At 50.8% G+C, this 57,671-nt stretch carries 39 protein-coding genes and 2 tRNA genes (1 of these 41 only partly in view); 28 read left to right on the forward strand and 13 right to left on the reverse strand.

The genetic code is table 11. The features are described from left to right. The 3 genes from F4Y64_10030 to alaS all read right to left on the reverse strand — a co-directional run. A protein-coding gene (locus F4Y64_10030; GenBank protein MXX97937.1) for a hypothetical protein crosses the window boundary here: on the reverse strand, positions 1-911 show its start. It extends 1,909 nt beyond the left edge of the window; only the first 911 of its 2,820 coding nucleotides appear in the window; the start codon lies at positions 909-911; its stop codon lies off the left edge, out of view. 163 nt (positions 912-1,074) lie between these two features. Continuing rightward, positions 1,075-1,160 (reverse strand) — tRNA-Ser (locus F4Y64_10035). 41 nt (positions 1,161-1,201) lie between these two features. Further along, complete coding sequence (gene alaS / locus F4Y64_10040; GenBank protein ID MXX97938.1) at positions 1,202-4,075, reverse strand: alanine--tRNA ligase; 2,874 nt, start codon at positions 4,073-4,075, stop codon at positions 1,202-1,204. Between the two features lie 148 nt (positions 4,076-4,223). On the opposite strand from alaS, the gene F4Y64_10045 reads away from it, so the two are divergent. Then, complete coding sequence (locus tag F4Y64_10045) at positions 4,224-5,324, forward strand: DUF4097 domain-containing protein (protein MXX97939.1); 1,101 nt, start codon at positions 4,224-4,226, stop codon at positions 5,322-5,324. An 81-nt stretch (positions 5,325-5,405) separates the two neighbouring features. Then, positions 5,406-7,421 carry a DUF4097 domain-containing protein gene (locus F4Y64_10050; GenBank protein MXX97940.1) on the forward strand — a complete coding sequence of 672 codons (2,016 nt, stop codon included), beginning with the start codon at positions 5,406-5,408 and terminating at the stop codon, positions 7,419-7,421. Here the strand turns inward: F4Y64_10050 and F4Y64_10055 are convergent. The 3 genes from F4Y64_10055 to F4Y64_10065 are packed head-to-tail and all read right to left on the reverse strand — an operon-like array spanning position 7,376 to position 11,893. Further along, on the reverse strand, positions 7,376-8,554 hold the full coding sequence (locus F4Y64_10055) for a thiolase family protein (GenBank protein ID MXX97941.1): 1,179 nt from the start codon (positions 8,552-8,554) through the stop codon (positions 7,376-7,378). The genes F4Y64_10050 and F4Y64_10055 overlap by 46 nt on opposite strands. Positions 8,555-8,565: 11 nt before the next feature. Further along, entirely contained in the window at positions 8,566-10,578 is a 2,013-nt protein-coding gene (locus tag F4Y64_10060; protein MXX97942.1) for a thioredoxin domain-containing protein, read from the reverse strand. Then, positions 10,571-11,893: a DUF4147 domain-containing protein gene (locus tag F4Y64_10065; GenBank protein ID MXX97943.1), complete on the reverse strand. Its 1,323-nt coding sequence runs from the start codon at positions 11,891-11,893 to the stop codon at positions 10,571-10,573. The genes F4Y64_10060 and F4Y64_10065 overlap by 8 nt, the downstream gene beginning before the upstream one ends. Between F4Y64_10065 and F4Y64_10070 the strand changes: the two genes are divergently transcribed. From F4Y64_10070 to F4Y64_10085, 4 genes are read left to right on the forward strand one after another with little or no spacing between them, the layout of a single operon-like run. Then, the gene (locus tag F4Y64_10070; GenBank protein ID MXX97944.1) at positions 11,888-12,658 is read left to right on the forward strand and encodes an NIPSNAP family containing protein; all 771 of its coding nucleotides are present in this window, start codon (positions 11,888-11,890) and stop codon (positions 12,656-12,658) included. The two genes, F4Y64_10065 and F4Y64_10070, sit on opposite strands and share 6 nt — an antisense overlap. Positions 12,659-12,662: 4 nt before the next feature. Beyond that, positions 12,663-14,237, forward strand: a complete 1,575-nt coding sequence (locus F4Y64_10075) for an amidohydrolase (GenBank protein ID MXX97945.1) — start codon at positions 12,663-12,665, stop codon at positions 14,235-14,237. Positions 14,238-14,287: 50 nt separating this feature from the next. Continuing rightward, positions 14,288-14,803, forward strand: coding sequence for a DinB family protein (locus tag F4Y64_10080; protein ID MXX97946.1), 516 nt, complete (start codon positions 14,288-14,290; stop codon positions 14,801-14,803). Beyond that, positions 14,760-15,776, forward strand: coding sequence for a tripartite tricarboxylate transporter substrate binding protein (locus F4Y64_10085; protein ID MXX97947.1), 1,017 nt, complete (start codon positions 14,760-14,762; stop codon positions 15,774-15,776). Before F4Y64_10080 ends, F4Y64_10085 begins: the two co-directional genes overlap by 44 nt. Before the next feature lie 16 nt (positions 15,777-15,792). Here the strand turns inward: F4Y64_10085 and F4Y64_10090 are convergent, their stop codons facing one another. The 3 genes from F4Y64_10090 to F4Y64_10100 form a co-directional block, all read right to left on the reverse strand. Beyond that, complete coding sequence (locus tag F4Y64_10090; GenBank protein MXX97948.1) at positions 15,793-16,554, reverse strand: CPBP family intramembrane metalloprotease; 762 nt, start codon at positions 16,552-16,554, stop codon at positions 15,793-15,795. A 4-nt stretch (positions 16,555-16,558) separates the two neighbouring features. Then, positions 16,559-18,799 (reverse strand): S9 family peptidase, encoded by a 2,241-nt coding sequence (locus tag F4Y64_10095; protein ID MXX97949.1) that lies wholly within the window; start codon positions 18,797-18,799, stop codon positions 16,559-16,561. A gap of 240 nt (positions 18,800-19,039) precedes the next feature. Continuing rightward, entirely contained in the window at positions 19,040-21,874 is a 2,835-nt protein-coding gene (locus F4Y64_10100) for an insulinase family protein (GenBank protein ID MXX97950.1), read from the reverse strand. Between the two features lie 305 nt (positions 21,875-22,179). Between F4Y64_10100 and F4Y64_10105 the strand changes: the two genes are divergently transcribed. Beyond that, entirely contained in the window at positions 22,180-22,677 is a 498-nt protein-coding gene (locus F4Y64_10105) for a hypothetical protein (protein ID MXX97951.1), read from the forward strand. Between the two features lie 8 nt (positions 22,678-22,685). Here the strand turns inward: F4Y64_10105 and F4Y64_10110 are convergent, their stop codons facing one another. Together F4Y64_10110 and F4Y64_10115 are read right to left on the reverse strand one after the other, a co-directional pair. Next, entirely contained in the window at positions 22,686-23,846 is a 1,161-nt protein-coding gene (locus tag F4Y64_10110) for a hypothetical protein (GenBank protein MXX97952.1), read from the reverse strand. Between the two features lie 8 nt (positions 23,847-23,854). Beyond that, entirely contained in the window at positions 23,855-24,427 is a 573-nt protein-coding gene (locus F4Y64_10115) for a biotin transporter BioY (GenBank protein MXX97953.1), read from the reverse strand. 51 nt (positions 24,428-24,478) lie between these two features. Here F4Y64_10115 and F4Y64_10120 point away from each other — a divergent pair, with 51 nt between their 5' ends. The 15 genes from F4Y64_10120 to F4Y64_10190 all read left to right on the forward strand — a co-directional run bounded on the left by F4Y64_10120 (position 24,479) and on the right by F4Y64_10190 (position 48,790). Further along, on the forward strand, positions 24,479-25,105 hold the full coding sequence (locus F4Y64_10120) for a CDP-alcohol phosphatidyltransferase family protein (GenBank protein ID MXX97954.1): 627 nt from the start codon (positions 24,479-24,481) through the stop codon (positions 25,103-25,105). Positions 25,106-25,109: 4 nt separating this feature from the next. After that, positions 25,110-26,063 (forward strand): signal recognition particle-docking protein FtsY, encoded by a 954-nt coding sequence (ftsY, locus tag F4Y64_10125; protein MXX97955.1) that lies wholly within the window; start codon positions 25,110-25,112, stop codon positions 26,061-26,063. 53 nt (positions 26,064-26,116) lie between these two features. Then, positions 26,117-27,046: a methionyl-tRNA formyltransferase gene (locus F4Y64_10130; GenBank protein MXX97956.1), complete on the forward strand. Its 930-nt coding sequence runs from the start codon at positions 26,117-26,119 to the stop codon at positions 27,044-27,046. A 290-nt stretch (positions 27,047-27,336) separates the two neighbouring features. Beyond that, positions 27,337-28,329, forward strand: a complete 993-nt coding sequence (locus tag F4Y64_10135; GenBank protein MXX97957.1) for a Rieske 2Fe-2S domain-containing protein — start codon at positions 27,337-27,339, stop codon at positions 28,327-28,329. A 214-nt stretch (positions 28,330-28,543) separates the two neighbouring features. Continuing rightward, the gene (locus F4Y64_10140) at positions 28,544-30,571 is read left to right on the forward strand and encodes a cytochrome P450 (protein ID MXX97958.1); all 2,028 of its coding nucleotides are present in this window, start codon (positions 28,544-28,546) and stop codon (positions 30,569-30,571) included. 261 nt (positions 30,572-30,832) lie between these two features. Further along, positions 30,833-31,864 (forward strand): methyltransferase domain-containing protein, encoded by a 1,032-nt coding sequence (locus F4Y64_10145; protein MXX97959.1) that lies wholly within the window; start codon positions 30,833-30,835, stop codon positions 31,862-31,864. A 550-nt stretch (positions 31,865-32,414) separates the two neighbouring features. Then, positions 32,415-33,608, forward strand: a complete 1,194-nt coding sequence (locus F4Y64_10150; protein MXX97960.1) for an efflux RND transporter periplasmic adaptor subunit — start codon at positions 32,415-32,417, stop codon at positions 33,606-33,608. A gap of 172 nt (positions 33,609-33,780) precedes the next feature. Next, positions 33,781-36,978, forward strand: a complete 3,198-nt coding sequence (locus tag F4Y64_10155) for an efflux RND transporter permease subunit (GenBank protein MXX97961.1) — start codon at positions 33,781-33,783, stop codon at positions 36,976-36,978. Positions 36,979-37,489: 511 nt separating this feature from the next. Next, positions 37,490-38,485, forward strand: a complete 996-nt coding sequence (locus tag F4Y64_10160) for an AAA domain-containing protein (protein MXX97962.1) — start codon at positions 37,490-37,492, stop codon at positions 38,483-38,485. Positions 38,486-38,654: 169 nt separating this feature from the next. Further along, entirely contained in the window at positions 38,655-39,620 is a 966-nt protein-coding gene (locus tag F4Y64_10165; protein ID MXX97963.1) for a peptidoglycan DD-metalloendopeptidase family protein, read from the forward strand. A 109-nt stretch (positions 39,621-39,729) separates the two neighbouring features. After that, positions 39,730-39,951 (forward strand): DUF2795 domain-containing protein, encoded by a 222-nt coding sequence (locus tag F4Y64_10170; GenBank protein ID MXX97964.1) that lies wholly within the window; start codon positions 39,730-39,732, stop codon positions 39,949-39,951. Further along, entirely contained in the window at positions 39,893-42,343 is a 2,451-nt protein-coding gene (locus tag F4Y64_10175; protein MXX97965.1) for a BamA/TamA family outer membrane protein, read from the forward strand. The genes F4Y64_10170 and F4Y64_10175 overlap by 59 nt, the downstream gene beginning before the upstream one ends. Then, positions 42,333-43,784 (forward strand): 23S rRNA (uracil(1939)-C(5))-methyltransferase RlmD, encoded by a 1,452-nt coding sequence (gene rlmD / locus F4Y64_10180; protein ID MXX97966.1) that lies wholly within the window; start codon positions 42,333-42,335, stop codon positions 43,782-43,784. The genes F4Y64_10175 and rlmD overlap by 11 nt, the downstream gene beginning before the upstream one ends. After that, positions 43,784-44,749, forward strand: a complete 966-nt coding sequence (locus tag F4Y64_10185; protein MXX97967.1) for an NAD-dependent epimerase/dehydratase family protein — start codon at positions 43,784-43,786, stop codon at positions 44,747-44,749. The genes rlmD and F4Y64_10185 overlap by 1 nt, the downstream gene beginning before the upstream one ends. 396 nt (positions 44,750-45,145) lie before the next feature. Beyond that, entirely contained in the window at positions 45,146-48,790 is a 3,645-nt protein-coding gene (locus F4Y64_10190) for a multifunctional oxoglutarate decarboxylase/oxoglutarate dehydrogenase thiamine pyrophosphate-binding subunit/dihydrolipoyllysine-residue succinyltransferase subunit (protein ID MXX97968.1), read from the forward strand. Positions 48,791-48,880: 90 nt separating this feature from the next. Here the strand turns inward: F4Y64_10190 and rpsU are convergent, their stop codons facing one another. Both rpsU and F4Y64_10200 read right to left on the reverse strand, forming a co-directional pair. Then, the gene (rpsU, locus tag F4Y64_10195; protein ID MXX97969.1) at positions 48,881-49,075 is read right to left on the reverse strand and encodes a 30S ribosomal protein S21; all 195 of its coding nucleotides are present in this window, start codon (positions 49,073-49,075) and stop codon (positions 48,881-48,883) included. 162 nt (positions 49,076-49,237) lie between these two features. Further along, entirely contained in the window at positions 49,238-50,848 is a 1,611-nt protein-coding gene (locus F4Y64_10200) for a hypothetical protein (protein ID MXX97970.1), read from the reverse strand. A 150-nt stretch (positions 50,849-50,998) separates the two neighbouring features. Between F4Y64_10200 and F4Y64_10205 the strand changes: the two genes are divergently transcribed. The 6 genes from F4Y64_10205 (at position 50,999) to F4Y64_10230 (ending at position 57,619) form a co-directional block, all read left to right on the forward strand. Further along, entirely contained in the window at positions 50,999-51,490 is a 492-nt protein-coding gene (locus F4Y64_10205) for a hypothetical protein (GenBank protein ID MXX97971.1), read from the forward strand. A 1,099-nt stretch (positions 51,491-52,589) separates the two neighbouring features. Next, complete coding sequence (locus F4Y64_10210; protein MXX97972.1) at positions 52,590-53,561, forward strand: aldo/keto reductase; 972 nt, start codon at positions 52,590-52,592, stop codon at positions 53,559-53,561. An 82-nt stretch (positions 53,562-53,643) separates the two neighbouring features. Next, complete coding sequence (locus F4Y64_10215; GenBank protein ID MXX97973.1) at positions 53,644-56,067, forward strand: TonB-dependent receptor; 2,424 nt, start codon at positions 53,644-53,646, stop codon at positions 56,065-56,067. Between the two features lie 214 nt (positions 56,068-56,281). After that, the gene (locus F4Y64_10220) at positions 56,282-56,884 is read left to right on the forward strand and encodes a hypothetical protein (protein MXX97974.1); all 603 of its coding nucleotides are present in this window, start codon (positions 56,282-56,284) and stop codon (positions 56,882-56,884) included. An 86-nt stretch (positions 56,885-56,970) separates the two neighbouring features. Further along, positions 56,971-57,044: transfer RNA gene (locus F4Y64_10225), tRNA-Val, on the forward strand. A 53-nt stretch (positions 57,045-57,097) separates the two neighbouring features. Then, positions 57,098-57,619, forward strand: coding sequence for a translation initiation factor IF-3 (locus F4Y64_10230; protein ID MXX97975.1), 522 nt, complete (start codon positions 57,098-57,100; stop codon positions 57,617-57,619). Positions 57,620-57,671: the final 52 nt, after the last annotated feature.

Raw genomic sequence — 57,671 nt, forward strand, 5'->3', positions numbered from 1 at the left:
GGACTTTCTACAATGGGCTCTTGCAACCTTGGACGTCGATGGACTAGCGTAGTCGACGTCTCCTGCCGAAACTCAGTAACCAATTCACTTAAAGGCTGGCCAGTTGTGCGACGTAAATCCAACCCCGTTGATCGGACTGGGTTACGAAACCGCTGGGTCCGCATCTTTTCAAAGAAGAGGCCCTGGTCCTTTGAATACTGCCAAGCGAAAAAGTTGGCACCTCCGATATAGTGACGATTGGCGTGAAAACCATACCGGGACGACTCGAAGAGCTGTGACAGGCTCCATGGGCGCTCAGATGCCGCTGCGGCTCGGTACTGCATCTGAAATCGAGCATCATTCAACCGCCCCGCGCCGTGAGGTCCTGGGCTCTCAAAATAAACTGCAGCTCCTTCATTCAGGCCTGGCGGCAAAGACAAATTCAATGCGCGCGCAGCGTCGGGTGCAAACCAATGAAGGACCTTTCCCACCCCCCACGGCCCGCTTGCCTGCGCTTGTGTGGCATGTACCAGTTCATGCGTCGCAACTGCTTCAATCCATGAATGGGACCTTGTCCCTATCCGGTTTCCCTTAATGTGAGGAACTTCGATCTCTTGTCGAAATGGATGGGTATGGACGTACCCGTTGGCTCGATCACTGGAGTTGTTCAGGATCACCGGCATCCACATCTTCCCAGCCAACCCGGAAAGAGACTGTGCCTCGGGGAGTGTTCGCTCTAAGATGAGCGCAGTCTGCCAAGCCTCTACCTCACTTCCTTCTTCAAAAATGATCTCAAAATGCTGTGCCTTATGGACGCGATATTTACTCCCCAGCGGCCGCACAACAGGTTCGTAGTATTGCCCCAGAACAGACGAGGGGACCAGGAATGCAATCGTAAAAGCAATCAGAGATTTTGACAGCCTGTGAACCATGCGAACAAAGATTGAACCGATTGAGCACGAACGCTCAATTATCTCTCATTGGATCACCATCGATCGTGAGGTTAAGATTCGGGAACAGACGGACTCTTTCAGAAGATAGGCCTTCTGAGGTAGCCTTGTGCTTGATCGGGTATACCCACATCTCAGAAGAAAGCGGAGGGGGAGGGATTCGAACCCCCGGTAGGCAATGCCTACAATGGTTTTCGAGACCACCCCGTTCGACCACTCCGGCACCCCTCCGAAACGCCCGTCAACGAACACGGAAAGTGGTTTGTTCGTGATTATGCCGATGCAGGCAATACGCTGCGAATCAACTCTGGTGCATTCTCGAGCACAGCACCTAGCTTTTCAGGCTCTCGTCCACCCGCTGTGGCAAGCTCCGGCCGGCCCCCGCCCCCACCGCCAATTTGACGCGCAAAGTGACCAGCTATCTTCCCTGCATTCACGCCCTTGGATAATAAGTCATCCGTCACAACAGCCACCAAATAAGCTTTTTGCCCACCGGGATCCCTTGCACCCAAGATCCCTACACTGGATGCATTCAGGCGCTGCCGTAGCTCCTGCCCCTGTGCCCGCAACATATCCATATCTGCATCGTCAATCTGCCCGGTAGCCAAATGAATATCATCTACGGTGACCATACTGTTTAGTACTCCATCCAACTGCGCGGAAAGTCGCTCATGACGAAGTTTTTCCACCTCCTTCTGAAGGAGACGATTCGCCTCAAGGAGCTCTGCCACAGACTCCTCCACGGGGCGCTTTAATCCCCTGAACTGCCTTCTGGTTTGCTCCAGTGAGGTCCGCTCCCGAGTCACCATATCGACTGCATCCACTCCCGCTATGGCTTCAACGCGGCGGACCCCCGTGGCAATCGAGCCTTCGGATTGCAATATGAAAAGTCCTATTTCACCCGTGGCTTGCACATGAGTCCCCCCACATAATTCTACAGAGAACGCTGGATCGAACGTGACCACGCGAACCACATCCCCATACTTCTCTCCAAAGAGTGCTGTTGCCCCTCGTGCCAATGCTTCTTTGTAGGGAACCTCTGGATCAATTTCCGCAGCAATATTTCGCTGTATCTGCTCATTGACCCGATCCTGGACACGTCGTAGATCCTCCACACTTACCCGCTCATAGTGATTGAAATCAAACCGTAGATGTCCTTCTGCGACTAGCGACCCCCTCTGCTCTGCTCCAGGCCCTAGAACCTCTCGTAATGCGGCATGCATCAGGTGTGTTGCCGTATGATGCTTTGCAATTCGATGACGACGCTCTGCATCTACGATAGCCGTTACTGGGCACTTCAGCGTCGATGGAAAGCGATCCACCCTGTGAGTAATCTGACTTCCCACAATCTGCGTGTCTGTCACCTGGATCACTTCACCATCGAAATTAAGTGTTCCAGTATCTCCAATCTGTCCTCCTTTTTCCGCATAGAAAGGACTCCGGTCCAGTACGATGACTCCCGCATCTTCGTCCGATGCAATAACTCGCGCCCCTTCCAGAGTGGTCTGCTCGTAGCCAACAAACTCCGACTTGTGGCTTCCATCTACCTTCCCGATTGACTGAACTACGGCTTCTGTAGATTTCGCACTGCGTGCGCGGTGCCTCTGCTCTGCCATCAACTCTTCAAAGCGTGACATATCGACCCGGCGCCCCCGCTCACGGGCCATGAGCTGCGTCAGATCAATGGGGAACCCATAGGTGTCATGCAATAGAAATGCAACCTCTCCCGGGATACGGCTCAGTTTAACGACCGAGACAAACCGGCGAAGCATTTCGCCTGGCACAGCCCTGTCCATCGTACTTGCGTAGGCTTTCCGTAAGAGATCCTGGGCCGAGGCATCTTCCCGTAATTGGTCTACGAACGCGTCTTCCTCCTCAGAAGTGACCCCATCTATATAATCGCATACCCGATCAAACAGTGCCAATCCACGTCCTAGTGTGTGCAAGAATGCACGCTCTTCCCCGCGAATATTTTCTGTGACAAGCTTCTCTCTAGTGCGCAATTCTGGGAAAATCTCCGCAAGAGATTCAATCACAACGGGCACCAAGCGACAAAGGAATGGCTCCTTGATCTTCAGAGTGGTGTATCCATAGCGTACTGCACGGCGCAGGATCCTGCGAATCACATATCCCCGCCCCACATTCCCGGGGACGACCCCATCCGCAACAGCGACTACGGTCCCGCGAATATGATCTACAACCACCCGCATTGCCACTCGGATCGCATCTATGTCCAGCGCAGAATCAATATCATCATAACCTCGGATACCAGAGACCGGGGTTAATTCAGCCAATTGATCCAAAAGCTCCCTAAACGCGTCCGTATCATAGGTACTAATCTTGCCCTGCATCACCGCCGCAAGACGCTCTAAACCCATGCCTGTATCTACATGACGGGCAGTTAATGGGAGCAGATTCACCGAAGATTGGGCAGTGTCAGTCGAAGTACTCTTGCTGGGCGATGGCTTGTTCACCTGAGCGTCATACTGGATAAACACCAGATTCCACAGCTCAATCACTGTCGGGAGGTCTTGGTTTACACATTCATGCCCGGGAATTTGCTGGCGCAATTCATCAGGACGCAGATCAATATGGATTTCGGAGCAGGGGCCGCAGGGGCCTGTCTCCCCCATCATCCAGAAGTTATCTTTCGTACTACCGTACAAAACCTGATTCTCGGGGAGATAGCGCCTCCACAAAGTGGCAGCCTCTTCATCCGCAGCAAGGTTCAAAGCAACATCGCCCTTATGTACAGTCGCATACAGTCGATCTTCGGGAAGTTTCCAGCGGTTTACCAATAGCTCCCAGGCCATGTCAATCGCTTCCTCCTTGAAGTAATCCCCGAAGCTCCAATTGCCGAGCATTTCGAAGAAAGTATGATGGTACGTATCATGTCCCACCTCTTCGAGATCATTATGCTTTCCAGATACCCGCAGACACTTTTGGGTATCTGCCGCGCGAACATACGACCGCGTTTCCTGCCCCAGGAAGATCTCTTTGAACTGCGCCATTCCTGAGTTGATAAAGAGCAGCGTAGGATCATCCGCAGGGACCAGAGAGGCACTTGGAACAATCATATGCCCCTTCTCACGAAAAAACTCCAAAAATTCCGCTCGAATCTGTGCAGTGCTTTTGTATGTCGCCATCAGGGAGAATAATTCACAACCCTATAGAACGCTTAACTGGGGAATCTTGTGCCTTTTGGCAAAAGCAGAGTACCTCCGACGAGCTGTCTGCAACCTGACTAAGTGTTGTTGCGTACGGCAGGTTCAGCATTTTAAAAAACCCAGCCCAATGTACGTACATCCCAAATTCATTCCGGCCGCCTTGACTTTGATCATGATAGCGACCTCGGTTCAGGCGCAAATCACGCTTACTCCAATTGACGAGAAATATGCTGCTGATGAAGTTCGTGACCTCATGGTTAGCGTTGCAGATGCCGATGTTACCGTCAATACATCCGATGTATCCACTGTTGAGGTACAGGTTACCGTGGAAGGTGACGACCGTGACAAAGCGATGGACTATTACGAGAAGCAAAATTTCAGTGTTACACTTGACCGTGGAACACTGCATGTGAATTCAAAAAGCGAAAGAACCCGTGGAACATTGTACGGCTGGCGTAACTCGGTAAATATTCATGTGGCGATCAACATGCCATCCAATATCTCCTCAAATATCCGCACATCTGATGGAGATCTAGTCATTGGTGAGTTAACCGCTGGAACGACAATTGTGACCAGTGATGGGGATATTGAGGCCGCACGGTTGGAAGGCGCCTCTGTCTCGGTTAAGACCAGTGATGGAGATATCAGCATTTTAGCTGCCTCCAGCGAAAAAATTGCAATACAGACGTCAGACGGAGATATTGAAGCTGGTTGGTTGGAAGGAGCTTCTATTTCGGTTAGAACCAGTGATGGCGATCTCAAATTGGGCGATGTTGCTGGTGACCTGCAGATTCAAACCTCTGATGGCGACATCATGATTGACTCCATCAACGGAAAATTGGACGCAAAAACATCCGACGGAGATCTCGCGATCGGTGAAGTCATCTCATCCAACGCAGAAGTGCGAACCTCTGATGGCGAGATAACCATTGGAACGGCTACTGGAAGCTTGACGCTCAGAACCAGTGATGGCGATGTGGCATTAGGGCTGATTGATCCCGAAAATATCAACGTGACGATCTCCTCTGGCGATGCACTCTTAACAATGCCGCAAAATCTGCCTGCCACACTGAATATCAGAGCAAAAGATATAGAGATGGACTCTTTTTCAAACTTCTCGGGAGACCTTGATGACTCACGAGTTGACGGGGACCTCAACGGTGGCGGAGCACTCATTCGAGTGCATATATCTGATGGTGATGTCGTCATGCGTGCGATGGAACAATAGGCTCTCCTGCCAATTGATCGGATTGCTTGTCCGTAATCTACCGTCCTGAACCACGCAGACAAATTTCCAGCCCGAAAAATCATGCGATCCTACTCGAAATACATCCTGATCACTTCACTGTTTTTGTCGGTTGTCACCTTTGCCAGTGCCCAGGTTGCATTCACTCCGATTGAGCAGCAATTTGATGCCAGTGCCGTTTCTGAATTGATTATTGATGCACCGAATGCCAACATCACAATCAATACATCAAACCGGTCGGATATAGCCCTCCAAGTCGTGGTGACGGGGAAAAACCAGGAGAGAGTAGATGATTACTACGAAAGCCAGTATTTTGACCTGACTCTTGAAGAAGGAGCGTTACAACTACTCTCGGAGCCTGACTGGATTAAATTAGATCGTCGTAGTTGGCGTAACCCACCAACTATTGACGTGGCTATTGCTATGCCTCCAACCGTGTACTCCCAGCTTCGTACACACACTGGGGAGGTACTGGTAAATGAGCTCAGGGCTGGGGCAGAAATCAGGACATCCAACGGAAAGATCGCTGTCGATTCGATTTCCGGGGGGCCGATAAAACTACGAAGTTCCGATGGACACATCACCGCCAAAGAGCTCCGGGGATCATCTGTGACTGCCAGAACGATTAATGGCAACATTGTTGTAAACCTTCTTCACAGCGAAGATACAGAGATTCGAACCTCAGACGGAAGCATCACCGCCGACAAGATACACGGCACTTCTGTGTCAGCAAGATCGATTAATGGCAGCATCGAGATTGGGGAACTGACATCTAAAAGAGACCTCCTCCTTCAGAGCTCAGATGGAAACATAACGACCAAACAAATTGATGCTTGGGCTCTGACAGCCAAAGCAATAAATGGCAATGTCAATTTGGGACGGGTATCCAGTGATCATGCCGAAATACGAACCTCCGATGGATTGATCAGTGTGGAGAAGTTTCAAGGCTCCTCCGTGTCAGCCAGATCAATTAACGGTAACATCAAGATTCGGCATATCACCGCCAGCACTGTGCTCACGCTTCAATCCTCCGATGGAGGCATCACAACCGATCAAATTGATGCTTCTTCCCTGATGATCAAAACCATTAATGGCCCCCTGAATCTCGGACTCGTGTCCGGTGATCATGCCGAAATACGAACCTCGGATGGAACGATCAATGCCAACAAAATTCAAGGTGAATCCGTGCTGGCAAGATCAATTAACGGCAATATCAAAGTTGGAGAGATCACCTCCAGCAAAACTCTCACTCTCCAGTCCTCAGATGGAAGCATCACAGCCAGGCAGATTGATGCTTCATCCCTCCTCGCCCGGACCATTAATGGCTCCATGAATCTTGGGTTGATTGCGGGCAATAATCTTGAACTCAAGACGTCGGATGGCGCCGTCTCAGCCGAACACCTTGAAGGAGGATCCGTCTCGGCGAAAACGATTCAGGGAAATCTGGTGATAGGGCTCGTTTCTGCCAAGCATCAAGTCAATTTGAACTCTTCCTCTGGCAATATTACTGTAAAACACCTTGAAGGTGGATCCGTGTTTGCCAAGAGTATCAGGGGAAGCATCCTTGTGGAAAATGTAACCTCTCGCGGAGAAATTTCATTGCAGACATCTAATGGAAATATCATCGCTGAACACATCACTGGTGCGTTTGTGACCGCAAAAACGACAAGCAAAGGAGACATTAAAGCTGGACTTATTTCTGCACACGCAGATATGCATTTGCGAAATGGCGACGTACAGATTCGTCAGATCACCGGAAGCCTGATGCTTAACTCCTCAAATGGAGATGTCGAAGTGGGAGTGGCGGATACCCAACATATCAGGATCAACGCCTCAAATGGTGATGTCATACTTTCCGCGCCCGAAAATTTTTCAGCAACGCTTGATTTGGCTGGGAAAAACTTGGACTTGAGTGGATGGGGGCTATCCAACCCCGGCACAGAACCTAAACTGAGAATGGCAACCCAGGAAGGCACCCCACTAATTCATGTACGCGCAACCAATGGAGATATTGTTCTTGTTCCCCTCGAGAACTATAACATCTCAAGTGCCAGAGCAGTCCCTCCCCCCGTTCCGTGACAGAGTGCCGCAAGACCCAATGATTTCTCCCGTGCTTTCAGTGCATGAATGAGGGTCACAACAATTCTGGTCCCTGAACACCCAATTGGGTGCCCGAGCGCGATCGCGCCCCCATTCACATTCAGCCTCTCGGGATCAATCTCCAGTCCCCCGACAAACAGCGGCGTACTCAAAGCGAATGCTTCATTGTTCTCGTAGAGATCAATATCCGCCACCCGTATTCCCGCGACGCTCAATGCACGCCGAGAAGCCTCAATCGGAGCCTCTACAAAACGCTCCCAGCCCCCCGCAGCCCACGCATGCCCTAGGATACGAGCAATGGGTTGTAGACCGTGGCTACGCACAAATTCCCCGCTAGCAAGCAAGATCGCAGCTGATCCGTCGCTAATCTGACTACTATTTCCAGCCGTTAACACTCCATCTTGTGCAAAAACCGGCCTCAGTTTGGAGAGTGTCTCTGCAGTGGTCTCTGGCCGAATCCCTTCGTCCTGTTCAAGAAGCCCCTTTTTTGTGGAGATAGGGGTGATCTCTGCGTTGAATCTGCCCTGTAGGGTCGCCGAATGCGCACGGGCATGAGATTCAGCAGCTACTTCATCAAGCTCCCAGCGACTGATCTGGACCTTTTGTGCCAAACGCTCTGCCTGCACGCCCATAGACTCTCCATTGAGAGGATCTGAAAGTCCATCCTTATGAAGCAAATCAATGACGCCCTCTTTCGGTTCGGATAAGTACTTATATCCCCATCGGGCCTTGCTTGAGAGTGCGAATCCCGTCTGGGACATGGATTCAACGCCACCTGCCAAGATTAAATTCGAAGTACCAGACTGGATGAAGGCAGCTCCCATCATCAAACTCATCATCCCGGAAGAGCACACCATATCAACGCCAACTGCGTTTACTGAATCAGGAATTGACGCATGCTTCGCCGCTTGACGTGCAACCAGTTGCCCATGACCACCTCCTAAAACATGTCCCATCAGAATCAAATCCACCAACCGATCCGATACCGCTGCCCGATCCAGTACTGATCGAAAAACCGGAGCCGCTAGAATGGCAGGACTTTGTGCTGAAAGCGCTCCTCCAAAACGTCCAATCGGGGAGCGTGTGGCACTCAAAACGAAGACATCTCTCATTATTGGAATATTCATCTTTGTGATGCAGCTCTTGCAATGCGAGCGATAACTGCCTCGGTGTCCTGAGTCGGAAGCTCACAGGTGGCTCCGTGGCACACATGGATTGCAAACTCGCTTACGCCTCCAAAATTTGGACGCGCAAGGATGACCACGTTAGGTGCGTATACTTTTCTAAGATCCGCCAATGCTGCCTGGGTTTCTTGTTGGTCGCCCGGACCTGAGACAATGATTTCGGTGCTCGGCCCCATTCCATAATCAAGCGCTGTCAGTGTTGCACTAAACCCATCTGGATACTTCGAAATCCCACCTGAATACACCTCAATGGACTGATGCCCAGTTGCTTCTAGATCAGGATCACCTATGACACGAGCCAGGCGGAATAGATTCATTATCATCACGGAATTGCCGGAGGGGATTGCGCTATCGAACGGCTGTCTGGGCCGCAGTAGAAGTGGTTCGCCATTGCGCTTGACCATAAAAAAATCCCCCTTCTCAGATCTAAAATCATCCAAGACCGTCTGGGTAAGTGCCCGTGCGAGCGTGCAATAATCTTCCTGATCTGTCGCTTCATATAGTGCCAGCAATCCCATGATCATATACGCGTAGTCATCCAGGAGCCCCTCGATCGCCGCCTCACCCTCCCGCCATCGGTGGAGCAGCCTGCCCGGCTCCGGCATCATATTTTTTTCAATGAAGCGCACGCATTTTTCTGCCCGACGAATGAACTTGGGATCCTCCAACACCACCCCAGACTGGGCAAGTGCTGTAATCATGAGCCCATTCCAATCTGTCAACACCTTATCATCCAAAAGAGGACGTACCCGCTTCGACCGATGCCGGAATAATCGATTACACGCATCTTCCAGGGTTGCGTGGTCCTCGAGAGGGCCCTCTGAAGTGCGGTAGAAGATATTGTTTCCCGTCCGTTGATGAGTCGCTTCATCCAGGTAATTCCCCCCTTCGTTCAGATTGAATACATGCGCGATCTGCTTTACTTCATCGGATTTCAGTAACCTATGGATTTCTTCCATCTCCCAGACATAGTACTTCCCCTCAACTCCTTCGGAATCTGCATCCTCTCCAGTAAAGTATGCACCGTCAGGATGGTGTAACTCACGATGCACATACTGCAGTGTATCAGAAACTGTCTGCATGTATTCAAACCCGCCAGTCGCTTGGTATACTTCCAGATAGATGAGAATCAACAACGCCTGATCATAGAGCATCTTCTCAAAATGGGGGACTCGCCAGATCTCATCTGTACTGTAGCGATGAAAGCCTCCCCCCAATTGATCGTAGAGTCCTCCACGCCGCATTTTCTGGAGGGTATGCTGAATGATTTCGAGCGCTTTAGGATTTTGAGTGCGGTGCCAATAGCGAAGCAAGAAGCGCATCCGCTCTGGAGATGGAAACTTGGGTGCACGTCCGAACCCGCCATTTACCGGATCGTACTGCTGTTCAAAGTGCTGGAATGCCCTATGGAGGGTGTCCACCGATAGCTCTTCTCCAGAGAGATCCAGGTCGGCGGACTGTTCCAGCGCCCGTACAAACTCATCTGCCGTTCTCTCTATCTGATCGCGATTTTTTTGCCATACCTCCGCAACCTTTGGAATGATCTGCAACATCCCCTCATGACCATAGCGCGCGGTCCTGGGAAAGTATGTCCCCACCAGAAATGGACGCATTGCTGGGGTCATCATGACGGTCAATGGCCAACCGCCACGTCCAGTAGAAATCTGACAGGCGTTCATATAGATGGCATCAATATCGGGGCGTTCCTCCCGATCAACCTTGATATTGATAAATGACTCGTTAAGCAGCCGGGCCACCTCCACATCCTCGAACGACTCTCTCTCCATCACATGACACCAGTGACAGGTTGCATACCCGATCGAAAGAAATATTGGCCGATTGGTCTCTCGGGCAGCCACGAAAGCTTCCGCTCCCCAGGGCCACCAATCCACAGGGTTATCCTTGTGCTGTAGTAGGTACGGGCTTTTCTCAAAGGCGAGGCGATTACTCATGGGCTCGAAGTCCAATCCCGATATCCATTACATTCGTATGAGTTGGGCCTGTAATCAGAAGTTGATCTAACGCTCTCAGACAATGATAGGCATCATTTTCTTCTAATGCGGCATAGGGATCAATACCCATGGATCGTGCTTTGGCAACCGTGCCGGGAATGGCCCATCCACCCGCAGCATCCGTTGGCCCATCAATCCCATCGGTGCCACCGGAGAGTAAAACTACATCTATGGATTTATTACTGAATTCAGACGCGGCAGCAAGTGCCAATTCCTGATTGCGTCCACCCTTACCGGCCCCCCGCACTGTGACGGTGGTTTCGCCTCCCCAGAGGACGCACTCCCCAGGACCTAAATTCAAAGTCTCCCGGGCCATGGCCGCCCCGATATCCCGTGCTTCACCATGGACGCCGGAGTTTGTACCCACAATATGATAGCCCATTTGCTCTGCTGCAAACTCTGCTGCTTTCAGAGCATGATCATTTGAAGCCAACAGTTGGAAATCAGACCTCTCCAACGGTTCCGAGCCTGGCTTGGGGGTATCTGACTGAACCCCTTTAAGTCCTAACTTCAGGTGCTTCCGTACTCCAGGGGGAATCTCTAGATCATAAGCAACGATTACATCTGCCACATCGTCCCAAGTCGTCGGATCCGCAACGGTCGGACCACTTCCAATGACAGACTCATTGTCCCCAACGACATCAGATACAGCTAATGTGATGGTACGCGCCGGCCATGCTGCCTTCGCAAGTTGCCCCCCCTTGATCGCCGATAGATGCTTGCGGACCGCATTGATCTGATGAATATTTGCGCCACTGCGTAATAGCGTCTGGTTAACGCTACGTAGATCCTCCAGTGTGAGACCCGAAGATGGGAGACTCCACAATGCCGAAGCTCCGCCACTAAGAAGAACTATGAGCGTATCTCCCACGCCGCAGACCCGTGCGGTTCGGAGTGCATCTGCTGCAGCCCGTCGACTCCCCTCATCCGGGACTGGATGCCCCCCTTCCGTCACTCTGATGGTTTTGGGAGGAGACTGGCCTTTGGGAAACGAGTTGATATAGCCATGAGGCACAACCACCTGGCCTTCAAATAGGCATTCGGGGAATTGCTGCTCCAAGACTGCCGCCATCGCCATCGCAGCTTTGCCTGCTCCCACAACACGGCTCTGCCCCGAAATCAATAAATCTCCTGCTGACTCCATGAACTGGGGTGCACTCACACTCCTCACTGCCGCATCAAAGATTCTCTTTGCTGTTTCGATTAATTCGGAATTGCTATTTTTAATCCCACTCAATCCTGTGCTGTCATGCATCGTCGTTCATTTATGTCTTCTATCCCCTTCGCCTCTGTCACTCCCTTCATGACTCCCCGCACAGATATCCGGCAACGTCAATACTTCGAGATGATCACGTATCATACGAATATAGGCCCCCGAAAGTCGCGTGTCGCTGATTTTTATCGAGACGTAGTATTGCCCGCTTACGGCCGACTAGGGATTGGCCCCATTGGAGTCTTCTCCCCTTTATATGGTCCCAATGACCCCTCACTTTATATTCTGGTACCTCATCAAAATGTAGAGACTGTCCTGCGTGGAAGTACGTTGCTCCTTGATGACGAGGAATTTCGACGTTCAGGGGCCTCTTTCCTGAATTCCTCATTGGATGATCCATCTTACGTGCGTCAGGAACGTCAACTCATGCACGCTTTTGTAGATATGCCGCAAGTCGCGGTACCTGTGAAAGGACCAAACCGGATCTTCGAGTTACGCATTTATGAGAGTCACAACGTGATTGCAGGGCAGAAGAAAATCGCCATGTTCAATGAGGGTGGCGAGATTGCTATCTTCCATAAGACAGGATTGACTCCGGTATTTTTTGGTGAAACAATTTTTGGACCGCAAATGCCCAATCTCACGTACATGTTGGGTTTTGAAAGCATGTCCGAGCGAGATGCAGCGTGGGACAGGTTTATCGTCGATCCAGAATGGATTGCACTGCGGGATGACCCGACTTATGCAGATACGGTTTCCAATATTACCGACTTTATTCTCCGTCCCCTCCCATTTTCGCAGATCTAAGCACATGCGTTATTCACCAATTCTCTATGTATTTCTGTTCGTATTCATCCATACCCCCCTGCTCGTCTCCGCGCAGGTAGCACCCGCGCCTGATCGCACCGAAGGGGAAGGTCCCTTTGAACGATTGATTATTCGAGGTGCCACCGTGATTGATGGGACTGGTTCACCGCCACGCAGCCCCATGGATATTGTGATTGAAGGAAATCAGATCGTAAGCGTCCGCAGTGTAGGGGCTCCGCGTGTCGCCATTAATGAGGAGAGGCGCCCGGATGGAGCTACCCGCGAAATTGATGCTCACGGCAAATACGTGATGCCCGGAATCGTGGACCTTCACGCTCACACAGGCGGAATCCCTAAGACTCCTGAAGCAGAATATATCTACAAACTCTGGCTTGCTCATGGAATCACGACCGTGCGAGGGGTATCCTTCGGCGGATTCGACTGGTCATTGAAGGAGAGGGAGCGGAGTGCCCTCAATGAGATTACGGCTCCCCATATGGTCAGCTATCACCGGCCGGGCAGCGGCTGGGATCAGGGACCAGTCGCGACACCGGAAGCCGCACGCGCATGGGTACGGTTTGCCGCAGAATCCGGTGTGGATGGACTGAAGCTTGGCTCCTACCCACCGAACATTATGGCTGCTTTGCTTGATGAAGCGGCCAAGCATAACCTTGGGTCTACCGCTCATCTCGGGCAAATGGGAGTTGCTCAAATGAATGCGCTGGATGCAGCCCGGCTCGGGCTTGGTAGCATGACGCATTTCTATGGGCTCTTTGAAGCATTGTACGACCATAATGATGTCCAACCCTGGCCGGTTGATATGGACTATAATGACGAACAGATGCGTTTTGCGCAGGTCGCACGGCAGTGGTCGCTTGTGACCCCGCAGGGTGATCTCTGGAATTCCGTGATGGACGAGTTCCTCGAACTCGACTACTATATCAACCCCACGATGGCCATTTATTCTGCCGGACGCGACGTGATGCGGGCCCGGAATACAGACTGGAATGACAAATACGTACTTGGAAGCCTTCAGAAATTTTTCGATCCAAGTCGCACCGATCATGGGTCTTATTTTTTCGACTGGACGACGCACGATGAGGTTGCTTGGAAGAATTTCTATCAAGTCTGGATGCAGTTTCTGAACGAATACAAGAATCGCGGCGGGAAAGTGACCGTTGGCAGTGACAGTGGCTTTATCTATCAACTCTTCGGGTTTGGAACGATCCTCGAGCTGGAAATGCTGCAGGAGGCGGGCTTTCATCCGCTGGAAGTCGTCCGTGCAGCGACCATGCACGGAGCGATGGAAATCTATAAACCTCTCCAGAAACCCATTGAGTATGGAGTGATCGGCGCCGGTATGCGGGCAGACCTTCTGATCGTGAGTGAAAACCCATTGGCGAATTTCAAGGTCCTTTATGGAACAGGTGCCATGAAGCTCAACGATGAGACAGGCGAGGTCGAATTCGTGGGAGGAGTAGACTATACCATCAAGGACGGAATCATCTACGATGCGAAAGCACTCCTGGAGGATGTGGCCGCTATGGTAGAGGAGCAGCGCCTCAAAAAAGCACAATAAACACCAAGAACCGTTATATTAGTTCGCTCACACCATCTCACATCAATCTCATGTTACGAAACGTCACATTTTTCTTGCTTGCAGCCGCTCTGGTTCTGCCAGCAACTGCTCAAGAGCACGACAACAGCGCTTATCTGGGTGCTGTTTCCATGGATTTCTCCCAAGCCTCCGAGAAACTCAATAGCTTGGCTGACGCCATTCCTGAAGATCATTTTGACTGGAGTCCTGCCGAGGGCATTCGCTCTGTTGTTGAAGTACTCAATCATGTGTCCGATGCCAATTTTGGGATCGCAGCAATGCTCGGACACGAGTCGGACTACGAGGCATCCGCAACCGATACTAAGGAGGGAGCTATGGCACGGTTGGCCGCTTCGCAAGCACACGTCAAGGAACTCCTGGACTCTATGGCCGAAGCCGACCTGAGCAGTACTGTTGAGATCTTCGGTATGACTATGAATCACTACGGAGTGCTGGGGATTATTTCAGGGCATACCCATGAACATCTCGGGCAGATGATTGCTTATGCACGCTCCAACGGGATTGCACCGCCTTGGAGTGGTGGATGACCGCCGCATAGGAAGTATCTGCCTCCTACTATTTATTTCGCTATGTGCCTGCCAGACCTCTGGGGTTGAGCAGGCATATCCAAGTCGCCCCCTGAGCTTCATCGTACCCTGGGAAATGGGAACAGGTGGTGATGTTGCCTCGCGTGTTTTAGCCAGTGCTCTTGAGAAGGAGCTCGATCAACCTGTCAATGTCGTGAATCAGGCCGGAGTCAATGGAGTCATTGGCCACGCGGCTTTGGTACGATCTGAGGCCGATGGCTATACGCTGGGAGCCCTCACTGAGGACATCGCGATGATGCACTGGACGGGACTCACGCGTATTAACTTTGACAGCTACTCCTCGATTGCACTGATCGCCGTGAATCCCCCTGTGGTCACGGTCCGACATGACGCTCCTTGGGAGACCATCCACGACCTCATTACTGGACTAAGAGCGAGCTCGGAAACATTGACGGCAAGCGGCTCCCGCATTGGCGGTCTATGGGATCTAAACCGAATCGGATTACTCGAGGTCGCTGGTCTCGATGCATCTGTAATATCATGGAAGCCCAGTCAGGGATCGGCTCCCGCTCTGCAGTATTTATTGGCGGACAGCGTTGACATCGTCATATCATCTCTGTCTGCTGTTGACTCGCTTCGCAGAGCAGGCCTGGTACGAATCCTGGCAACCATGTCAGGCGAGCGACTCCCCTCTGCACCAGATATCCCCACTCTTAAGGAATCGGGATTTGACTACGAATCCTTGGGAAGTTGGTTTGCACTTGCAGCTCCGAAGAACCTGCCAGATGCAAGACTGGAGTTTTTGCGCGTTGCAGTCTGGAATATTTCAAGGCGACCCGAATTCAGGCGATCTATCCAGCGCACCGGATTTCAATTGCGACATATCACAGGAAGTACCCTGAGGGCATTTCTGTACGAAGAGGATCTCCAAAATGGTTTGCTCTTGGATAAAGCCGGACTCTCCCTAGAATAGTTGGAAACCAACCAAGCTATATCCCGGACAGAGCCGTACGTAATGCTTCGAACCCTAAACCACTCGCCCCCGTACGAATTCGAAGGCTGCACCAGAAATCCAGTGCCAACATCTGAATAGAGTGAATCGGCACTGCGATCCAGAAAGAGCGACAACGCCAAACCAGCGCCCCCAGAACAATGCCTCCCAATAATGAGAGGACCAATTCGCTGGTGGGCTTATGTACATGCAATAGGGCGAAAGGGAGTGCCTGAACGAAAATCGCATGCACTCCAAACGTATGTGCTGTCCCGAACAGCACAAACCCCCTCCAGAGGTACTCCCAGCCAATCCAATACAACAGAAAGAGTGAGTGGTAGATTGCAAAAATGGACCAGGAGTCCACAGCTCCACGATAATGTGGGTATTCCACCTGAAAAACTCTTCCATCCGAGAGTATCCAGGTTCCAATGAGTACTATCGGCACATAGGCAGCAAACAGGATTAGTGCCAATTTCCAGTCACCGAGCCCTAACCCAATCTCTGCCGGCTTTTTTCGAAACCCAACCACCAGAACCAGTACCGGAATTAAAAACCCGGTCACACCCTGGATCGAAAACCACCACCCCCATGCCTGTAATCTGCTCCCATCGGGAGCAATGTGATCTAAGAAAAAGTCTCGGCTTCCGAACTTAAAGGTTACGATTAGGAGCAGCGCACAGAGCGTGAGTACGACCGTCGTCTGCAGATCCAATGACCGCAGACCCTTGATAAACCGTTGTCTCTCGGAACCCAACACCCTGCTATGACCCACTTCCTACATGGCGCTCCATAAACTCCCAAATTCGCAAGAGTCGATCAATACGTTGTTTCGGATTGCCGGTACGTGAGAGGTTATGTCCTGCATTCGGGTACCGCACATATTCCACTGGACGCTCCAGTGCCTTTAAGCTTTTGTACAGCACCTCACTCTGAATAACGCCGGTTCGAAGATCATTATCTGCATGCATGATCAAAAGTGGTGTATGGATCTGATCAACAAACGTAATCGGCGAGTTCGCTCTTAGAAGTACACCCGCTTCCCAGGGAAACCCTCCGAAATGATTCGGCACTAGGCGCCAGGCATTGCCCTCGCCAAAAAATGTACTCAAGTCATAGACTCCGCGCTGAGCAACCGCAGCCTTGAATCGCTGATCCTGAGATACAATCCAGGCCGTGAGGTATCCGGCATAGGAACCACCCGCCACTACCTGACGATCCGCATTCACCCACCGAGTCCTCCTCGTCACCTCGGACGCTGCAGCCAGTACATCTCCAGCGGGGCCTACCCCCCAATCCTGATAATTTGCCCGACGGAATGCATGCCCGTATCCACCAGACCCACGAGGATTGGAATAGACCAAGCCGTAGCCTTGTGCAGTCAAAAACTGGAACTCATGCCACATCGTGGCTTCACCTGGCCCCCACATTGACGCGGGGCCTCCGTGAATGGCAACCAGGAGGGGATATGTCTGTCCCGGAGCCTGGAATGTGGGGGGCATTACCCAATACTGCAAACTAAGAGTATCCCTCTGCAAACGGTACTCTGCCGGAAAGCTCAATGCTTTATTCTGAAGCCATCCTGAATTGTGCGCTGTGATCGCCGTTGATGATTCAAAATCCATTGAAGAGGCATGCAGCTCTGATGGATTGAGAACCTGGGTTGTTACCATATAAGCCATGGCCGTTGTAATGTCATAGCTACCAATGCCCCGACTATTTTCTGTCATCTGTGTAACGGGAAGTCCCCGGTGGAGCAATTCCCCACGATAAAAGAATGACCTCGCACTCTGGGCTAAACTGTCAACCAGAAGTGAGTCAGTGGGGGGCTCTACTGTTGGAAGTGCTGGCCGACCTTCATTGACGGATGCCCGGTACAGCGGTACACCCCCCTCGGATGGAGCTGTGAAATACACAAACCACTCATCATGAGACCACTTGACACTCCTAATACTCCGATCAAAGTCAAGGGTCAGCATTTCGGGGGGACTCAACCCATCAATGGCAAAATATCCAAGTTCGGATTGCGCGTACCCGGGATCGGTGAGACTGCTCGCCTGGAACGTGATAAACCGCCCACTGGGGGAGACGATTGGAGAAGTCAAACGATAGCCTCCAATGTCAAGCAATAAACGCTTGCGCGAAGATTCTATGTCAACGAGAAACAGGTCCCGATCCTGCTCCCGGTCAGGATGGCCTGCAGTCTCAGGATAACCACTTACTACGATCTGGCGGTTGTCCAAAAGCCATGTTGCACCACTGAAGCTGTAATGCCCCGTCGTAACCATCTTGATCTCTGGATCATCACCAGCTAGGTTTGCAACGAAATAGTGCCTTGAACGATACTCCGGGGATAAGTCTAATTCACCCTGAAAATTCAGCCGATTCAATAGACGTGGATTGGCATCTCTACGATTTTTGTCCAGCCACGCTCTCACGTTTGCCAGTTCTCCATCTGGGTTTGCCTCCGCGGTATGATCCTCCCAGGACGATCTCCCCGGACGCTCCTGTGACCACTCTGGCGTAATTCCGGTGAGCTCAAGGACTTCGTCTCTGCTGAGCGTTGTAGAAAAAAGTATATTCTCCCCGTCGGGCGACCATTGCGGTTCACTGACTCCGTGCTCAAAACTGAACAACTGCCTTGCTTCTCCACCGTAAATGGAGATCTCAAAAACCTGAGAGTTCCCCTCCACACTGCGCAGAAATGTGATCCGCTCACTATCTGGATGCCACACAGGAGAGTTCCCTCCTCCATAGGTCATCTGTTTGGGGGGCTCCGACCGATCCGCGGCGGCCATCCAGATTTCAGATTGATACCGGTAATCGTCGTCTCCATCTGGAATGATAGAACGAACTGTATAGGCAACGTAGCGCCCATTGGGGGCTGCAGTGACACTGCCAAGCTGCTGAATCTTTAGCAAGTCAGTAGCTAAAATGGGCTCCCGCTCAATCTGGGCAGTAACACTGGTGGCGAAGAAGCAAAATCCAATCAATAGGATGCGCATAGGCTTAAAGTAGATATTTACGATCTGCAAAATATACGTCAGGCAAAAAGATGGGGAATTATATGCAAGGTGCGTTGGCACTCATGCATATAATTCCCCAAGGATAGATTTAGAGACTCGATTACAACGACCCCACAGGCGGCGGCTACAATGTCTGCAATGAAGATCCTACCCACGAAGGAGCAAACACCTACATTATGTAATCCACCTTATATCGTACGGTCATCTTCTGTATCTATATCAGGGCTGTTCGGGAAAGAGCGTTACCTGTACGTAGCGATCAGTCAGCCATTTTGTAGCAGCTTGCTGCAGATCGTCTGCGGTCAGGCTATCCACGAGTTCGTCATAACGTAGAATGTCTAGTGGCTCCGAAACACTGTCCGAGTAGTAGGAGCTGCGCAGCGCACTAAGCCAGAACCGATTCTCCTCAAGATCCGTGATCCGAGCCTGACGTTGCTGCTCCTGCACCCGTGCGACATAATCTTCCTCCACGCCACTTTGCTTGATTTCTTTGATGGTCTCGAATACGGCATTCGTCAATTCTTCTGCACGCTCTGGGTCACAGCCAAAGTTGATCGAAAATCGATACCTTTCCTGGGGACGCCGCAGCTGTATAGCACTGACGCCCGCCCCGTAGATTCCACCACGCTCCTCGCGCAATTCTTCGAACAGGAGAATATCAAGGAGCCTCTCCAAGGATTCCATATGATGGCGAGCCTGTCGGGAATCTTCATAGTCTCCATTAAATGTGATATTTACACGACTCTGTGGCTCTTCTCCCTTATATACCGTCTTGACAACCGTACCTTCGGGATACTGTACGTTTACGTCCTGCCACGTTTCTTCTCGATCCGTCGCAGGCAGTGTGCCTAGATACGTCTGAGCGAGAGCAGTCAGTGTGTCAACTTCAAAAGCACCTACGAAGACAAACACAAAATCATCCATGTCGGCATATCGCTCCTGATAGACCTGCAGTGCACGTTCCATATCTATAGAGTCAAGTTCCTCCATTTTGGTCGGTCTGTAGCGCGGGTGATTCATATATAGTGTCGTGCTAAGCGTGTCGCTGAATGCCGCACCAGGAGAATTCTCGCGATTCGCCAGAAAAGTGCGGTTCAGATTGACCTGAGACAAAAATGCAGAAGAGTCCAAGCGTGCCTGCGTAGCACGCAGGTGAATTAACTGGAAGAGTAATTCCAGGTCTTCCGGCGACGCTTGGCCACTGAAACCCTCAAACAAGGAACTGATGGACGCGGAAACAGATGCCCTTTTTCCCGAAAGCTTTTTCTGTAACTCCGTCTGGTTGAACGCGCCAACTCCACTACCATTCACAGTTGATGCTGCAAACGACGCAGTCAGGTACTCACCGTCACCGTACAGAGATGTACCGCCCTCGCTGAAGGATGTGAACCGAACTTCGTCAGCACGAAAATCGGTCGGCTTCATTACAACGCGAATACCGTTCGACAACGTGATCTCAGAAACTCCAAGTTCGGGGATAGAATTTTCGCTTACGACCGCAGCTGGCTCCAGTACCTTGTCAAACAAAGGTACATCCGATGTAGCATCAATGTAGGGTTCCACTACGGTACCATCATATTCCTCGAATGTGCTGGCCAGGACCTCTTCAGTGACCCATTCAAGCGATGGTTTTTCGGGAAGATTTACGGTCACTACCCGATCCTCGCTACTCAGCGCTTTTGGCAGATACGCACTTACTTCTTCCAGTGTGATAGTTGGCAGAAGCTGCTGCGCAAGCCGGTACTGATTCACAACACCCGGAATTGGAGAGTCTTCCAAATAATGATTCACATAAGAAGATACCAGCCGTGCCGAAGGTGTGTTTTCGCGCTCATTGTACGCTTCCTCACGCGAGCGAAGGAACGATTCTTTAAACCGCGACAATTCGCCAGGTGTGAACGGATGCTGTCTAACTCGTTCCGATTCGAGAATAAGTGTGCGAAGTGCGGCAACCAGGCTATCTTCGTTCGCATAGGCGGTTAAACTGAATTGGGGGAACCCCCGAACAAGATCCCCAGCACCTGCTCCTGCAGCGAGAAAAGGTGCACGGGTACCATCCTGAGCAATCTCGCCAAATCGCCGGGAAAGCATACCCCTTGCCACGGACCCCACCAAAGACCGGCGATAGTCAACAAGAATTTTCATCGGGGCTTCTGGCTGTCTGTACCTCATCGAAAGTACCGGGAAAAAATCATACTCTGGATCACTCACAACCTTGTATCGCGTCTCCATATATGGCACGTCAAAGGTCGGACGTGGCACCGGATTCTCGGCTGTTGGAATCGTGGCAAAATGTTCTTCCACCAGGGACTTCATAGTTGGCACATCCATAGCACCTACGACAACAACCGCCATCAGATCGGGGCGATACCAAGTTTCGTAATAGCGGCGTACGGTTTCGTAGGCACTCTGCTTGATGACAAGTGTATCTCCGATTGGCAGCCGCTTCGCATAACGGGATTCACCAAGAATAACCGGGAGTTCCTCATCCAACATGCGTCCCTGTGCCCCTCGTCGGCTGCGCCACTCCTCCACAACAACACCGCGCTCATTGTCAATTTCTTCGTCGCTCAGCGTAGCGTAGGCTGCCCAGTCTTCCAACACCTGAAATGCCTTGCGCACCACCTCCATGCTATCAGTAGGTACCTGGAGTTGATAGACCGTTTCATCGAAACTTGTATAAGCATTAATATCCGGACCGATTTGCATGCCAATGCGCTGCAAAAAGGCCATAAGCGTCTGTTTCGGAAAGCGCCGCGTACCGTTAAAAAGCATATGCTCCACGAAATGGGCCAGCCCAAGTTGATCTTCGTCCTCCAGTATGCTACCAGCATTTACGGCCAAGCGAAGCTCAAGACGAGACTCCGGCTCGTGGTTCTCTCGCAGATAGTATGTTATACCATTCTCCAATTGGCCAATGGTAACAGCGCTATCAACAGGAATGGGCTGATTCAAGTCAAGCTGGGCCTGCGCGTTCACAGCGGGTAAATAACCCGTCATGCAAAGTAGAAAAGCGACCAGCACGGTTTTGAATGAAGTGGGATGTACGTTCATCGATCTCGTATTTGTGGTAACGATTGTAGGAAAAGCACGAATCACGGTGAACACGTACCCAGAATGTAAGATCCGACTGCAGATACGTTCAAGGGATTTCTCTACTCGAGTCCTTTGGGATTGCCTCCTGTGCGCCAATTCGGTGTGTTAAGATTTTCAGCGCGCACGGTCCTGAAAAAGATCCAGCTCTCTGACGCAGTCAAATTGCACTTGCACACGATGTGTTCTCTGACAAGCAAAATTTCATTGAACCCAAATGCAGTTTGCGGGGTTTGCTGGTGTCTTAACAAAAAACTTCAAATTCAATGACTGCAGATCCCCTTTATCTGGCATTTGGTGACATGGACAACGAATTAGGAGTGACGCGAAAAATGCTTTCGCGCGTCCCCGACGACTGCTTTGACTGGCGTCCACATAAAAAATCATGGACCATGGGCGAATTAGCCAGTCACATCGTCGACCTGCTCTGGTGGCAGGTGACCACGCTGGAGAAAGACGGCATTGATATGTCCCAACCCTGGCCAAAAACGAAAGCGTCGACACAGGCAGAGTTGATCGCCATGTTCAATTCCAATGAGAAAAATTTGCTTGAGGTTCTCGACCGTACGACTGTGGATACGCTGTCTGAGCCCTGGACGCTCAGTTATGGAGACCAGGTGTATTTCACGGAGTCCAAGGCTACGGTACTCCGCCGATTTGGGATCAGCCATCTGGTCCATCACAGAGCTCAACTTTCCGTATATCTGCGGATGAATAATGTACCCTTACCCCCGAGCTATGGCCCAACTGCAGACGAGAACTAATCCGTCGTCTATCCTGTAGCCGGATAGGGATTCGCCAGATATCGCCGGGCGTCTGTGTGGCTGGATCCCCAGCGTTTCATTCTGAGTACATCCTTGTACCGGGTGATGGCCCGGTCGCGGTCTCCCATCAGATCGTACGCAATCCCCTGATAGAGACGCCCAGCAACCTTGAAGTAGCTGTCGGCATCCAGTCGTGCAGTCAATGCCTCCAGAGATAAGAGATGAGGTAAGGCGGCAGATGCTTCTCCCCTAGCAATATGTGACCGCGCCAGAAAATACAGTGCCTGCTCCGCCATCGCCGGTGTATAGCCGGTTTCCTGTGCCTTATAGCGCTCCAGGACGTCTGCGAAAACAGTGTCAGAAGCCTGCCACTGATGCCAACTTGCATAAATTCGACCTTCCAGTGTATGGAAAAAGGAATTTCTGGGGTACTTGTCACGCAGCCACGAAACCTGTTGGACACATGCTTGGAAATCTTTCTCGTAGAGGTAGTTGATCTGCGCCAAAAAATACATCGCCTCCGTCTGCATATAGTATCCCTCTCTGGCCGTACGCTCGAGTTCATACAGCCCGCCTGAACGGTCTCCTGGTGGAAGAAACGCCGTGACCGGTCGCACAAATGGGTACCGTTCGGGAATCAATGCAGCATAATATTGATAGAGGCCCCTTCCCAATGCAAAATCGTGATTGGTTGTATCTGCGTTGGCAACCGCCAATACGTAATCCATGGCCCGTTTGCCATCTGCCGCAGCCCGAATCCAGTCACGGCGATTGGAGCGCAAACGCCCCCTGAACCCTAACGCGATCCCCTTAAAAAACATTGCATCGAATTCATTCCCGTCCGCATCCAGTCGTTCATTACTGCGCGCGATCACCTCTCCCATAGCAGCATAAAACTTTTCATCGTGAGATGTATCTGTTAAGTCCAGAAGAATGGTCCACCAAAGGGTTAATGCCTCCAAAAATGGACCGATAGGATGATCCAAATGACGTTCGGTGATGGTTTGAAAGTGATCTTCTGCTTCTTCAAACCGAAGATCGTACAATGCCTCTAGTCCAGCTTTAGCTGACGCTCGAACCTCTGGCTCGTACAGAATACTAGACTGCGCTACAGCAGATGAACAGGATAGAATCCCTCCCAGGAGTACGGCGAACCACACGCGATTCATTGCGTGCCCTATCTACCCCAGCGTCGTAAACCACCATACGTGAGTCCAACAATCAGCACTTTCACTGCATCAAAAGCAACAAATCGAAGCCATCCAACCTCAATAGAGTACCACCAGGACATGTGTGAAGCCGCAAAGTGTAACCAGCTCACCCCGCACGCAAAGAGCACAACAGAACCCGCAGCGACCGCAATCACACCACTAAACACACTAGTTTTATTCTTTCCGATCAGGCCAATGACGTATGCCGATAATGGCATCCCTAGGAGATAACCTGCACTGACAGCAGTGGTCAAGTAGGTCAAACCGTGCCCGCTCCCGGCATAGACGGGCAAGAACATTCCGATCAACAGGTAGAGGATCATGGACAAAAAGCCGTTCCGTGCCCCAAGTACTAAACCACTCCCATATACGAAAAGGGTCTGTAATGTGACCGGGATCTCCCAAAGATAGATGCGCACCTGAGCGCCAAGTGCCGTGGCGACTGCAAAGAAGGTGACTGCTAGAAGTTGAACAAGTACGGAAGCCTTCTCGGGAGTCAATGTCTCTATCCAAGGAGTCCGAGCCGATGGTGCGGTCATGGTACGCGGTAGGTGACTGAAACTGGACTTCGTTACCCTTTGAAGTCCTATATGTTTCGGATTGGATCACCGGTATGGTACCTTTTTAAGTGTGATTTCGTACCACGCGATCTTAACTGCGCAATCTTGTCATCCTTCTCCATGCAGGGGCCCTACTGGACATTGGCCAACCTACTCAGTATCTCTCGTGTCCCACTTTCTGGCGCGGCGGCAGTGGTTATTTTTACGGATGGGCCCGTAATCTGGAGCCTGGCCTTGATTCTTGCAGCCGGGCTTACGGACTTGCTTGATGGCCAGGTTGCTCGCCGCACAAACACCGTATCCGAGTGGGGCAAGATCCTGGATCCGGCTGCAGATAAGATCTCTGCCGCTCTGCTGGGGATTGCACTCGTGTGGAAAAGCTTGCTGCCTTTCTGGGTTCTGGGAGCAATCATTCTGCGCGATTTTCTGATTGTAATGGGCGGGTTCTTTCTAACGCGTTATCTCGGACATGTGCAAATGAGCAACCTTCCCGGCAAGATTGCAGCAACTGCAATTGGAATCACATTTATTCTTGCACTTTTGAAGGCAGATCAAATCGTTATGGATATAGCGATATGGGCAACCATCGGGCTTCTTGGGCTCTCGCTCTTAATTTATGCGGCTCGACTTTTCGGCCTACGAAATCGCTCCAATTAATCACATGAGGTTCAGTAAAAGCTCACCGACTCAGGACCAAGATCGCCTGGAATCTGGACTGAAAAAAACCCGGGATGGCCTCTTCGGAAAGATCGGCCGTCTCATCAAAGGGAAACGTAAGATTGACGAATCCGTGCTGGATGGCATTGAGGAAGCTCTGATCACCAGTGATGTGGGGGTCAATACCACCCTAGAAATTGTCAGTCGGATTGAGAAAAGAGCGGCGCGAGACCGATACACCTCATCCGACGAGCTACGGACGCTGATTAACCAGGAAATTGCCGAACTCCTTGAAAAAAATCTGCCCGCACGCCCTGCAGATTTTGATGCTCCGCTCAAGAACCATCCCCATGTGATCATGGTGGTCGGTGTCAACGGTGTGGGAAAAACTACAACCATAGGAAAGCTTGCATGGCGTTACACGCAGGCAGGCCGAAGTGTGCTCATTGGCGCCGGGGATACCTTCCGGGCAGCAGCGATTGAGCAGCTTGAGATCTGGACCAATCGCGCACAGGCTGACATCATCAAACAATCACACGGAGCGGATCCCGCAGCCGTCGCATTCGACACGGTCCAATCAGCAGTTCATCGCTCCGCGGACGTCGCTATTATTGACACTGCAGGTCGCCTGCATACCAAAACGGGGCTCATGGATGAGCTTGCAAAAATAAAACGTGTCATGGGCCGCCAACTCGCTGGGGCGCCTCATGAAGTGCTCCTGGTACTGGATGCCACGATCGGACAGAATGCACTGCGGCAGGCCCAGGAATTTACACGGAGCGTAGATGTGACCGGCCTGGTTGTCACAAAGCTGGATGGCTCCGCCAAAGGGGGCATTATTATCGGCATCTCGAATGAGTTCAAAGTGCCTGTCAAGTATATCGGAGTAGGAGAGGGACTGGAAGATCTGCAGATCTTTAATCGGGATCATTTCGTGAAAGCCTTGTCCATCGTATGATCCCCTCCGGCCTCAAGCCTTCCTGACTGATAAGCAAAGCCGAATAGACTGATATGCGAGTAGTCTTTATGGGGACTCCCGATTTTGCTGTACCCTCACTGAGGGCGCTGGTAGAGAATGGCTACCGACCTGTTGCTGTAGTTACCGGGCCGGATCGCCCGCGCGGACGAGGCCGCAAACTTCAACCAACCGCCGTCAAGCAAGCCGCACAGCGTTTTGGTATCAAGACCCTCATTCAACCGGAGTCCGTAAAAGATCCTGCGTTTGCAGCTCAGATCAATGACCTCAATTGTGATCTCCAGATCATCGTTGCATTCCGGATTCTGCCTCCTGAAGTATTCACATGTGCAAAGCTCGGAGCATTTAACCTTCACGCTTCTCTGTTGCCTAAATTTCGAGGAGCTGCTCCAATCAACAGAGCGCTGATGGCCGGAGTGACTGAAACCGGGGTAACGACTTTTTTTCTGAAGCCTGCGGTCGATACAGGGAATATTATCCTTCAATGGCCAACCGTCGTTCCGACAGATGAGACCGCGGGAAGCCTGCATGATCGACTCGCAAAACTTGGGGCACGTGCCGTTTTGGAAACAACCCGGCGAATTGCCACCGGAAATGTACAGGGGTGTCCACAGGATAATTCACTTGCAACTGCCGCTCCGAAAATTTTTCGGGATGATTGCCGTATTCGTTGGACCGATTCGGCGGACCAGGTCCATAACCACTGCCGCGGCCTCTCCCCCTACCCTGGCGCCTGGACTCCGTGGAAATCAGGAACCCTGAAGATTCTGGGAAGCCGTGTTACAGAGGGAACAGGGAGCCCGGGGACCGTACTCAGATCGGATGGCCACATCGTGGTTGCCTGCAAGACTGGAGCAATTTCCATCACACACCTACAAGCTCCGGGGCAACGGGTTCTTGCAGCGAAGGACTTCCTGAATGGACATCCGATCGTGCCGGGATCGCACCTATCAGGCCAGAGATAAAGTCTGGCTTCTAGGAATTATAGAATTGGTAGGGTGTAGTGCGATCATGGTTCTATATTAAATCCCAATGGGCTACCGGATCATACGGAACAGAATCTTCAAGAGATTCCGGTTGCTGTTGCTGTTCTCCCCCGAAAGAGTAGGTCAATTTGGGATATTATATGATCAGACCAAAAGCCTGAGTTGGCATAAAAACACTATTTTTGTACAGAACTTCGGAGTCAGAATTTCTTTGCTCTAACGAAATAAACTTCGTTAGATAGATAATTATATAGCGTAGCGTTCAGATCATGACTAACAGTATATCCCCATTTCCAGAGGGTTGGTATTTCGTGGCCAGTCACAAGCACCTACTGAAGGAGAAGCTGATTCGAAAAACCTGGATGGGCGAAGAAATTGTCGTTTGGTGTGATGATAAAGGTCGTGTGTGTGTGGCAGATGCATTTTGCCCACACCTGGGAGCAGATCTGGGGCCAGAATCTGGCGGCATGGTGCGTGACGGTTGTCTCGTATGCCCGTTTCATGGGTTTGAGTTTGAAGTCAGCGGTAGATGTTCCGCGACGCCGTATGCCCCGCCCCCCAAGACTGCACGGCTAAAGGTGTACGAGACGAGAGACATCAATGGAATCGTCTTTGCCTGGTGGGGGCTCGATGGACGCCCTCCACAGTGGTATCTTCCAGAGAGCCCCGAAAGTGAGGGCCGGTGGAGTGAACTGGCATTTAAGACGATTCGGTTTCCAGGTCATCCTCAAGAAACCACGGAGAATTCGGTTGATTTAGCTCATCTGCGGTACGTGCACGGCTACGATAATGTCTATCGGTTTGAACCGCTTGCAGTGGATGGTGCTTACCTCAGGAGCAGTTTTGATTTCATACGTGCTCAGAATGTAGCTGGGGTAAAGATTCATTTTGATGTGACTGCAAAAGCGCAAATCTATGGGTTTGGATACTCAAACGTGAAGATCCACGAGAAGTCCATTGATATGCACATCAATTTTTATGTGCTAGCAACTCCTGTAGACGGGAAGCACATTGATTTGGTACTGGCCAGCCAGGTACAGCAGATGCGTAAACCAAAACGGGCAATTGTTGGTCTGCGATTTCTACCTCAGAATATTCGAACCGGTCTCATGAACAGATTCATCCTACTTATGCAAGAGAAGGATGTGAGGGATGATGTCTATATCTGGCGGAATAAGCGATATATTCCGCAGCCGCGGCTATGTAAGTCGGACGGTGAAATTGGAAAATTCCGACGCTACTGCAAGCAATTTTATTCATAATCCTAAACTGCCCTACTTGACGAGGATTCCCGCGTAGGTGTGTATCCCACATGATACATGAGTCCACACCACGGTATTAGGTGTGAATACGTATATTGTTGTTATAGAACCAAAGCATTTCCCTTGACCCAGCAGGAACCAATTTGAGGATGATGCTTACCTACAAAACCAGTATTTGAATAGTGTTTTCCTTAGTCTCCCCACAGAATAGATCATGAGCGAAAACAACACCTCGTCTGAGATCAGTCTTGCCGAAGAATTGATCCTTCTGACATTGGATGAAAAGACTGGTTACCTGGAGATCGTGCCCGGTTGGGAGTTCTCGTGTGTTATGGCTGGAGCGATCATTGCCGATCTTGCACTTAAGGGCCGGATTGATACAGATCTGGAGTCGCTCTACCTGATTGATGCCGCTCCGACAGGAGATAAACTGCTTGATGTTACACTCCAAGATATTGCCACGTCCAACAAAGTTCGCGATGCGCAATTTTGGATTGAGAAAAACGCAAATCGGGTTGATGACGTAGTCTCTACTTCGTTCGACCGCCTAGTAGACCGGGGAGTTCTTGTTCGCGAGTCTGGCGAATTTTTTGGCTTGGCTCGCTCGGTTTCACGATCGGGTCTCTATCCATATTTAGGTTCGTCAAGACGTGAAGCGAAGGCAAGAATTCTGGATGTGATCTTACATGACACTCTTCCAGATCCTCGGGATGCGATTCTTATCGCATTACTTCATGCGTGTGGCGGGTTCAAGATCCTGCTTGAAGAGGAAGACTACGAAGAGTCTCTAGAGAGAATCGAATTGGTATCCAAGCTAGATCTTCTGGGACGAACGGTCGCTACAGCAGTGCAGAATAGTGCTGTCCAACCTAGGCGAAAAGCCCCGAAAACCAAACCTATTCCAAAAATTGGATTCCTTGAAATCTTTAAGCACCGAGACTTTCTCAGGGGATATATTCCGCGGGGGCTGCATCGGCTTCATTCTCAACATGGTTCGGTAATTAAACTACCGTATAAGATGCAGGGGTTTCCCACGTACCTTATGACGGGAGCAGAAGCAAACCATTGGATCAACAAAAACGGTCGATTTTATTTTCGCTCGAAGGAATATATCAAAGACTTTGAAAACGCATTTGGTTCTACAAGAACTCTACCGGGCTTGGACGGTGCTGACCATTATAGGATGCGCAAGGGCTTGAAGGGGGTCTATTCTCGTTCTGCGATTGGATGTAGGCTGCCAGAAATGTACTATCACAGCAGGAGATCCATGAGCAAATGGAAGGAAGGAGATGAGTTGCCCGTCATGGATACACTGAGATCGTACATGAGTGATCAGGTCTCACATTTGGTCTACAATGTGGACTGTTCACATTTCTCAGACGAACTGCTGGATTTTCAGCATCGTGCTTTGATCGTGCACACCATGAATGCATTCCCCAAATTCATGATCAAAACGCGAAAAATGAAGCGCTATAGAAAGCGTGTGGCTGAATTTCAGGAGATGATCATTTCATCTCACACTCCTGGGCAGCGTAAAGGCCAACCAATGGATATTGCCGATGGGTATCTGGAACTTCACAAGAATGATCCTCAGTTTGTGTCAGAAACAGATTTGACCTTCTCGTTTGTTGCAGGCATGGTTGCAAGCATTTATCTGGGTTCGGGGATTTCACTCGCACTCTACTGCATGATTCGAAACCCGGAAATCCACGATGCCATTTACCAGGAAGCGGAGAAGCTTTTTGGGAACGGACGAACGCCCGAAGATCAAGATTTCTGTCCCAGAAACACGGACATAACTCTACGTCTCATGATGGAGGCTACTCGCATGTATCCCGTGATTCCATGGCAGGTGAGAGCCGTTGTGAATCGGTGCGTTTTTGACGGATATGAAATACCCTCGAGGTCACGAGTTCTGATCGGTCATACCGCAACTCATTACAACAGTGATTATTTCAAGGATCCCTACAAGTTCGATATAGACCGCTATTTACCCGAGCGATCAGAGCATACACAGCCTGGTGCCTACATGCCATATGGTTTGGGTACACACACCTGTCTTGGACGCCGTTATACGGACCTTCAGATTGCCGTAAACCTCATGCTCATTGCCTACCACTTTAAACTGGAGATTCTACCCAAAGAGGGGGAAATCAAAATCAATCCGCTTCCGAACTGTCATCCCCGAAAATACCTCAAGTTTCGTGTCGCCGAAATCAGAAACCCGATTCCCACCGCATGAGAGTGTGCTGGGAGAGTATTGGTAATCTGGGTAGCCAGGATTCGCTCCATCCGCGGAATGGTCTCCACTTACCCTACTATACCAGGGAGTATTTGAATTTTCCCTAAACTCATGGCTCACCTCATAATTTGGGTAAAAACCCCAAGTTTAAGGCATTTCCTCCGGGGACGAATGAGAACGGAAGAGATTAATCTCAGCGGGAATCTAGGCGAAGCAGAGTTCTCTATTCTCCCCTCAAAAACCTGAGAGAGAGGAGAAACCATGCCGTGGAAGCTATCGAAAAGGCTCAGGGATGCGTACCGGGAGGGCAATGTCGCCCGTCGCGTGCAAGACTTTGAAGGTTGGATGGAGCGAGCGACGCCCGAAGCCGTTAATTCAGGCGATTACGACCACACCAAGCTGGTCAAGGACTACTACGATCTTTACAGCGAGCTAATGACATGGAGTTGGGGTGAATCCCTGCACTTCGCACCCCTCGCTCCACATGAGACCTTGGAGGATTCCAAAACCCGCCATCAACGATTGATGATCGACAAGCTGGACCTGAAGCAGGGTATGACGGTGGTTGATGTCGGTTGTGGAATCGGTGGCCCGATGCGTCGTGTCGTTCGCGAGGCCGGTGTTCAAGTTGTTGGGATTAACAACAACACAATCCAGCTGGAAAAAGCGAAAAGATTGAATGCTGAGGCTGGGATTGATCACATGGTTGATTATTTGGCCTGCAGCTTCATGAATATGAACGGTATTGAAGACAATACCTTTGACGGGGGTTATGCCATTGAGTCAACGTGCTATGCCCCGGATAAAAAAAGGGCGTTTGAAGAGATATTCCGCGTGCTGAAACCTGGCGCTCTGTTCTGGGGGCAGGAGATGTGTCTGACGGATAAGTTTGATCCGAATGATAGTCGGCACTGTGATCTTAAGCACGACCTCCAGCGCGACCTCGCACTAAAGGATATCGCTACGTTCGGGGAAGTGAATCAAGCGCTTGAAGCAGTGGGGTTCCACATTATTGAAGGGATGGACCGCGAAGTATCAGGGGAAGGGACCACACCATGGTATCAGCCCATGGAGAGTCGACATGGGATGTTGGGAAACGTCTTGTTCAGGCTTCCAAAGGGCCGTAGAATGATAGTTGCAGGATCGAAGTTGGCCGAGATGGTTGGGTTGTTTCCAAAGGGTTCCGCAGAAGTCTTCCGATCCTTGGACCAAGCCGCCGATGCCTATGTCGAAGGCGGAAAAACCGGTATCTTCACGCCGCTGTATTGTTTCTTGGCACGCAAACCCCATTAGACCGATTGCACGGTCTCGCACGGCGTGTGCCGTTACGATCGACGGACAAGATTGAGATGAAGACAGAGGTGAGAACCGGGGCTAGGGCTGCATCCAATTTATCGCCGGAAGAAAGTTCGGATTGACCCAGTTTACAATTTTCATCGCCAAACGGGCACTTTTTTCGTGACGTTTGGGGAAACGATGGAAGCGATCAAACATGGCCGTGTATGTTGTTTTACGTAAAGCTGTTTTGTATATTCTCGGGGCGGCAATGGCAGGATTCTGAGTTATAAAACGAGACTATTAACCTCAGGCTGACTTCGGTACTCAGTGCATGGATTATGAATTCAGTAGGCATACCCGAATGAGATGTTTCTGGAATTCAACACGACTTATCACAAGTTCAAAGGCAGCGGGGATTCTAGAACAGACTTCGGTTGATCAATGCTTGTATCCCATTGCAAAAATATTTGCATATCCTGGAGGTCTCCGAAAATGAACGATTCCCTCAGAATGAAAAAGAACCTTTTTTGCCAGCATAAAGGATCTGAAAATTTCACGCGATCCAATGGGCAGAAGACGTAGCTTTTTGGTTGCCGGTATTACCCTTGTCGGGTGTGTGGCTATTGCCGCTACTCTCATCGCTCGAAGACCTGAAACTGCCCGCCAGGCTGTTCCCCCACGTGCCCCGTTTGTAACTACCGATTCCGTTACGAGTGGAGAGGGACCAATCCCGATATATGGCGGAGGTACTGTACGCCCATATGCAGAAGTGAATGTGACAGCGGAAATTTCCGGCAGAATCGTGTGGGTGAATCCTGTCTTCCAAAGTGGAGGACTAGTGTCCTCAGGTGAGATTCTATTTCGAATTGATGATGCAGATTACTTGGGTAGAGTAGACAGGGCACACGCCAATGTAGCCGCTCAAGAACTTGAGTTAATGCGTGTGAAGGAAGAATCCAGTATTGCGAAGACACAGTTCGAGAGGTGGGAAAATGAGGGGAATACTGAACAACCCAGCCCCTTAGCGTTGTGGGAACCCCAACTAGCAGCTGCTCAGGCCGCGCTGAACAGGGACCAGGCTGAGCTCGTCGAAGCCGAATTGCATCTTTCCAGAGTCGCCATTAAAAGTCCCTTTACGGCCGCGGTTTTGAGCGAGTCTGTTACAGTAGGACAGTTCGTGGCACCAGGCCAAAATGTTGGACGCATATATAGTATTGATACGGTTGAGGTAGTGGTACCACTTCCAGACGAAAGTGCGGCACTGATTCCTGGACTCTGGGGATTGAGACCAAGCGCCCAAAACAAACGGGCTTCCGCTCGTGTAATCGCAAAGTATGGCGAACGGCATTATTTGTGGACGGGTTATGTCGATCGTGCGGAAGCGGCGCTGAAAAAGCAGACACGCACAATTGAAGTGGTCATTCGTGTACCCAATCCGTTCACAGCTGGATCAGACCTGAACACGGAAGACTTCACGCAGTCGAACAGCATCCCACCTCTTCTGATCGGTAAGTTTGTGAACGTCGAAATTGACGGAGCAATTCCAGACCAGTATTTCAGGGTACGGCGATCAGCTCTCAAACCGGATGCTGAGGTATGGGTTGTGCGCAACGATGTACTGAACCGCGTTCCTGTACAAGTGCTGCAGCGCTCAGAGGATGAGGTTTTTCTTATTGGATCCCTTGAGGCAGGACAACAAGTTGTTGTGAGTGGAATCCAAGCAGCCATTGATGGGATGGCAGTACGGACCCAATTATAAGGGGATTCCAGCCTACCGAGACCATGCAACCCGGGCATTGCATCCATGAACACGGCAAGAGATATTCTCAAATTCAGATCAATCGTGAACATAGCAATATGAGCATCCAGTCTGAAGTTGATCAAACTTTCCCCTACGTGTTGTTTCCAAACCCTAGAATCCGATTGCGCTGATGAATCAGGAGGGCCCCTATTCGGGTGAGCCGGCAGGGCCAATCGCCTATATGGCGAGTAATCGGATTGCCCCCAATTTGTTAATGTTTGGCATTATCGCCTTGGGCCTTGTATCACTTGGGGGTCTGGAGCGGGAAGGCTGGCCGGTAGTCCCCTTCAATATGATTGAAGTTTTCATGGCCTATCCTGGGGCTACGCCAGAAGAGATTGAAGAATCCATCATAGTAAAGATTGAAGAGCGAATTGAGACACTGGAGGATGTCAAGGCAATCAGATCCCTAGCCGCTCCCGGGCTGGCATCCGTCAGAATTCAGTGGCGAACCGGCACGAATCTCAGCGAAGCGATGGACGAGGTGCAGGCTGCTGTCGGACAAATTCAGTCTTTTCCGGCCACAGCCGAGCGCCCCCAGTTTTGGGAAATGGACAGCCGTACCAGTGTGATTCGACTGATGCTTTTCGGTGATGCCACCGAACGCGCGCTGAAAGAACTTGCCTATCAAGTCAGAAATGAATTAAAAACTTTGCCTAGCGTATCCCTCGTCGAAGTCAGCGGCACGAGGGATTATGAGATCTCTATTGAGGTACCACTTGCTACATTGCGCGCGCTCGGATTGACGCTGGAGGACATTGCCTACGCTGTCCGCCAGAGCTCACTCAATCTTTCTGCCGGGAGCATTGACACAAGGGAGTCCGAGGTCCGGGTGCGCACTATTGGCCAGAATTACAATCAACTTGATTTTGAGGAAATCGCCATTGTTGCTCAAAACGACGGTGCGATTGTGCGTCTCAGAGATATTGCAACGATTCGGGACGGATTCCAGGAAAACAATATGATTGTTCGCCATCAGGGCACGCCGGCAGTTTTCGTGGAAGTCTATCGAGGAGAAGATGAGAATGTTAAAACGATTTCGGACACAGTCAATGAGCACGTACGGGATGTGATCCTGCCTTCACTTCCCGATGGTATTGGGATTACTGTATGGAACGATGATTCTCCTGTCTATGCAGAGCGTGCAGGTCTTTTGGTTCGGAATGGTATTCTGGGCTTCATCTTAGTTTTCATCGCCTTGGCCCTTTTTCTTGAGATCCGGCTTGCAATATGGGTTATTTTCGGTCTGGTCACCTCCGGTGTAGGTGCATTGTCGGTCATGCTGTGGCTTGATCTTCCACTCAACGCCCAGTCACTTTTCGCATTCCTCCTGGCAATCGGTATTATTGTGGACGACGCCATTGTCGTAGCCGAGAGAATCTATTCTCAGCGCATGAAAGGTCTTCCTGGACCGGTCGCTGCGATCCGGGGAACACGAAGAATCAAGACAGCACTAACCTTCGCAGTCCTCACCTCGATAGCGGCGTTTACTCCTCTGCTCTTCATTCCGGGTGGTGTTGGAGAGGTATGGTTCGCATTGCCGGCGATTGTTATTGGTATGCTGGTGATTTCTCTGATTGAAGCACTTTTCATTCTACCTGCGCATCTGTCCCACCTGCCGGGTCCGGAATGGACGCCATCCAATTTTGCAGATAAATTCCTTTTTCGTATTCGAACATCCGTAGATCAAGGGCTGACCAGGTTCCTTAAGGGCCCCTTGAATCGCGCCCTCCGCTTTGCTACGGATTATCCCGCAATTATTATTTCGGGAACCCTCGGTTTGTTTGTACTCTGTGTGTCGCTAATTCCGGCAGGCGTGGTTCCGACAACACTTATCGGCGTAGTCGAGGGTGATTTTGTCACTGCTACGCTTGAAATGCCAGAGGGAACGCCCGAAGAGAGAACTCTTGAAGTTGCAATGGAACTGGAGGCTGCAGGCAGACGCGTGATTGAACGTTTGGATCAGGAAGGGCCGGAGGGCGCCCCTTCACTGCTGCAGGGGACACTCATCGTGGTAGGTCAAGGCCCTCGTGTAGAAGGAGGAGGACTTGATTCATCTCCTACCATGAATCCCCAGTCCCATATTGCCGGTATTGAAATCAGGTTACTGAGTGCCCAACAACGGGATATGTCCACCATTACAATTATGCAGGCTTGGCGGGAAGAGGTGGGAATCTTGCCCTATGTCCGGGGAATTGCTTTCAGTGGTGATGTCATCAACCTGGGAAATCCTGTGGAGGTTGTTCTATCTCACCCAAACTCAGAGCGTCTCATTGTTGCTGCCGATTCAGTAGTGAATAGCCTGTATAGTGTGGCCGGTGTCTTTGATATCCGCTCGGATCATGCCCCGGGGATCGGGGAGATTCAGCTGGGGTTAAGGCCTGAAGCGCGAACACTCGGCATCACCGTCGAAGATCTGGCACAACAGGTACGGTCAGCTTTTTTTGGTGTGGAGGCGGTAAGACTGCAGCGAGGCGAAGAAGAAGTCCGGGTCTATACGCGCTTGCCCGCTAGTGAGCGAGAAGCAATCACGGACGTCGAAGGATATTTGATCCAGACGCAATCAGATGGGAAGGTTCCGATCCACCAAGTTGCCACGATGACAATGGGAACATCCCCACCAGTAATTCGACGCAGAGACGGGCAACGAATTGTGACCGTGACGGCAGATGTGAATGCTGAAGTGATCTCTGGATCACAGGCCAACGAGATTCTTGAAAATAGATTCCTCCCAGATATAACCGCTTCCGAGCCGGAGTTAACCTATTCCTTTGGGGGGGAACAGCAAGAACAACTGGAGTCTCTGGGAGCACTCAACCGTGGTTTTATGCTTGCCATGCTGGCGATATACGCGTTGTTGGCGATTCCCCTGCGCTCCTATCGTAAACCATTCCTATTGATGGCCATCGTGCCATTTGGCCTTATTGGAATTATCCTTGGTCATGTGATACTAGGCCTCCCGCTCAGCGCTGTTTCTTTCCTGGGCTTTTTCGGCCTCAGCGGGGTCATTGTGAACGATTCGTTAGTAATGATTGATTCAATCGATCGACGCATTCGAGAGGGAAGTACACCAAGACACGCAATTGTCGAAGGTGCTAAGAGTCGCTTCCGTCCCATTATGCTAACGTCAGTGACTACATTTTTGGCATTTGTGCCGCTTATCCTAGAACCCGCGATTCAAGCACAGTATCTGGTCCCATTCGCGGCATCATTAGGCGTTGGTATCATGATTACAACTGCAATCCTGATGCTGCTCTTACCTGCACTGATGGCTGCTTTCTCTCGAATCAACTCCAATCGCACTGCACAGGATATGCAGAATGCCTGATCCTGTCTTAGACCAGACCTTCCGATTGCTGCAACCTCTTGCTCATTGCCTACCACTTTAAACTGGAGATTTTACCTAAAGAGGGGAAGTCAAAATCAATCCACTTCCGAACTATTATCCCCCGAAAACATCTCAAGTTTCGCGTCACTGAAATCAGCCCCCCACTGCATGAGAGTGTGTGATAGGGCACTGGTAGCCCGGGTTTTTCAGAGTCTGACGCCGCCTCACCTCCAGTAATTTTTAAGGTTAAGTAAGCGACATCTAGCCTCAGAGAGGCATCAAGAAAAGATCATTTTTCTGTGAAGCACTTAAAGGTTGTCACCCATCAATACATAACCAGGACCGTTCTTGGTTATCCTTGATCTCAAGCTGATAAAAAAGAGCGTCTACGCAGGCGTGGGTGATATTGGAGACACGATCTCCAAAAGCGTACTTTATCAGCAGGCTACCCGGGTGAACATGATGGTTAAGATCGCGTAAGTTCGCCGATGCTTGACTAAACCACTACTCCATGGCCAATTTTGATCTTGCTCAGGTTAGCGAACATATTCGTATTGAGAGTGCTTTTGTAGACGATTTGCGTGAAGAGATCGGACGTGTTGTCGTCGGGCAAGACTATATGGTCGAACGCCTGATGATCGGACTGCTCGCTTCAGGGCATGTGTTGCTGGAAGGAGTTCCCGGGCTGGCAAAGACCTTGACCGTAAGTTCTCTTGCCCGGTCCATTGGCGGACAATTTCAGCGTATTCAATTTACCCCAGACCTCCTCCCCGCCGACCTTTTGGGTACACTGATCTACAATCAGCAGACTGGAGATTTCTCCATCAAAAAAGGACCGCTTTTTGCGAATATGGTGCTTGCGGATGAGGTGAACCGCTCTCCGGCAAAGGTTCAGAGTGCTTTGCTGGAAAGTATGCAGGAGCGGCAAATTACAATTGGGGAAACGACTTTTCCGCTTGAGGAACCGTTCCTAGTGCTTGCAACACAGAACCCTATTGAGCAGGAAGGAACCTACCCCTTACCTGAGGCGCAGGTCGACCGCTTCATGTTGAAGATTAAGGTCGGCTATCCCTCCCATGAGGAGGAGATAGAAATCATGCGTCGGATGGCTCGAACCAACCCCGACACCGAAGTCAAAACGATCGTTCAATCCGAAAAGATTCTGTCTGCCCGGCTAGTCCTGAATGAGCTCTATATGGATGAGCGTGTCGAACGCTATATCGTAGACCTGGTCATTGCCACGCGGGACCCCAATTCCTTTGATTTACCTGACCTGGTGCCCCTGATTGAATACGGCGCCTCCCCCAGGGCAACAATCAACCTGAACCTTGCGGCAAGAGCCCATGCATTCCTTCGTCATCGCGCTTATGTGACTCCCGAAGATGTACGCTCAATTGCCATGGACGTGCTCCGCCACCGCCTAGCCGTAACCTATGAGGCAGAGGCCGAAGAAATGGAAGCCGAAGTAATTATTCAGAAAATTCTTGACAAGATTGAGGTTCCTTAGTCCTTATTATATACTATCTAAATGAATTACGTGTATGAAAACGTAATCATTCTGTCAATTCACACGTAGAAATGGGAAATCGGTTTTATTTCGAAACCTGTAGCGTATATTTCTCTCGCGCAGTGCCTTCTTCCCGTCGGTTCATTTATTGACAAAATTTTGTGATGGAATGAGGTTAAGGAAATACCAACTTGACCCGCGTACACTTGAGCCGGTATTAGCACCTTACGGTTTTGTCCGTCCTCTATTATGGGGCGGGGGGGTGCTTGCGGGGCTCGTCGCCATATGGTTTGTGGCTGATCTTCTCGGAACTTCGGTACAGGAACAGAGGCTCATAGCAGAGAATCAGGCCCTCCAGGATGAGCTCTCTGAATCCCGTCAACGAGTGAGTGGCTTGAGTGAACAATTGGACAATCTCTCGGAGACAGATCGGGAGTTGTACCGGTTGATCCTGCAGGCTGATTCTATTCCGAGTGATGTGCGTCAGGTAGGTGTTGGTGGTGTAGACCCGTATGCTCACTTTGATGGATTCAGCAAAACAACATCTGAACTTCTTCGAGATCACGCCGAACTCCTTGATCAGCTTGAAAGACAGATCAGTCTGCAAACTGCCAGCTTTCAGTATCTCGAAACACTTGGAATCAAACGAATAGAGGCGCTGGCACAACTTCCAGCCATTTCGCCCACAAAGGGAGGCCGTATTGCCTCTGGTTTTGGCTACCGTTTGCATCCAATCCTCCATTACCGGAGGATGCACTCCGGTTTGGACATTGCTGTACCCCGAGGCAGTCCGGTATATGCTACGGGAGCAGGGGTCATTGAAGACATTGCGTACTCCAATATCGGATATGGCCGCTATGTTCTCATCGATCATCCTGAAGCTGGATATAAAACACTCTATGGCCACTTAGACTCAGTATTGCCAAACATCAGGGAGGGCGTGGAGGTTGTTCGTGGACAACAAATTGCAAAAAGTGGAAACACTGGATTGAGCGTTGCTCCTCATGTCCACTATGAGGTACGCGATCACAGTAATAATGCCCTTGATCCTCGCTACTTTCTGGGGCCCAGTATGACACCGCAACAGTACCAGGAACTCTTGGACCGGGCAGACAACCTCAGCAGTCTTCCGTAGCTGGATTGACGTTTTTTTTCGGGTTACCCCTCTGCATTACAACATATTCCTCTGAATTGCATAATATCCGGTTTCTAACTCGGATCACAAAGCGCACGTTAAATTCAAAATGGGATACTGGACACTCGAACTGGCCTCCTATCTCGAGGATGCTCCCTGGCCAGCCACACAGGAAGAGCTCATTGATTATGCCGAACGTACAGGAGCTCCTTTCGAAGTGATGGAGAACCTCCGGGAGCTCGAGGACGAAGGCGAACCCTACGAAAGCATGGATGAAGTATGGCCTGATTACCCGACGGCCGACGACGATTTCTACTTCGAGGACGAGTAGGTGGGGTTTATGCCTACTGGTACTGGTTGGAGGGCTCTCATCAGCAGTTGCCTCCGCTCAATCTGATTCCGACACACCTCATATTGCAGAGGTGTTCTTTGTCGGAGATACTGACTTCTCTGACGAAGTCCTTCAAAGTCGTATCCGTACGGCCGTCAACCGGGAATTTCTCGGGCTTCGTGGTGCACACTGGTGGCTCTGGCTTTACCGAATTGGAGAAGCCGGCAGACTAGGCTCGCGGTTGAGTAGGGCCCTCATGAACCTGGGAGAACCACCTGCCATCATAGATGAAGCTGTGCTTGCTACGGACTTGGAACAGCTTCGTGTGTTCTTTGAACGGGAAGGCTATCTCCAAACCGATATAAGCTATCAGATTGAGATTGATGGCAACCATGCTTACATCACGTTCAATATTGTTCAGGGACCTGCCACACTGATCAGCCGAGTATCCTATACTGGGCTGGACAGCCTGGATCTTCCACAACGACAACAACTTGCACAAACCTCCCTTTTTCCCCCACTACCCAATCAACCACTCCTGGATTATAAACCCGTACCACAGCGGTTCCGGGAGAGTCAATTGCTTGAAGAGAGAAGTAGGCTTCTGACACTGCTGCGAAATATGGGGTTTGCAGCCGTTACACGGGATTCAATTCGTGCCATTGTTACGCCCGTTACCATGGATTCCTTCAATGTCGAACTGCGGATCCATACCGGCAGACGCTTCCGTTACGGTACGATACAGTTTGAGGTCGAAGGCCCCGAACCTGATGTACCCGTACGAATGGATACCCTCTTTGCCAACAGAGATACATCCAGATTCGTGATTTCCAAAATTCAGGGAGACCGCCGCATCAAGAGTGCTCTTTTGCTCAAAGCACTGGATATACGACCCGATGCCTGGTACAACCAATCGGAAATCCTGACGACCAAACGACACCTGGAAGCTACGGGAGTGTTCACGTTTACCGACATTGTTTCTCAGGCCCCCATTGATCAGGTACTCCCCCACCAGATCACCGTTCGAACTCGACCACGCCATGAATTTTTGTTTTCGACCTTTATTCGACAGAGTAATGATGCCTTGGGTGGTGTTGAGAATGAATTAGGTGGTGGACTGGGCCTCACGTATAAAAATGCCAATATGTTTGGCGGTGGAGAGGTGCTCAGCCTAAGCACGACGGGCTCCGTTGCAGCAGATATAGATACGACCTTCCTTTCATCGACGCTGGCAGAATTTTCAGCGACCGTAAGCCTCCCCTACCTGATTGCCCCGTTCCACCACTTGGATCTAGACCTGTTTCAGACCCGAACCCGGTTTACGTTCAGCTATCTTACTGCTCGCCGCGAAGATTTAAGTCTGATTATACGTGGGCGCGTCGCAACACGCATCCGGTTCGAGCTACGACATAGCCCAAACATCACATCATTCGTTGATCTGATGGATCTGAGCCTGAGCCAGCCGGATACGTTGCGCGGCTTTGAATCCAGATTCCTCAACCAGGTATTAGGCACTGAGGGAAGGACTCAAATCATTGACCCTGTCCAACGTGCTCAAATCCTGGAAGACTATACTCAACCTCAAATCAACAACGCAATCCGTTACACGTTTCGATCTGAACAGGTTAACCTACTTCGCAGGGATGAGGGATATAGCTATGAGGCCAGTGCTGAACTGGGAGGAATGCTTCCCTATTTCCTAGATCGCTACGTATTCACTCCAGGCACGCTGGAGCAGAGCTTACGTCTTTTCTCTTTTGCAGGCAGTAATTCCGAAGCCTACTATCGTCAGTATGTGCGATTCACAAGCAGCTTTCGACGATACTATCGCCTGAGTAGTCGTACGGTTCTGGCTACAAAATTCTTTGGTGGCTGGGTCCACCCCATCGGTAAAGCCACCGTTGTACCATTTACGCACCGCTTCTACAGCGGTGGCGCATCAAGCGTACGTGGATGGGGACTCCGTCAGTTAGGACCAGGAGCGGCTAGCTTCAGCCAGTTGTCCAATAATGAACGGGAAACGAATCTCCTGGGAGGGGACATCAAACTGGAGGCTAGTTTGGAGTTACGCCAGACCGTAGTCCAGGATCGCCTGGGAGCGGACTGGATCCTGGCCACCTTCACGGATGCAGGCAATGTATGGTTCGGTCCACGTAATCCCGGATTCAGTGAGACCGCCCCGGGACAACCGACAGGGCGTCTTGTTTTCCAAAACCTACTGCAGGAAACGGGCATGGGTTGGGGAGTCGGGGTCCGGGTTTCATGGGCGTATCTGGTTGCTCGTCTGGATATGGCAGTCCAGGTCCACGATCCCAAACGCCCAGACGCAGGATTATTCCCCTCAGGTCTGAATAATTGGGTAGGCTATTTTCGCCTTGGTCATGCCTTCTGATCCATCCATAGACGCAGATACACCGTCGAAGCCTCCACTGCGACGTGGGGATGTTGTGGAATTGGTGATGGAGAAAATGGCAGACCGGGGAAAGTGCCTCGCATATCATAACGGTCAGGTGGTGTTTGTCCCTCATACCCTAGCAGGTGAGCGTGTGCAGGCCAAAGTGGTAAAACGGCGCAGGAAGTTTGCGGAGGCGCAGCTTCTGGCCGTGCTGCATCCTTCTCCAAACCGGGTCCAACCACGTTGTGAATATTTCGGAAGCTGCGGCGGTTGCACCCTCCAAACTACCTCCTACACACAGCAGCTTGAGGATAAATATCAACTGGTGCGCGAGACAATGACACGCATCGCTGACCTACCAAATCTGGAGATTCACAAGCCACTGGAATCGGCTGCAATCTTTGGTTACCGAAATAAGATGGAGTTCTCCTTCTCCCCCTACCGCTGGCTCACCAGAGAGGAGATTGATTCTGGAGAAGTATTTGATACCTCATTTGCACTCGGTCTGCATCCACCAAACGTATTCGCCAAAATCCTGGACATTCACCGATGTCATCTTCAAGGTGAACGTAGTACGGCAGTGGTCAACGGGATCCGAGTCCTTGCAAAGCAACATCATTGGAGTCCCTGGAACTGGCGGAACAAAGAGGGATTTTTACGACACCTTGTCATTCGCCAGTCTGTACATATGCCGGATTTTATGGTGAATTTAATTACATCTGAGTACGATGCGGAATGCATGTCCTGCCTTGAAGCCTACCTCAAAGAGGAGCATCCGTATGTGACCACACTGGTAAATACCATCAATTCAACACCTGCTCAGACCGCCTTTGGAGAACGAACCGAGACCATCTACGGCCCTGGGATTCTTCGAGAACGTATTGGTGACCTTACCTTTGAGATTGCGCCCGGCGCATTCTTTCAGACCAACACTCTTCAGGCAGAACAATTGGTGAACGTCGTACGCGACCTCGCTGGAGTGACTAAAAACGAACATGTATACGACCTGTACTGTGGCACTGGAACGATCGCATTATCCCTCGCTAAACATGCCGCACATGTGACCGGTATTGAACTGATCGAAGATGCCATCCTGAACGCAAGAAGCAATGCAGCTCTGAACGGAATCAAGAACACCACCTTCATCAGTGGGGACATGCTGCGGCTCTTAAATCCAGAGCTCATTACTGAGCATGGGAATCCTGATGTCGTCGTGCTTGATCCTCCACGAGCAGGTATGCATCCAAAGGTGGCCGTGCAGGTATCTAGGCTAAACGCTCGCAGGATTGTGTACGTGAGTTGTAATATTCAATCCCAAGCCCGTGATCTACTGATCTTATCGAAGTCGTACGATGCCATTGTTGCGCAACCTGTTGACTTATTTCCCCAAACCCATCATCTTGAGAACATCGTCCTACTTGAGAAAAAAGTATTGTGATGGGTAAGACTGCATTTGTGACGGGAGGAACTGGCTTCGTCGGCAGCCACCTGGTTGAGGCATTACTCCAGCGAGGTTACTCAGAAATTCGCTGTCTAGTCCGTTCTGAACCGAAATGGCTGACAGGGCTTGATGTCGTGCATATACGCGGCAGCCTCAACGATTCCACGCTGGTTGAACAAGCTCTGCAAGGGGTAGATTTTGTCTACCATTTAGGTGCAATGACACGCGCACGGACATGGGAAATGCTGTATGAGGCCAACGTAACCTCTACGATAAACTTGATGACGGCGGCCGCTTCTGCAAAAATTCCCAAAGTATGTATTGCCAGCAGTCTGGCGGTCGTTGGTGATACCGGGGAGGTACTCGCCGATGAATCCACACCCTGCGAACCCGTTTCCATGTACGGGAGAAGTAAACTCGCCATGGAACATGCATTGGCAGACATGGATCTGCCCATAGTCATTATCCGCCCTCCCGTTGTATATGGACCAAGGGATCGAGATCTACTGACTTTTTTTACTGCCATAAATCGTGGACTCTGTGTTGTACCCCGGCGCGACCCTGGACTGTCACTCGTGTATGTACGAGACTTGGTCCGGGGTATCATTGGGGCAGCTGAATCTCCGCGGACTACTGGCGAAACCTACTATGTAGGAAGTCGTCGAATTATATCCTGGGGGAAACTGAAAAAATCGTCTGAGTCTGCGTTGGAGAAAAAATCACGGATGATCCAGATCCCACGCTCGCTCATCATGCCACTGGGAACCCTCAGTGAATTTGCCGGAAAGCTGTCCCGAACCTACCCGGCACTGAACCGCGAGAAGGCGCGGGAAATCCTTCATGCGACAAAACAATGTTCATCCAAAAAGGCCAGTGAACATTTTGGGTATACTTCTCAGGTCTCATTGAACGATGGCATAAAAGAAACCATTTCGTGGTACCGGATGCAGGGGTGGATTTAAGCCAGCCTTCCAAGGGTAGTCTGCAGACCATATGCAAGATCAACGGCATTGCGGTCAATTTACAGGGCTCAAATCTATGAGGCCACCCCTCGCAAGGATATGTCCTATTTTTCTTTAGGAGTACCTACCCATGCCTCAAAATACTGTATCCTGCTCAAGCTTAATCTCGCAGAGACCCACGGAGCACAGCGACAAATAATTTGACCATCGCCCCCAGTTCTGCAACTCACACATCGATTCACTGTACACAGGTTATTGTTCTGCCTCGAACGTCTGCACTCATTGCGGCGTTTGAGTTTTGTATATTCTTAGTTCAGTCGGGAACTTCATTCGCCCACATGAACGGACCGTTTCTGCTGAACCATACAGTTTAAATCCACCTGACCTGGAAAGAAAGTGAGCTTGCTTGGATTCAATACGGGTTACGTTGAAGAGCTCTATAAACGCTTCCTGGATGACCCATCCAGCGTCAGCGAAAGTTGGCGGGAGTTCTTTACTGACTATGATCCCGGAGAGACTGCTCCGCTACCGGTCGCACAGAAAGAAGTGCCCAAAAAGCAAGAGGAGATAAAGAAGGATCCCCCACATCCCTCGGGAGATGGGTTGCCTGCTGATGCAGAGGTTGCCCTCATCCGCGGGCCTGGCGCGGCGATTGTGGACAACATGGAAGCCAGCCTCCGCATTCCTACGGCAACTTCTGTTCGCACATTCCCCGTTAAACTGCTCGCCGAAAATCGTACGCTTCTCAATCAGTACCAACGTGGTATCGATGGATTCAAGGTTTCCTTCACGCATATCATCGCCTATGCAATCGTACAGGCCCTGAAGGTCTTCCCAACCATGTTCAGTACATTCGTCAGGGAAGGAAGCAAACCGAAGCACGTACGTCCATCTCAGGTAAACTTTGGCCTCGCAATTGACATTGAGCGCAGGGGCCGTCGTTCCCTGCTCGTGCCGAATATTAAGGGGGCAGACCAGATGAATTTTGCGCAGTTTCTCGGCGCTTACAATGAACTCATCCGACGCTCCCGGGGCAACGCGCTGACAGTTGAGGATTTTCATGGGACGAACGTCACGCTGACCAATCCGGGAATGATTGGGACCAGCCTCAGTGTGCCGCGCCTAATGCCACATCAGGGGGTCATCGTCGGTATTGGTTCCATTGGTTATCCACCAGAATATCAGGCAATTAGTGCTGCTTCCGCCAGTAAGGTTGGGCTGGCCCCGGTGATGACCGTCACCAGTACCTATGATCACCGTGTCATTCAGGGTGCGGAAAGCGGTGCTTTCCTGGCTCACATTGCGGATCTGTTACAGGGTAACGACAACTTCTATTCAGATCTTTTTGAAGATCTTCATGTGCCCTACCCTCCATTTGTTCTCAGTCCTGACTCGACTCCCCGATTAGGGAGCTCCCAGAAGACAGGCAAGGAGATGAACCTTGTCGAAAAACAGGCCCAGGTCATGATTATGATCCGGGTATTTCGCGTCTTGGGACACCTACAGGCAGACACGAACCCACTTCAGAATAATTGGAAATATCATTCCGAACTGGATCCTGCCAAGTACGGCCTGACGGTGTGGGATCTGGATCGTGAATTCGTCACAGGAGGGCTTGGTGGAAAGGATGTTCTCCCCCTGAGAGATATCCTAAACACTCTTCGGGAGACCTATACACGCCGCATCGGTGTTGCGTATATGCACCTCTCGAGTCCAATCGAAAAACACTGGCTTCAGGAGAAGATTGAGACTTTGCGCGATTCTGAAGAACTGACACTAGATGATCAGCGGCGAATTCTACTTAAGTTGAACAAGGCAGAGGCATTCGAACGCTTCCTGCATACCCGCTTCATTGGACACAAGCGCTTTTCTCTTGAGGGTGGGGAAAGTATCGTCCCCATGTTGGATCTGATTGTGAATGACGCTGCAGAGCAAGGTGTGCACGAAGTCATAATTGGCATGACCCACAGAGGTCGGCTCAATATTCTGGCCAACATCATCGGAAAATCCTACGAGAACATCTTTTCGGAGTTTGAAGGCAACATCAACCCCGATACGATCTATGGATCCGGGGATGTAAAGTACCACCTAGGCAGTAAAGGAACGTACGAGACAGAGAGTGGGGCAAAAGTTGAACTGACATTGGCCTCCAATCCCAGTCATTTGGAATCTATAACCCCAATCGTGCAGGGAATGGTGCGGGCAAAACAGGACTGTATCAGAGACGCTGGCAACACTGATTTGTCCGATGGCCAGGTTACGGATATGATCATTCCTGTGCTGATTCACGGAGATGCTGCATTTGCTGGCCAGGGGGTTGTTGCGGAAACCCTGAACTGTAGCCAACTCAGAGGCTATCATACTGGCGGCACCATCCATCTTGTCATCAACAACCAGATCGGCTTTACGACAGGACCTAGTGAGGCGCGCAGTTCCACCTATGCAACGGATGTGGCCCGAATGATTGAAGCACCGATTTTCCATGTGAATGGGGATGACCCCGAGGCGTGCGTACGCGTGGCTCGTCTTGCCTTGGACTACCGGCAGGTATTCAACAAAGATATCGTTGTTGACATGCTCTGCTATCGACAGCATGGCCACAATGAAGGGGATGAGCCGACCTACACCAATCCAGTCCTGTACCAGCAGATTCAAAAGAAGCGGTCTCCACGCAAGCTCTACACCGAGTCGCTTCTGAACCGGGGGGCAATGAAGCCGGATGAAGCAGAAAAAATGCTGGATGATTTCCGGGCATTGCTACAGGACGCATTTGAACGGACCTCTGACCTTAAGGAGAAAGATCCGGCCGCGATACTTGAGCACTTCCATAATCGCAGCTACGAATCCCCACCTCCCGTAGACACCCGTGCTTCTGAGGATCAACTTGAAAACATACTCCATGCGCTGCTGCAAATCCCGGATGGATTTAATGCTCATCCTAAGTTGATGCGGCAGTTTGAACGCCGGAACGAAAAACTACGGAAGTCAGGACAGCTCGACTGGGCATTTGCTGAGGCACTGGCATTTGGCACCCTCCTTCAGGAAGGAACGACTGTTCGCCTGAGTGGTCAGGATTCCAGGCGTGCAACTTTCTCGCAGCGCCATGCCGTGATTTACGATCAAATCACGAACGCAGAATACATTCCCTTGAATCATATCACTGAAGAACAAGCGAGGCTGCATATCTACGACAGTCTACTATCCGAATATGCGGTAGCCGCATTCGAATACGGATATTCCGTCCAGAACCAGGACGCCCTAGTAATCTGGGAGGCACAATTCGGGGACTTCGCCAATGGTGCACAAATCGTCTTTGACCAATTTCTATCCGCCGCCGAAGAAAAATGGGGCCAGACTTGTAGCTTGGTCGCGCTGCTTCCACACGGATACGAAGGACAGGGCCCCGAACATTCATCTGCGCGCCTGGAGCGCTTCCTCCAGCTTTGTGCTGAAGGAAATATGATCGTCTGCAACTTGAGTACACCTGCAAACTATTTTCATGCGCTGAGGCAGCAGGTTTTACGGGAGGTAAAAAAGCCGCTCGTGCTCATGACTCCCAAGAGCCTCCTACGCCATCCAAAGACCGTTTCTTCGCCAAAAGAGTTGACGGAAGGAGAATTCCTGCCTGTCATTGGTGCCGACAAAGATCCCGCCAAAGTTAAACGAATTGTGGTCTGCAGTGGTAAGATTTATTACGACTTATTATCTGAACTTGATAAGCATCCAGACGAGCAGGATCGTATCGCGCTGATCCGGCTTGAGCAATATTACCCGTGGCCCCACGATGCCCTCTACAAGGAGCTGGAACGATACAATACCGATGTAGAGATCTGCTGGGCTCAGGAAGAACCAGCAAACATGGGAGCTTGGACTTATGCTCGTCCACTACTGAAAAGTACACTCCGCTCCGCAAAATTTGGGCATGATCCCCGCGTTCAGTACGCAGGTCGTCACCCGAGTGCCAGCCCGGCCACAGGCAGCTCAATGGTTCATCAACTCGAGCAGGATGAAGTTATTGCGAGCGCCCTACTACTCTCTTAGATAGGTGGTATCCTTTCGGAGGATTTTGCCAACTTTGACTTAGCTTGACCTCAAGTCAATATTTTCGGTCTTGCCCAAGAGTCGCAACAACTAATACCGCCGGTTATGCATTCGTGCATTGCGGGCGGCTTTCTCTTTCGCTATCCTTCGATCTTCCGATGGCTTTGTGAAAGCCATGTTCTGTCGATATTGACGTAATACCCGGCTACGATTTACGGCGCGTTTGAATCGCCTGAGTGCCCGGTCAATATTTTCTTTTTCTTTGACTTTTACGCCAATGCCAATGTGAAATGCCAACTGACTACCTTGATTTAATGTTGTTGTGGGAAAAAGTAAGACCACCTTCTACAACACTACCCAGTGTGTGTTCCTGAAATCCAACATTTTGTGTGTTAACTGGTCAAAATTCGCGCAAACAGGGATTTATCCTTCCCTTCTCGTGACATGTTACAACTTGACGGTCAGTTGAAGTACTGCGCTCCTCCTTGTCAACATTTCGTCAATTTCGAAGCGAGAATCCTGCCGAGGCCCTGCATCATCCGAAGGATAGAGATCCCACACATCACGTTCCTCTTCCGTATGCAGCCCGAGGTCTACTCGAATCCCATCTGTAAGTTGAAGCCCCGCGCCAAATGACATGCCAAAACGATCTCCTATTTGTCGCCCATCTGGAGGGGAGACAGCTGCCGGATCTTTGTAGGGCGAAGAGCGAAATGCCAGCCCCCATCTGAGATCAACGAACCCGATTTCAAACTCGGTACCCAGAGCATAATTCAAGGCGACACCATATTCACTATCAATCACACGGTTCACCTCACTGAACACCTCTGCCCCTTCACTCGAGCTCAATCTAAGCTGCGTCCAGTCAATAACCTCCGCTTCTCCCGTAAGCATGGCTATTCCACCATCCAGTCGCAGTCCGACCCCCAAACGCCATGGTGAACGCACTGAGTATTCGAAGAAACCATTGCCAATATCATCCGCGTGGTCACCATATGTAACAGAGCCTCCGAGATCAAATCGCGTGGTGAATTGCTCCCCGTAGCTTTCCTCAAAGTACGACCAGGTCGGAGATTCGAGCGTCACACCGAAGCGAATCCTGTCTCTCAAGTTTCCACTCATTCCGGCTCGGAGGTTGATCCCAGCCATATCGGAACTCAATGTTTGTTGATAGTCAAGCTCGTTAAATCCCTCCAACAATGTACCGTCGTCAAGCAACACGTTATACTGATCAGCCGTGTTCTCATTCAAGATGTCACTTTCTGTAAAGTTGTAGTCGAAACGATAGTCACCGACAAAGATGTTTACAGAGGCACCTACCATAATATCTTTGGTTGCCTGCCATGCCAGTCCTGCATTCAACTCATACGCCTCCCCTGATTCTGAAACCAGGACCGACTGCTCGATTAAGGTACCCGGTACAACCGTTGAATAGAACGGGTATTCCCCCTGTTCATGAAGTTCCCTGAAGTACTCGAAGATTCCGCCGTTAAAAGCTGCAAAGGGTAAATCTGCCAACTCTCCAAGATCCCCATCCTGGTTTATGGAGTACTCGTTGTCAAATGGCAGGAAGGACGTCGAGATGGTGCTCTCAACATTCTCTCCGACAAAGTTGAGTCCACGTGAAAAGTCACGCGTCTGACTGAGTGCCAGCCCGCCAACCAATTTACCTCGTGCCACAGGTACATCGTACAGAAACGCCAAATTCCCTAAGCCTGTATTGTCCATTGATGTCGAAACGACGTCACGGTCGAACCCGCCTGCCAAGATTTTGGAGTCATTTATAGCATCAAACCCTCTGAGGGATATCACGAGTTTATTGCCGTCTACATACCCTAACCCAGCCGGATTACCGTACATAGCACTGTAATCTCCAAATCCAGCAAAACCACGTATAGACATCCCCGTCATACGTGCTCCCACCGACATATCACGCTGGTGCAGTCCCCATACTTCATCGGCTGTCTGCGCGATGGTCGGAGATACAGTAATCATCATAACTGTAGCGGTGATTGTACCGGCAGTAAATCTTCGAAGAATGCGGACTGACTGTTTCATTGATCCTTCTTATTGTCTCTTGATGAATGTTTTGCGTTTTTTGTGAGCATACTCCCCCTAGATACTCCCGATTTAATTTCAGAAGCTGGTCTTGGGAAAAAAGCTTTTCTTTCCTTTGGAGATTAGTTGCCTCTACGAGGCGCGGAACGGGTGCCTGAACGTTTTGCCGGAGTTGACGAGGTGCTCCCGCCAGACCTCGGCGCTGACCGAGTAACAGGTCTACTTGGTGGCGTTGAACGCGTTGTTGGTCTGCTTTGCGGCGTTGAACGTGTCGTCGGTCTGGAACTCGAACGGGTGCCCGATGACCCGCGGGTACGCGGCGTTGAACGCGTCGTTGGCCTCGAACTCGGACGGGTTCCCGATGAACTGCGGGTACGTGGCGTTGAACGCGTCGTTGGCCTCGAACTCGTACGGGTACCCGATGAACTGCGAGTGCGGGGCGTTGAACGCGTCGTCGGCCTGGTACTCGAACGAGTGCCCGACGAGCTGCGAGTACGCGGCGTTGAACGTGTCGTTGGCCTGGTACTTGAACGGGTTCCGTTTATTGTGCCACGACGGACCGTTCCTCTGTCAGCAGGGACGCTTCGTGTGACCCCACGACGAGTCCGTGAAACCGCTTCATCCTCACCCACCGAGCGCTGAACTCCACGGGTTCTGCTACCGGCTGCTACCACACCACCACGGGTTCGACTCCTGGCCAGCACACTTTCCTGTTTACCTCGATCTGCTACTGCATTGCGCCGACCAACAAGAATATCATCCCGATCAGTCCCATAGCGGCCACCACGTGATCTCACCCCTCCACGACCGATCCGTGATCCGCGAGGACCATAGTTACCAGCATATCTTGCCCGATAGCCCCATGGGGTACCATAATATCCATATCCCCAGTGAGAATATCCCCCTCCACCATAAGGATAACCGGCATAGAAGTAAGGATCATACCACCCGTAGCGATAAGGAGACGAGTATAAAAACGGCCTGCCCCAACCAAAGCTCAGATACAGACTCGAGCCACCATACCAGTAGTCATCATAAAAGGGATCGTAAAACGGGTCAAACGAATAAGGATGACCATAAAAGGTAGCAAAGTGCCTGCGATAGCGTGACGAGCGGTAGTAATAATGGTCGTAATAGTAATTGTCCACCACAACACTATCTCCGTGCGGAGTACTGTACTCTGTAACCTCTTGATAATCTGGCTCCCTCTCGAAATAACTCGAACCCAACTGGGTATAGCACCCTGCAGTGAATAACAAAGTCCCTAGGATGAGACTAATACTGGACACTGTTCCTGTTGATTTTTTTGAATGCTCTTTCATGAGTCCATCGCTTGTCTGGTGGGGATGAGTGGTAACTCGCTATGCTCAGGTTTGGTTCGGTAATATACTAGACGCTACTGCCAACCGAAAGGTAGCACATGCGTCTATGTAATTGGACCCGCAAATATCGGACCACTCGCGAAAAAAGCCGGTATGGTGATCTTGATTAACACTGACATTATGTCGTAAATCCAGGGGAATCAGATACGGAATCCCACTTCACGACCGACAGGATTTCTGGGGAATTCTGCAGTCACTGCACGGATATGCGGAGGCACCGGTGAGGATGCCAACGTCAGAGTTCTGCGGGATTCAATAAAGGTGCTGACTTCAGGGGCATTGCCGGAGACTCCTGAGAAAACCGATTTGGAACACATAGTGAATCCTGCGTTACACGGGGACCATCCAGTTTATGATTGATGAACTATCGACTGCTCGGCCGAACCGGATTTCCTGTGAGCGAAATTGGGTACGGTATGTGGGGAATGTCCGGCTGGAAAGATTCCGATGATACCCAGTCCATGGAGTCTATGCAACGCGCAGTAGACCTCGGTTGCACGTTTTTTGATACGGCCTGGGCGTACGGAGATGGCCATAGTGAAAGCCTCCTAGGGAAGTTAGTACGAGCTAACCCTGACAAACGCCTCTATACAGCATCAAAGGTTCCACCAAGGAATCGAGCTTGGCCCAGCCAACGTGAACATACTCTTGACGACTGTTATCCTCCTGCTTACGTCCGCAGGTATATTGACTTGAGTCTAATAAATACAGGCCTGGAACAACTGGACCTCATGCAACTCCATACATGGGAAGATTCGTGGCTGGATGATGACCGCTGGATCCAGGAACTCCAAAGCGCAAAAGAGAATGGAAAAATCGGATCCATTGGGATCAGTCTCAATCGATGGGAACCATGGAACGGTATCAAAGCAGTACGAAGTGGGCTCGTAGACTGTGTCCAAGTGATCTACAATATCTTTGACCAGAACCCTGTTGACGAGCTCTTTCCTGCCTGCGAAGAGCATAACGTGGGGATCATTGCCCGTGTCCCCTTTGATGAAGGCACACTGACGGGTACGATCACACTCGACTCAACTTGGCCCGAAGGAGACTGGCGCAATACCTATTTTGTAGAAGAAAATTTGCGAAGCAGCGTGGCACATGTTGAGCCGCTGCGAGCGATTGTGCCCCCAAACAGTAGCATGCCCGAAATGGCTCTCCGCTTTATCCTGAGTAATCCAACCGTAAGCACTACGATTCCGGGAATGCGTAAACTGAACCATGTGGTGGCTAACATTGCAGCCAGTGATCGAGGCCCTCTGGGACCCTCTCTACTCCAAACCCTTTATAATCACCGCTGGGACCGTGAACCTACATCCTGGTCGCAATAACCTCTGAACCCACTGCCTTCGATCTGCCAATTGCTACCCCGCCAAATCACTGCATCTGACCGCCACACACACGTGGCATCTTATGTACCGCGTAGCTTTTTTTATTCCACTGCTTTTTACCGCACAGGTGGCTGCACAGTCCTGGGGGACGGTTCAGGGTACGGTCACTGAATCCGGGAACGGACTGCCACTTCCGGGAGTGAGCATTCTGGTCAACGACACAAATTTTGGTACGGCCTCAAATGACTCTGGAAGCTATACCCTACAGCTTCCTACAGGGAGATATGCTCTGCGATTTTCGTATGTGGGGTTTGCCAGTCGCCTTGATTCTGTAGTCGTATCATCGCGCTCCATTACGACTCTGGACGTCCAACTTGTCCCCACGATCTTAGAAGGCGAAGAGCTAGTGGTAGAAGACGAGACTATACTTGGCGCCGGTGTGCAACAGATTGCACCGGAGCAGGTGCGCCGGATGCCGTCTCCCTTCAAAGGATTTCAGGCGCTCCTCGTGCTACCCGGTGTATCGGCCAACAATGAGCTCTCCAACCAATACTCTGTGCGCGGAGGAGGATTCAACGAGAATCTGATCTTCCTTAACGGCTTCGAAATTCATATGCCGTTTCGCCCAAGACAAGGTGAGCAGGAAGGGCTAGGACTCTTTAACCCGGAATTGGCACGTCGCATTACCCTTTATACTGGAGGGTTCCCTACGAAGTATGGAGGCAAGATCTCTTCTGCATTGGATATTGAATACGCTCCATCAACAAATTTTACAACCAGTGCAACCCTGTCCCTACTTGATGGAACTGCAACAGCCGCGGCAACCAGTGGATCATTCTCCTGGCAAATTGGACTTCGTAAAGCGAGAGCTCGACGTTTTTTCTCAACCCAAGAGCTGAAAGGTAACTACCAACCTGATTACCAGGACGTCCAGACACGACTTACCTACCGCCTGACTCCCCGTCATGAACTTGAATTTGTTGGACTTTATGCAGATCATGAATTCCGGCTGGATCCGCGCGGACGGCGGACATTTTACGGGACGGTGTCTGCAGACGGCGGCTCCTCAGATATTCGATCCGTCTGGCTTTCCTATTCCAGTAACAGCGAAGAAGTCGATGGATATCAAACCGGCCTTGCCGGACTACGCCTGAGAAATCACGTGGGTACAAGATGGACGCTCCAACACGATGTGAGCCTGTACATGACACAGGAGCGGGAGTCCTACACACTTGAAGGAAATGCCGTGCTGTATGATATTGTCACTGACAGCAATGCTGACCGTCTAGAAATTCCGAGGGGTCTGGCGCGTCAGGAAGATTTGGCAAATAACACAATCACCGTAACCACTCTGGCAGGCCGGGGCCTCTACCACTGGACCAGTAGCAGGCATGTGGTTGAGTCTGGCTGGCATCTAAAACGATTCGCCTTTGATGACAGACTCATGGAGGAATCCATTGTCCTGGGAAAAGACCTCGAGATGGAACCCGTTCGGATTGTTGTAGACAGCCTCAAGGGAACCACAACGCTCAATACTTCGCAGATTAGCCTGCATGTCGAAGATTCCTACAGCGTCAATGAGGTGACCCTCCTGAACGCAGGTATCCGGACAGATTGGTATGAGTTCAATCAAGAATGGACTTTTTCACCCCGAGCAAGCCTGCGTTATGAAGCATCGAAAGAACTAACCCTCACTGCATCGGTGGGTATTTACTATCAGCAGCCTACGTACCGCGAGCTGCGTGGCACTCCGGGAGCAGATGTGCCGCTTGCCCAATCTCTGAACCGTTCCCTTCGCTCACAGCGCTCCGTACAAATGACCGGCGGCGCAGAACTCTTTGTGCCACAAAGAAGGCTCTACCTGCGCGGCGAAGCCTACTATAAGAAACTGGCAAACCTGATCAGTTACTCCCTAGAAAATGTGAGAATTAACTACAGCGGACTCAACGACGCAAGCGGTCATGTGTACGGCCTGGATCTTCAGGCCAGAGGGGAATTTGTGCCCGGCATGGAAAGCTGGATCAATTACAGCTTCATGGTTGCACGTGAGCGATTTCTTCCGCAGTATACCACACATCTGAATGCTGGCCTACGGCCCAGACCTACAGACCAGCGCCATACCGTCGCTCTGTTTGTGCAGGACTACATCCCGATGGACCCCACCTGGAAGCTGCATATGCGTATTCTGTTCGGGAGTGGCCTCACATATACTCCTCCAATCCCAGGTGAACGTATTGGAAGCGTTGTCACCCAAATTCCAGGAAACAGGCACTCCGCCAGATACCCCGAATTCCGGCGAATTGACTTTGGGACCACAAAGATTATCACCTTGAGTAATCGCCCAAGACCTTTGCAGTTGGAAATAACCGCCGAGATGCTGAACATATTTGACATCATCAACACCGTTGCCTACTCCTGGCTGCCAGATGCAACCGGCATCTGGCAGCGTATTCCAACACGCCTGACCCCGCGTACTATCAATCTACGACTGCGTACATCATTTTGAATAACTATTCCCTTCGTCAACCGGTAAGCCTGACCGTCGTCTCCGACCGGGATTCACCTCAATGGCAACCCAATACATTGGATTTTGTATCACACGCCTACAATTGATCTGTTGAAGTATTCTGACCAGACGTAACAAAACCTTTTGCGCCTCTGTCACGGCGCATTTGCAGTCCCTGCCTCCTCTCTGTCGGTATTCGCTTTTCCTGGCACTGATGGTGCTTGGGTCACTGGCTGGAACTGAGGCTGCTGCCCAAGCTCCCTTAAAACCCGCAAAAGCTGCTGCATACAGCATCGTTCTGCCAGGGCTCGGACATAAATATGCCAATGGGGGCAGGTGGAGTCGACGCGCAGCACTCTATACCATTGCAGATGCGATTCTCGTAGCAGGCCTGGTCACAAGTGAATGGCAGCGCAGACACCTAGTTGAAAGCTATCAGACATGGGCTGCATCCTATGCCGGTGTCACGAATGCAGGCAAAGATCGTCGGTTTTATATCACCATCGGGAATCATCTTTCGTCTGATGAATATCGTGAAGCCCAGCTGCGAAACCGGCGCGTTGACTTAGTCAATTATGTAGATGATCCGGCGTTCCACTGGACATGGCAAAACATACAGGATCTCCAGCGATATCGAGACCTCCGAAGAAGCTCCGAGTCGTGGGCACAGCAAAGAGGAGGAATTATCGCCGCACTCGTAGCCAACCGTGTAGTCTCCAGTGTATCCGCTCTGCTTGCGGCCCGGCGCAAGCGTGAAAGTAGCCTGCAGATCGCCGTCATTCCCGGTCCCACCGTTCAAGTTGCGTTTACCATGTAGTTTATGTGTACTCGTGCTGGAGATTAATTTGAACTCTTCCAGGACAAGCGAATCCGCAAAAACCCGTACCTTGGGGAATCTATCACGGGTCCTTAGCTCAGTTGGTTAGAGCGCTACGTTGACATCGTAGAGGTCGATGGTTCGAATCCATTAGGACCCACCGATCAGATCTGTATGTTCTGATTTCTTTGTTCTTCGAATCAAACACTTACTATCATCGCAAAAAATATACAAACACGCATTAATGATGCCATTGATGCAAACATAGTACGAGTTGTTGATCCACAGGGAAAACATGGCGTGTACTCGCTAGAGAAAGCCATGGAAATGGCGCAGGAGCAGGCTCTGGATCTCGTTGAAATCGCACCTAATGCCGACCCCCCTGTCTGTAAGATTATGGATTATGGGAAGTTTCTCTATGAGAAAAATAAAAAGGAGCGCGATGCCCGCAAAAAACAACATCAGACACAACTCAAAGAAATCCGGTTTCGCCCTCGCACAGACACTCATGACTTTGAGTTCAAGGCAAAGCATGCCCGGGAATTTCTTATGGATGGTCATAAAGTGCGTGCCTATGTCCAATTCAGGGGCCGTGACATCATCTATAAGGAGCAGGGAATGCTCATCCTTGCGCGGCTCGTTGATGCCCTGAAAGAGGTTTCCAAGCTGGATCAGGAACCCCGAATGGAGGGCCGACGCATGACTGCGATACTGACTCCATTAAAACCAAAGTAACTGGGAACCTAGTCTTATTCCTGTGGTTCACTTGGGTTCTGATTATTTCGGA

This window comes from Rhodothermaceae bacterium, from assembly GCA_009838195.1.
Classification (GTDB): domain Bacteria; phylum Bacteroidota; class Rhodothermia; order Rhodothermales; family Bin80; genus Bin80.

Excerpts from the sequence above, each read along its gene's own strand:
- rlmD (MXX97966.1), top strand. The coding sequence starts at position 42,333 with ATGCCTTCTGATCCATCCATAGACGCAGATACACCGTCGAAGCCTCCA.
- F4Y64_10145 (MXX97959.1), top strand. The coding sequence starts at position 30,833 with ATGCCGTGGAAGCTATCGAAAAGGCTCAGGGATGCGTACCGGGAGGGC.
- F4Y64_10080 (MXX97946.1), top strand. The coding sequence starts at position 14,288 with ATGTTACGAAACGTCACATTTTTCTTGCTTGCAGCCGCTCTGGTTCTG.
- F4Y64_10055 (MXX97941.1), bottom strand. The coding sequence starts at position 8,554 with ATGAGAGATGTCTTCGTTTTGAGTGCCACACGCTCCCCGATTGGACGT.
- F4Y64_10075 (MXX97945.1), top strand. The coding sequence starts at position 12,663 with ATGCGTTATTCACCAATTCTCTATGTATTTCTGTTCGTATTCATCCAT.
- F4Y64_10175 (MXX97965.1), top strand. The coding sequence starts at position 39,893 with ATGAAGTATGGCCTGATTACCCGACGGCCGACGACGATTTCTACTTCG.
- F4Y64_10115 (MXX97953.1), bottom strand. The coding sequence starts at position 24,427 with ATGACCGCACCATCGGCTCGGACTCCTTGGATAGAGACATTGACTCCC.
- F4Y64_10070 (MXX97944.1), top strand. The coding sequence starts at position 11,888 with ATGCATCGTCGTTCATTTATGTCTTCTATCCCCTTCGCCTCTGTCACT.
- F4Y64_10110 (MXX97952.1), bottom strand. The coding sequence starts at position 23,846 with ATGAATCGCGTGTGGTTCGCCGTACTCCTGGGAGGGATTCTATCCTGT.
- F4Y64_10210 (MXX97972.1), top strand. The coding sequence starts at position 52,590 with ATGAACTATCGACTGCTCGGCCGAACCGGATTTCCTGTGAGCGAAATT.
- F4Y64_10130 (MXX97956.1), top strand. The coding sequence starts at position 26,117 with ATGCGAGTAGTCTTTATGGGGACTCCCGATTTTGCTGTACCCTCACTG.
- F4Y64_10165 (MXX97963.1), top strand. The coding sequence starts at position 38,655 with ATGAGGTTAAGGAAATACCAACTTGACCCGCGTACACTTGAGCCGGTA.
- F4Y64_10150 (MXX97960.1), top strand. The coding sequence starts at position 32,415 with ATGGGCAGAAGACGTAGCTTTTTGGTTGCCGGTATTACCCTTGTCGGG.
- F4Y64_10135 (MXX97957.1), top strand. The coding sequence starts at position 27,337 with ATGACTAACAGTATATCCCCATTTCCAGAGGGTTGGTATTTCGTGGCC.
- F4Y64_10200 (MXX97970.1), bottom strand. The coding sequence starts at position 50,848 with ATGAAACAGTCAGTCCGCATTCTTCGAAGATTTACTGCCGGTACAATC.
- F4Y64_10140 (MXX97958.1), top strand. The coding sequence starts at position 28,544 with ATGAGCGAAAACAACACCTCGTCTGAGATCAGTCTTGCCGAAGAATTG.
- F4Y64_10215 (MXX97973.1), top strand. The coding sequence starts at position 53,644 with ATGTACCGCGTAGCTTTTTTTATTCCACTGCTTTTTACCGCACAGGTG.
- F4Y64_10100 (MXX97950.1), bottom strand. The coding sequence starts at position 21,874 with ATGAACGTACATCCCACTTCATTCAAAACCGTGCTGGTCGCTTTTCTA.
- F4Y64_10060 (MXX97942.1), bottom strand. The coding sequence starts at position 10,578 with ATGAGTAATCGCCTCGCCTTTGAGAAAAGCCCGTACCTACTACAGCAC.
- F4Y64_10160 (MXX97962.1), top strand. The coding sequence starts at position 37,490 with ATGGCCAATTTTGATCTTGCTCAGGTTAGCGAACATATTCGTATTGAG.
- F4Y64_10170 (MXX97964.1), top strand. The coding sequence starts at position 39,730 with ATGGGATACTGGACACTCGAACTGGCCTCCTATCTCGAGGATGCTCCC.
- alaS (MXX97938.1), bottom strand. The coding sequence starts at position 4,075 with ATGGCGACATACAAAAGCACTGCACAGATTCGAGCGGAATTTTTGGAG.
- F4Y64_10120 (MXX97954.1), top strand. The coding sequence starts at position 24,479 with ATGTTTCGGATTGGATCACCGGTATGGTACCTTTTTAAGTGTGATTTC.
- F4Y64_10050 (MXX97940.1), top strand. The coding sequence starts at position 5,406 with ATGCGATCCTACTCGAAATACATCCTGATCACTTCACTGTTTTTGTCG.
- F4Y64_10045 (MXX97939.1), top strand. The coding sequence starts at position 4,224 with ATGTACGTACATCCCAAATTCATTCCGGCCGCCTTGACTTTGATCATG.
- F4Y64_10065 (MXX97943.1), bottom strand. The coding sequence starts at position 11,893 with ATGCATGACAGCACAGGATTGAGTGGGATTAAAAATAGCAATTCCGAA.
- F4Y64_10220 (MXX97974.1), top strand. The coding sequence starts at position 56,282 with ATGGTGCTTGGGTCACTGGCTGGAACTGAGGCTGCTGCCCAAGCTCCC.
- F4Y64_10105 (MXX97951.1), top strand. The coding sequence starts at position 22,180 with ATGACTGCAGATCCCCTTTATCTGGCATTTGGTGACATGGACAACGAA.
- F4Y64_10095 (MXX97949.1), bottom strand. The coding sequence starts at position 18,799 with ATGCGCATCCTATTGATTGGATTTTGCTTCTTCGCCACCAGTGTTACT.
- F4Y64_10155 (MXX97961.1), top strand. The coding sequence starts at position 33,781 with ATGAATCAGGAGGGCCCCTATTCGGGTGAGCCGGCAGGGCCAATCGCC.
- F4Y64_10085 (MXX97947.1), top strand. The coding sequence starts at position 14,760 with ATGCACGCTCCAACGGGATTGCACCGCCTTGGAGTGGTGGATGACCGC.
- ftsY (MXX97955.1), top strand. The coding sequence starts at position 25,110 with ATGAGGTTCAGTAAAAGCTCACCGACTCAGGACCAAGATCGCCTGGAA.
- F4Y64_10185 (MXX97967.1), top strand. The coding sequence starts at position 43,784 with ATGGGTAAGACTGCATTTGTGACGGGAGGAACTGGCTTCGTCGGCAGC.